This window comes from Micromonospora sp. NPDC048830 (assembly GCF_043198215.1).
Taxonomy (GTDB): Bacteria; Actinomycetota; Actinomycetes; order Mycobacteriales; family Micromonosporaceae; genus Micromonospora.
This window is the reverse complement of the sequence record NZ_JBICUP010000011.1, coordinates 57105-114775: the sequence shown is the minus strand read 5'-3', so window position 1 is coordinate 114775 and position 57671 is coordinate 57105. Positions and strand designations below refer to the sequence as shown.

The 57671-nt window shown below is 72.5% G+C and carries 44 protein-coding genes (2 of these 44 cut by a window edge); 28 read left to right on the top strand and 16 right to left on the bottom strand.

Translation table 11 applies throughout. The features are described 5' to 3' along the window. Window positions 1–694, top strand: partial view of a carbohydrate ABC transporter permease gene (locus ACGFIZ_RS12815; RefSeq protein WP_393418721.1) — the 3' portion only. Its footprint begins 149 nt before the window's first position; only the last 694 of its 843 coding nucleotides appear in the window; its start codon lies beyond the left edge, outside the window; its stop codon occupies window positions 692–694. A 556-nt stretch (window positions 695–1250) separates the two neighbouring features. Here ACGFIZ_RS12815 and ACGFIZ_RS12810 read toward each other — a convergent pair. From ACGFIZ_RS12810 to ACGFIZ_RS12800, 3 genes are read right to left on the bottom strand one after another with little or no spacing between them, the layout of a single operon-like run. Beyond that, the gene (locus tag ACGFIZ_RS12810; protein WP_393418719.1) at window positions 1251–1685 is read right to left on the bottom strand and encodes a DUF2690 domain-containing protein; all 435 of its coding nucleotides are present in this window, start codon (window positions 1683–1685) and stop codon (window positions 1251–1253) included. A 25-nt stretch (window positions 1686–1710) separates the two neighbouring features. After that, a complete protein-coding gene (locus tag ACGFIZ_RS12805; RefSeq protein WP_393418717.1) occupies window positions 1711–5601 on the bottom strand; it encodes a GDSL-type esterase/lipase family protein in 3891 nt (1296 codons plus the stop codon). Next, the gene (locus ACGFIZ_RS12800; protein WP_393418715.1) at window positions 5598–6059 is read right to left on the bottom strand and encodes a hypothetical protein; all 462 of its coding nucleotides are present in this window, start codon (window positions 6057–6059) and stop codon (window positions 5598–5600) included. The genes ACGFIZ_RS12805 and ACGFIZ_RS12800 overlap by 4 nt, the downstream gene beginning before the upstream one ends. A gap of 284 nt (window positions 6060–6343) precedes the next feature. Here ACGFIZ_RS12800 and ACGFIZ_RS12795 point away from each other — a divergent pair, with 284 nt between their 5' ends. The 3 genes from ACGFIZ_RS12795 to ACGFIZ_RS12785 all read left to right on the top strand — a co-directional run bounded on the left by ACGFIZ_RS12795 (window position 6344) and on the right by ACGFIZ_RS12785 (window position 10721). Further along, window positions 6344–7507 carry a class I SAM-dependent methyltransferase gene (locus ACGFIZ_RS12795; protein ID WP_393418713.1) on the top strand — a complete coding sequence of 388 codons (1164 nt, stop codon included), beginning with the start codon at window positions 6344–6346 and terminating at the stop codon, window positions 7505–7507. A 128-nt stretch (window positions 7508–7635) separates the two neighbouring features. Beyond that, window positions 7636–9936, top strand: a complete 2301-nt coding sequence (locus ACGFIZ_RS12790; RefSeq protein WP_393418711.1) for a tetratricopeptide repeat protein — start codon at window positions 7636–7638, stop codon at window positions 9934–9936. Between the two features lie 356 nt (window positions 9937–10292). Then, complete coding sequence (locus ACGFIZ_RS12785) at window positions 10293–10721, top strand: hypothetical protein (protein WP_393418709.1); 429 nt, start codon at window positions 10293–10295, stop codon at window positions 10719–10721. A 56-nt stretch (window positions 10722–10777) separates the two neighbouring features. Here the strand turns inward: ACGFIZ_RS12785 and ACGFIZ_RS12780 are convergent, their stop codons facing one another. Then, complete coding sequence (locus ACGFIZ_RS12780) at window positions 10778–11218, bottom strand: hypothetical protein (RefSeq protein WP_393418707.1); 441 nt, start codon at window positions 11216–11218, stop codon at window positions 10778–10780. A gap of 226 nt (window positions 11219–11444) precedes the next feature. On the opposite strand from ACGFIZ_RS12780, the gene msrB reads away from it, so the two are divergent. Beyond that, window positions 11445–11888 (top strand): peptide-methionine (R)-S-oxide reductase MsrB, encoded by a 444-nt coding sequence (gene msrB / locus ACGFIZ_RS12775; protein WP_393418705.1) that lies wholly within the window; start codon window positions 11445–11447, stop codon window positions 11886–11888. Between the two features lie 83 nt (window positions 11889–11971). Here the strand turns inward: msrB and ACGFIZ_RS12770 are convergent, their stop codons facing one another. Next, window positions 11972–14218, bottom strand: a complete 2247-nt coding sequence (locus tag ACGFIZ_RS12770) for an MMPL family transporter (protein WP_393418703.1) — start codon at window positions 14216–14218, stop codon at window positions 11972–11974. A gap of 475 nt (window positions 14219–14693) precedes the next feature. Between ACGFIZ_RS12770 and ACGFIZ_RS12765 the strand changes: the two genes are divergently transcribed. From ACGFIZ_RS12765 to ACGFIZ_RS12755, 3 genes are read left to right on the top strand one after another with little or no spacing between them, the layout of a single operon-like run. After that, complete coding sequence (locus ACGFIZ_RS12765; RefSeq protein ID WP_393418701.1) at window positions 14694–14900, top strand: hypothetical protein; 207 nt, start codon at window positions 14694–14696, stop codon at window positions 14898–14900. Beyond that, window positions 14897–16528 carry a serine/threonine-protein kinase gene (locus ACGFIZ_RS12760; RefSeq protein ID WP_393418699.1) on the top strand — a complete coding sequence of 544 codons (1632 nt, stop codon included), beginning with the start codon at window positions 14897–14899 and terminating at the stop codon, window positions 16526–16528. The genes ACGFIZ_RS12765 and ACGFIZ_RS12760 overlap by 4 nt, the downstream gene beginning before the upstream one ends. A 54-nt stretch (window positions 16529–16582) precedes the next feature. After that, window positions 16583–17581 carry a hypothetical protein gene (locus ACGFIZ_RS12755; RefSeq protein ID WP_393418697.1) on the top strand — a complete coding sequence of 333 codons (999 nt, stop codon included), beginning with the start codon at window positions 16583–16585 and terminating at the stop codon, window positions 17579–17581. A 123-nt stretch (window positions 17582–17704) separates the two neighbouring features. Here the strand turns inward: ACGFIZ_RS12755 and ACGFIZ_RS12750 are convergent, their stop codons facing one another. Beyond that, window positions 17705–19093: an alkaline phosphatase PhoX gene (locus ACGFIZ_RS12750; RefSeq protein WP_393418695.1), complete on the bottom strand. Its 1389-nt coding sequence runs from the start codon at window positions 19091–19093 to the stop codon at window positions 17705–17707. A gap of 320 nt (window positions 19094–19413) precedes the next feature. Beyond that, the gene (gene tnpB, locus ACGFIZ_RS12745) at window positions 19414–20742 is read right to left on the bottom strand and encodes an IS607 family element RNA-guided endonuclease TnpB (RefSeq protein WP_393418693.1); all 1329 of its coding nucleotides are present in this window, start codon (window positions 20740–20742) and stop codon (window positions 19414–19416) included. A 422-nt stretch (window positions 20743–21164) separates the two neighbouring features. On the opposite strand from tnpB, the gene ACGFIZ_RS12740 reads away from it, so the two are divergent. Genes ACGFIZ_RS12740 through ACGFIZ_RS12725 form a run of 4 tightly spaced genes read left to right on the top strand, consistent with a single transcriptional unit; the run spans window position 21165 to window position 28576 of the window. After that, window positions 21165–22610, top strand: coding sequence for a TIGR02710 family CRISPR-associated CARF protein (locus ACGFIZ_RS12740; protein WP_393418691.1), 1446 nt, complete (start codon window positions 21165–21167; stop codon window positions 22608–22610). A 2-nt stretch (window positions 22611–22612) separates the two neighbouring features. Further along, entirely contained in the window at window positions 22613–25885 is a 3273-nt protein-coding gene (locus ACGFIZ_RS12735) for a DEAD/DEAH box helicase (protein ID WP_393418689.1), read from the top strand. Then, on the top strand, window positions 25882–27057 hold the full coding sequence (locus ACGFIZ_RS12730) for a hypothetical protein (protein ID WP_393418687.1): 1176 nt from the start codon (window positions 25882–25884) through the stop codon (window positions 27055–27057). Before ACGFIZ_RS12735 ends, ACGFIZ_RS12730 begins: the two co-directional genes overlap by 4 nt. After that, entirely contained in the window at window positions 27050–28576 is a 1527-nt protein-coding gene (locus ACGFIZ_RS12725; protein WP_393418685.1) for a phosphatidylserine/phosphatidylglycerophosphate/cardiolipin synthase family protein, read from the top strand. Before ACGFIZ_RS12730 ends, ACGFIZ_RS12725 begins: the two co-directional genes overlap by 8 nt. A 96-nt stretch (window positions 28577–28672) precedes the next feature. On the opposite strand, the gene ACGFIZ_RS12720 is transcribed toward ACGFIZ_RS12725, so the two are convergent. From ACGFIZ_RS12720 to ACGFIZ_RS12705, 4 genes are read right to left on the bottom strand one after another with little or no spacing between them, the layout of a single operon-like run. Further along, window positions 28673–29497: an SDR family NAD(P)-dependent oxidoreductase gene (locus ACGFIZ_RS12720; protein ID WP_393418683.1), complete on the bottom strand. Its 825-nt coding sequence runs from the start codon at window positions 29495–29497 to the stop codon at window positions 28673–28675. Further along, on the bottom strand, window positions 29494–30336 hold the full coding sequence (locus ACGFIZ_RS12715; protein WP_393418681.1) for an amidohydrolase family protein: 843 nt from the start codon (window positions 30334–30336) through the stop codon (window positions 29494–29496). The genes ACGFIZ_RS12720 and ACGFIZ_RS12715 overlap by 4 nt, the downstream gene beginning before the upstream one ends. Further along, window positions 30333–31520 (bottom strand): mandelate racemase/muconate lactonizing enzyme family protein, encoded by a 1188-nt coding sequence (locus ACGFIZ_RS12710; protein ID WP_393418679.1) that lies wholly within the window; start codon window positions 31518–31520, stop codon window positions 30333–30335. The genes ACGFIZ_RS12715 and ACGFIZ_RS12710 overlap by 4 nt, the downstream gene beginning before the upstream one ends. Continuing rightward, on the bottom strand, window positions 31520–32896 hold the full coding sequence (locus tag ACGFIZ_RS12705) for an aspartate aminotransferase family protein (protein ID WP_393418677.1): 1377 nt from the start codon (window positions 32894–32896) through the stop codon (window positions 31520–31522). The genes ACGFIZ_RS12710 and ACGFIZ_RS12705 overlap by 1 nt, the downstream gene beginning before the upstream one ends. 238 nt (window positions 32897–33134) lie before the next feature. Here ACGFIZ_RS12705 and ACGFIZ_RS12700 point away from each other — a divergent pair, with 238 nt between their 5' ends. The 13 genes from ACGFIZ_RS12700 (at window position 33135) to ACGFIZ_RS12640 (ending at window position 48787) form a co-directional block, all read left to right on the top strand. Further along, complete coding sequence (locus ACGFIZ_RS12700) at window positions 33135–33950, top strand: IclR family transcriptional regulator (RefSeq protein ID WP_393418675.1); 816 nt, start codon at window positions 33135–33137, stop codon at window positions 33948–33950. 277 nt (window positions 33951–34227) lie between these two features. Further along, window positions 34228–36318 carry a hypothetical protein gene (locus ACGFIZ_RS12695; RefSeq protein ID WP_393418673.1) on the top strand — a complete coding sequence of 697 codons (2091 nt, stop codon included), beginning with the start codon at window positions 34228–34230 and terminating at the stop codon, window positions 36316–36318. A gap of 32 nt (window positions 36319–36350) precedes the next feature. Then, window positions 36351–38528, top strand: a complete 2178-nt coding sequence (locus ACGFIZ_RS12690; RefSeq protein WP_393418671.1) for a hypothetical protein — start codon at window positions 36351–36353, stop codon at window positions 38526–38528. Between the two features lie 34 nt (window positions 38529–38562). Next, entirely contained in the window at window positions 38563–39825 is a 1263-nt protein-coding gene (locus tag ACGFIZ_RS12685; protein WP_393418669.1) for a Gfo/Idh/MocA family protein, read from the top strand. A gap of 23 nt (window positions 39826–39848) precedes the next feature. After that, window positions 39849–41084, top strand: a complete 1236-nt coding sequence (locus tag ACGFIZ_RS12680; RefSeq protein WP_393418667.1) for an ABC transporter substrate-binding protein — start codon at window positions 39849–39851, stop codon at window positions 41082–41084. 94 nt (window positions 41085–41178) lie between these two features. Beyond that, window positions 41179–42081, top strand: coding sequence for a carbohydrate ABC transporter permease (locus tag ACGFIZ_RS12675; RefSeq protein ID WP_393418665.1), 903 nt, complete (start codon window positions 41179–41181; stop codon window positions 42079–42081). Beyond that, window positions 42078–42968, top strand: a complete 891-nt coding sequence (locus tag ACGFIZ_RS12670; RefSeq protein ID WP_393418663.1) for a carbohydrate ABC transporter permease — start codon at window positions 42078–42080, stop codon at window positions 42966–42968. Before ACGFIZ_RS12675 ends, ACGFIZ_RS12670 begins: the two co-directional genes overlap by 4 nt. A gap of 7 nt (window positions 42969–42975) precedes the next feature. Next, a complete protein-coding gene (locus ACGFIZ_RS12665; protein ID WP_393418661.1) occupies window positions 42976–43998 on the top strand; it encodes an NAD-dependent epimerase/dehydratase family protein in 1023 nt (340 codons plus the stop codon). A 1-nt stretch (window position 43999) separates the two neighbouring features. Further along, entirely contained in the window at window positions 44000–45007 is a 1008-nt protein-coding gene (locus ACGFIZ_RS12660; RefSeq protein WP_393418659.1) for a dihydrodipicolinate synthase family protein, read from the top strand. A gap of 73 nt (window positions 45008–45080) precedes the next feature. Further along, window positions 45081–46067 carry a hydroxyacid dehydrogenase gene (locus ACGFIZ_RS12655; RefSeq protein WP_393418657.1) on the top strand — a complete coding sequence of 329 codons (987 nt, stop codon included), beginning with the start codon at window positions 45081–45083 and terminating at the stop codon, window positions 46065–46067. A gap of 68 nt (window positions 46068–46135) precedes the next feature. Further along, window positions 46136–46975 carry a fumarylacetoacetate hydrolase family protein gene (locus ACGFIZ_RS12650; protein WP_393418655.1) on the top strand — a complete coding sequence of 280 codons (840 nt, stop codon included), beginning with the start codon at window positions 46136–46138 and terminating at the stop codon, window positions 46973–46975. Further along, window positions 46972–47910: a GNAT family N-acetyltransferase gene (locus ACGFIZ_RS12645; protein ID WP_393418653.1), complete on the top strand. Its 939-nt coding sequence runs from the start codon at window positions 46972–46974 to the stop codon at window positions 47908–47910. The genes ACGFIZ_RS12650 and ACGFIZ_RS12645 overlap by 4 nt, the downstream gene beginning before the upstream one ends. Window positions 47911–47932: 22 nt before the next feature. Next, complete coding sequence (locus ACGFIZ_RS12640; RefSeq protein ID WP_393418651.1) at window positions 47933–48787, top strand: SMP-30/gluconolactonase/LRE family protein; 855 nt, start codon at window positions 47933–47935, stop codon at window positions 48785–48787. 63 nt (window positions 48788–48850) lie between these two features. Here the strand turns inward: ACGFIZ_RS12640 and ACGFIZ_RS12635 are convergent, their stop codons facing one another. The 5 genes from ACGFIZ_RS12635 to ACGFIZ_RS12615 form a co-directional block, all read right to left on the bottom strand. Further along, on the bottom strand, window positions 48851–50473 hold the full coding sequence (locus ACGFIZ_RS12635; RefSeq protein ID WP_393418649.1) for an amidohydrolase: 1623 nt from the start codon (window positions 50471–50473) through the stop codon (window positions 48851–48853). 79 nt (window positions 50474–50552) lie between these two features. Beyond that, the gene (locus ACGFIZ_RS12630; RefSeq protein WP_393418647.1) at window positions 50553–52031 is read right to left on the bottom strand and encodes an aldehyde dehydrogenase family protein; all 1479 of its coding nucleotides are present in this window, start codon (window positions 52029–52031) and stop codon (window positions 50553–50555) included. Next, window positions 52028–52426, bottom strand: a complete 399-nt coding sequence (locus ACGFIZ_RS12625; RefSeq protein WP_393418645.1) for a cupin domain-containing protein — start codon at window positions 52424–52426, stop codon at window positions 52028–52030. The genes ACGFIZ_RS12630 and ACGFIZ_RS12625 overlap by 4 nt, the downstream gene beginning before the upstream one ends. A 27-nt stretch (window positions 52427–52453) precedes the next feature. Next, the gene (locus tag ACGFIZ_RS12620) at window positions 52454–54055 is read right to left on the bottom strand and encodes a phytoene desaturase family protein (RefSeq protein ID WP_393418643.1); all 1602 of its coding nucleotides are present in this window, start codon (window positions 54053–54055) and stop codon (window positions 52454–52456) included. Between the two features lie 32 nt (window positions 54056–54087). Then, complete coding sequence (locus ACGFIZ_RS12615; RefSeq protein WP_393418641.1) at window positions 54088–54474, bottom strand: nuclear transport factor 2 family protein; 387 nt, start codon at window positions 54472–54474, stop codon at window positions 54088–54090. 134 nt (window positions 54475–54608) lie between these two features. Between ACGFIZ_RS12615 and ACGFIZ_RS12610 the strand changes: the two genes are divergently transcribed. From ACGFIZ_RS12610 to ACGFIZ_RS12600, 3 genes are all read left to right on the top strand, one after another. Beyond that, window positions 54609–55727 carry a PLP-dependent cysteine synthase family protein gene (locus ACGFIZ_RS12610; RefSeq protein ID WP_393418639.1) on the top strand — a complete coding sequence of 373 codons (1119 nt, stop codon included), beginning with the start codon at window positions 54609–54611 and terminating at the stop codon, window positions 55725–55727. A gap of 116 nt (window positions 55728–55843) precedes the next feature. After that, window positions 55844–56911 (top strand): extracellular solute-binding protein, encoded by a 1068-nt coding sequence (locus tag ACGFIZ_RS12605; protein WP_393418637.1) that lies wholly within the window; start codon window positions 55844–55846, stop codon window positions 56909–56911. Beyond that, window positions 56908–57671, top strand: the start of a protein-coding gene (locus tag ACGFIZ_RS12600; protein ID WP_393418635.1) for an ABC transporter permease subunit. It continues 1021 nt past the right edge of the window; only the first 764 of its 1785 coding nucleotides appear in the window; the start codon lies at window positions 56908–56910; its stop codon lies off the right edge, out of view. The genes ACGFIZ_RS12605 and ACGFIZ_RS12600 overlap by 4 nt, the downstream gene beginning before the upstream one ends.

Genomic DNA, 57671 nt, shown 5'->3' with positions numbered 1-57671 from the left:
GCCGGTCGACCCGCGACTCGACGCCTACCGCCGGGTGTTCGAGTTGCAGCCCTTCGGTCAGCAGTACGTCAACAGCCTCTACATCGCGCTGGTGGTCACCGTGGGCACCCTGGCCGTGTCGGCGCTGGCCGGGTACGCCTTCGCGCGGATCCGGTTCCGCGGCCAGAACCTGCTGTTCCTCGTCGTCCTCGCGGGCCTGCTCATCCCCAGCGAGGTGACGATCGTGCCGCTGTTCCAGATGTTCTTCAAGCTCGGGCTGATCGACACCCACTGGCCGCTGATCCTGGTGCCGATCTTCGGGGCGCCGAGCGTGCTGGCGACGTTCATCATGCGGCAGTTCTTCATCAGCCTCCCCAACGAACTGGAGGAGGCGGCCCGGGTCGACGGGCTGGGCCGCTTCGCCACCTTCTGGCGGGTCGCCCTGCCGCTGTCGCGGCCCGCGCTGGGCGCGGTGGCCATCTTCACCTTCCTGCACAGCTGGAACCTGTACCTGGAGCCGATCGTGTTCCTCTCCTCGCCGGAGAAGTTCACCCTGCCGCAGGCGCTCACCCAGTTCGTCGACGCGTACGGCGGCCCGATGTGGGACGTCCAGCTCGCGGCGGCGTCGATGACCGCGCTGCCGGTGCTGGTGGTGTTCGTCATCGCCCAGAAGCAGTTCGTCGAGGGCCTGGCGCACACCGGCCTCAAGGGATGACGGCATCGGTCGGCGTCGACGTCGGCGGCACCAGGACGGCGGCGGCGCCGGTCGACCCGGACGGGAAGGTGCGGCAACGCCGGGAGGTGCCCACCCCCGCCCGGTCCGGGCCCGGCTGGCCGCCGACCTGCTCGGCGCGGCCGGCGCCGGGCCGGTCGGGGTGGGCACCGCCGGCGCGGTCGACCCGGCGGCGGGCGGCATCCGGTACGCCACCGACAGCCTGCCCGGCTGGGCCGGCACCACGGTCGCCGACGCGCTGGCCGCACCGGAGCCCTCCCGGCCGCCCTGGTTACTCCCACTGGGCCCCGGTGAAGGAGGACACCTGCCCGTAGGTACTGGGCGGTCCCGTCGCACACCGTTCCGGCGGAGCCGACGATGCCGCCCCAACGCCGGCACCTCGGCGAGCGACGGCCACCTCGGCACCCCCAGAGCCCCTGGTGGCGGAAGCGCCAACGGCGGATCGTCGCCCCAGGCGGTGCCGCCGACACCAGCGCGCCGGTGGCGTGGCGGACGTCGCCGCGACACCGGCGCCCCGGCCTGGTGCCGGGTCCGGGGATCAGTGCCGGCCGGTGCAGCCCTGCGTGCCCCAACCGAATGCCAGGTAGATCTGGCAGGCCTGCCCCCAGTAGGTGTACTGGATCATGAGGCTGTACGAGCCCTCCGGCGAGGGCGTGCCGGTGTGGTAGATGACCAGCGGCGTGGTGCTCGTACGGGTCGCGTACCCCTCGATCGAGGCGGCGTACCGGCTGCTGGCCGTGCCCTTCGCCTGCGCCCAGGCGGCGTGGCAGGCCTCCGAGTAGCGCAGGTTGACCTCGTAGCCGACCCAGATCGTGTCGATGGTCCTGGCATCGGCGCCGCAGCCCTGCAGGGCCGGGTCCTGGCCGGTGCAGGTGGAGCTGTAGCACCGGGCCCAGGAGGGGCTGGCGGTGCCGGCGACGCCGCCGGCGATCAGGAGCAGGAGCACGAGGGCGCAGCGGATCACGCGGGTCATGGTCAGGGTCCTTTCACTCGGTGGATCAGGGCAGGGGTGGCAGGAAGGCCAGCGTGGTGGTGAGCGCGGTGGCGTACAGCCCGGCGCCGGCGGTCGTGGGGTGGAAGGACTGGGCGGAGGGCGCGAGGCCGGGTTCGTCGCCAGGGGTCTTGTCCATGACGATCCGGTGGATGCTCTCCGGGTCGCCGCAGAGCGCCTTGCCGGCGAACTCGTCCGTCGGATCGGAGAACCAGATCCGCGGCTGGTCGGGCTGGGCCCGCTGCACCGCCTCGCCGAGGTGGATGTTCAACAGCAGGCCGGCGTAGTTGAGCCAGGCGGCCTCGTACGGGTCGATCACCGGGTACAGGCAGCCACCAAGGTTGTCCAGCAGCTGCGGATAGCCCATCAGCACGATCCTGGCGTTCGGGGCCTTCTCGGCGATCTTCTCGAGCACCCGGACGACGTCGTCCTCGACGGGGCCGGTGATCCGCCGCTCGGTGGCCACCGCGACGGTCTCGCTGTCGCCGTCGAGCTTCGCGTCGGGGCAGGAGTAGAGGCCGGCCTTGTAGAGGCACTCCTTGACGATGTCGCCGAACCTGGCGTCGTTGCCGCCGATCGAGAGGGTGACCAGGGTGGTGTCCTCGTCCAGGAACCCCCGGTCGAGCTGGGAGACCTCCCCGTACTGCCCCTGGCCGCCGGCGGTGCCGGGCAGCAGGTTGACCGTCCTCGCGCCCGAGCAGGCGAGCAGGTGGTGGTCGAGCTGGGCGTCCCAGCTGTCGGCGCGGGCACCCACGGACCGGCTGGTGTCGTCGGGGAGGACGGCCTGACGGGACCAGGCGAGCCGGGACCGGTGGCAGGCGTTGCGGATGGCGGAGTCGCCGCCGTTGTTGTCGCTCTCCGGGTAGTAGTCCACACCGCCGGCCGCGGAGGCGCCCTCGCCGGAGGCGTACGAGTCGCCGAGCGACACCACGACGTTGCGTGGCTTCGCCGGCAGGGGCTGGATCGCGACGGCGTCGAAGGCGACGTCCTCGCTGCCGTCGCCGTCGTTGGTGTGGGTGCTGAGCCGGACCTGCGGCGTCCCGGCGAACGGGAGGGCGCCGAGCGACACCCAGCGGTGCTGCATGGTGCGTTGCAGGACGACCCGGCTTCTGGTCCCGTTGCCGAGCTCGATGTCGTAGCGGGCCTGCTGGGTGTGGGCGCCGTGGTCGGGCAGGTGCACCAGGACCCGGGCCCACCCGTCGACGCGCCGGTTCAGCGTCCAGGTGCCGGTGACCGCCATCCGGTTGCCCTCGTTGTCCGCCATGTCGGGCCGGCGGGTGTGGCCGAACCAGAAGTGCCCGCCGAAACCCCCTCCCACCTGGTGGAAGTCCACCTTCGAGGGGTACGTGCCGTTGGCGTCGCCGGCGAACGCCAGGGAGAACGTGCCCTGACTGGTCCACGGGTGTCCGCATCCCGGGCGGACGCTCGGCACGGAGTCGGGAACGTCGTCGATGATCAGCGCCCCGGCCGGCAGGCCGGTCAGGTCGCACTTCGGCGGGTAGCTGGTGCCGTCCGGCTGCTCGGGATACGTCTCGTCGAAGCGGAGCAGCTCGAACCCGCACTCCCCCGCCGCGCAGTCCTTCCAGCTCGTGGCGGTGTGGAACCAGCAGCGCAGGTCGTAGCGCCCGGCGGTGTCGCGGTGCGCGCAGGGCCCCGCGGGCTCGCCGACGACGTCCGGGGCGCTGGGCTCGAAGACGCTGCCCGGGTGGCAGTCGTTGGTGGCGTCGCAGAACTGGTCCACGGGCGGCTTGACCGTCGCCCGGTTCGCGGTGCTGGTCCACCAGGCGGGCCGGTAGCCGGCGATCAGGGTGTCCGGGGCGACCACCGACTCGATCGGGTGACCGGCCCAGCCGAGGACCTTCTCCTGGTACGGCCACCGCTGCGGCCGGGCCGCGTCGCCGTAGCCGTACTCGAGGAAGGGCAGCCGGTCGGCCGGGTAACGGGGGTTGGCGGGGTTGTTGGCCCAGCCGACGCCCCACGGCTCGCCCGGGGCGCCCTGCGGGTAGAAGCCGGTGTTGTACGCCCAGAGGGCGAAGAACCAGTTCTCGAGGCCGGAGGGATCGCCGTCGTTGACGACCATGCCGGCCTGCCTGGTCTGGTTCCACTTCCCGACGAGGATCTGGAGCCCGGCGGCGATGTTGGTGGTGTAGTCGAGCGCGACGGCCCGCTGCTTCACCGGGTCCAGCAGGACCTCGCCCTCGCGGGCGTGGCCGCTGCGGCGCATCCCGTCGGTGACCTGGGCGACGCCGTATCCGCAGTCGGCGTCGTCCCAGTGGATGTCCCAGTCGTCGGCGTCGTTGTCGTCGTAGATCCGCCGGCCGTAGTAGTTGCCGATGAGGGGGTTGGCGGTGACCCCGGGCAGGGCCACGGGGGACGCCTGCCACAGGTTGCTCTCCTGGGTGAGGATGCCGAGCATCACCTGCGCCGGCACCCGGCCGCCGCCGGCGAGCGCGGGCCGCGGAAACATCCCCTGCGGGGACCAGGCGGGCAGGCCGGAGCGCCTCCAGTCGGCCGGCCGGGTCATCGTCAGGTTCCCGGTCACCGCCTGGTCGGTGGCCCACTCCACCTGCCGGGGGGTGGGCTGGTAGACCTGGGTGCGGGCATCGTTGCGGGGCACCGAGCAGGTCCGGTCGTCGTCGACCGGGTCGGTGGCCGAGGCGCTGGCGACCCCCAGCCGCTGCCCGTCGCCGGCGAGGGCGGGGCTGGTGACGCGGCCGGTCGCGGACGCGCCGGCGGGGGTGACACCGAAGCGTACGGGCCGGGCCGTGGGCACGACGGTGGCGTCGATGCGGATCCGCCGGGGCCCGACCGGGTCGGCGACGGGGGCCCGAGGGTCCGGCTGGTCGGCGCGTACCACGCCGGTGACGGCGAGCTGCCCGGTGGAGGACAGGACCGCGTCCCGTGCGGTGGCCACCGCGCGGATGCTGGCGGGGAGCCGTCCGACGTGGTCGGGCCGGCCGGTGAGGAAGACCCGGCCACCGATCGGGGAGGCCGTGCCGAGCTGACCGAGCCGACCGACGGCGAGGGTGGCCGCGGCCGGGCCGGGGCGCGCCGCCGCGCGGGACAGCCGGATCCGATCGCCGGCCCGGTCGGCGTAGACGACGGCGTCCGGCCCGTCGGCGGCCAGGTGGAACGGCACGTTGGTGGCGCGTACCAGACCGGCGCGCCGCAGGCCCGAACCGGGCCCGGTGGCGGTGAACCGGACCAGGGCCGATCCGTGGGCGGCCACGATGCCGTCGCGGACCGGCACCGCCGAGGTGAGCTCGCCGTCGAGGACGTGCTCGGCGGTGACGCGCGGGCGGGCCGCGTCGACCGTGGCGAGCCGGGTCCGGGCGGGTCCGTCGGCCGGGGCCCGGAACGAGGTGAGCACCGCGGTCTCGCCGGCGCCGCAGCCCGGGCTGAAGTACGCGAGGGTGGACTGGACGGGCAGCTTGGTCACGGCGCCGGTGCGCAGGTCGACCACCGCGGTGAATCCGCCGCGGTCGAACAGGTCGCCGGAGTTGGTGAAGGTGCGGGGCGCGTAGGCCACGACGGCCCGCCGGCCGGAGCCGGTGACGCACATGTTGCCGATCCACTGGTCGGCGTCGAAGCCGGGTTCGGCCAGCGTCGCGACCGTCCGCCAGGCGTACCCGTCGCTCATGCCGGCGGAGAGCACGTGCAGTCCGTTGGCGTCGCCGGTGGTGAGCAGAATCCGGTCGTCGCCGCCGGCCCACCCCTTGGGCAGCAGCCGGTCGCGGTCGGCCGGGGCGATGGCGGGCGGGTCGGGCCGCACCGCCGCCGAGCCGGGCGCGCCGGGCGCCGGCGCGGGCGCGGCGCCGGCGGGTAGGTGGCCCGCGGGTACGGCCACGGCCAGGGCCAGCAGCGAGGCGGCCGGCCCGAGCAGCCTGCGGGTCCTCATCGGGCCACGCACCCCGGGTCGTACCAGCCCTTGTAGACGCCGTCGATGTACAGGTGCGTGCCGCCGCAGACGCTGTGGCCGGGGGTCGCGTCGATCATGTACGTCCAGGTGTTGGGAGCGAGGTGTCCGGCGAAGCCGACGCTCGGGCCGCCCGGGTTCCACGCCGATCCGGAGTAGCCCTGGTTGCCGATGCCCGGGTAGACGGTCAGCCGCATCCAACCGGCCCGGCAGGTACGCGAGTAGCGCAGGGTGATCCGGAAGCTGGCCTTCTGCTCCACCTTGTATTCGCGGCTGAGCAGGTCGTCGACGATGCCGCCGGTGCAGTTGCCCTCGGGGTTCTTGCCGAAGCACCCGGCTCCGTCGCAGTAGGCGGCCTGCGCCGGGGCGGCTGCCGCGACGGACGCGCCGGCGACGGCGACGAGGATGGCGACGACGAGCGCGCTGATTCGTGTTCGCACTGTGGACTCCTTGCGGACGACGGAACGATGAGGGAGAAGCCGAGCCGGACGACCGGCTCGCGTGGTCCTCAGTCTGCGCACCGCGGCGGTTGTCCAGGCCGGTCGGCGATTTATCGCCTGCCGCGGAGGCGGCGCTCGTCCTCCGCCGGCTGGGTCCGCCGGCCGCAAGGCCGCCGTCCGTCGCCTCTCCGGGACACCGTCGGGGTCCCACCGCCGTCGAATGTGGACACATCCTGGCTGGTCGGGCCCTGCGGCGAGCCGGACGCGCGTGCCACCATGTCCGCATGGGACAGGCGTTGACCGACGCAGTCGCGCGGCGATACGAAAGGTACTTCCGGGACCGGGAGCCGGTGCCGTTCGAGGTCGTGACCCGCGACGGCGTCACCCACGCCTTCGGGGTCACCGCGACCGCGCCACCCAGGTTCAGTCTGGTGATCCGTGACGAAGTCGGCCACCGCGCGCTGCGCTCGCTCGACCAGCTCCAGGTCGCCCTGGCCTACCTGCACGGCCACCTCGACGTCGAGGGCGACCTGGCCACCGCACTGACGATGCGACGGTTCTTCTCCGACGTGCACCCCATCGCCTTCCTCGCCCGTTGGGCGCCGGCCCTGCTGCACGGGCGCCGTGACCACGACCGCCGATCGATCTCCCGGCACTACGACGAGGAGTCGGAGTTCTTCCTGACCTTCCTCGACAGCCGGCACCGCTGCTACACGGAGGGCGTGTTCGCGCACGACGACGAGGCGCTCGAGGACGCGGTGACCCGGAAGTTGGACCTCGCCCTGGAGGCCGTCCAGGTCGGCCCAGGCGACCGGGTGCTGGAGGTCGGCGGCGGGTGGGGCGCGTTCGCGGAGCACGCGGCGCGACGGGGGGTGCGCGTCACCACCGTCACGCTGGCTGCCGAGTCCGAGCGGTACCTCACCCGGCTGTTCGCCCGGGAGGATCTGCCGGTCACCGTGGTACGGGAGCATTTCCTGCGCTACACCGCCGCCGAGCCGTACGACGCGATCGTGAACATGGGCGTCACCGAACACCTGCCCGACTACCGGGCCACCCTCCGCGCGTACGCCCGCCTGCTGCGTCCCGGCGGGCGGGTCTACCTCGACGCCCTCGCCATGCGCCGCAAGCAGCACCTGTCCACCTTCTTCAAGAAGCACGTCTATCCCGGGAACTCGGCCCCCCTGCTGCTGCACTCGTACCTGCGGCAGGTGGCCCGCTCGCCGTTCGAACTGCTCGACCTCGAGGACGACCGGCACAACTACTTCCTGACCTGCCGTGCCTGGGCACAGCGGCTGGACGCGCGGCGCGACGAGATCATCGCCCGCTGGGGCGAGTCGCTGTACCGACGCTTCCGGATCTTCCTCTGGGGGTCGGCCGCCGGCTTCGAGACCGGGCTCGTCCAGGCGTACCGCTGGTCGCTGCGCCACGCCCCGGCTCATCCCGCCTGACGATCGTCACCCGCGCACCACAGCCGCCCAAAGGTCGAGGGAGGTCGCCGCTCCCCCGGCGAACAACCGGACGGCACCTCGCTCGCCGCTGCGGAAGGGACCCGTACCAGCACAGCAGGAGGTGTGTCGTGCCACGACCCGAGCGTCCCCTCGACCCGGAACGCGACCCCTTGCACGCGTTCGCGGCCCGGCTGCGGCAACTGCGCGCCGCGGCGGGCAACCCGACGTACGCGGCGATGGCCCGCCGCGCCGGACGCTCCCAGACCGCACTCGCCGGCGCCGCCGGCGGGACGCAGCTGCCGACGTGGGACACCGTCACCGCCTACGTCACCTGCTGCGGCGGCGACCCCGACGACTTCCTGTCCGCCTGGGAGCACCTGCGGGATCTGCGGGACGGCACGGCGCTGCCCGAACCCGCCACCCGCACCGACCCCGTGTCCGGGCTGGCGAACCTGCCCCGGCCACCTGTACCGATCTTCTGCGGACGCGACGCCGAGCTCGCCTTCCTGGCGGCGCACCTGCACCCGGGGCCGGCCGGCGCCGGACCGGCACTGGGCATCGCCCTGCACGGGCTGGGCGGCGTCGGTAAGACGGAGTTGGCGCTGCAGTTCACGCACGCGGCCCGGGAGCGCTTCGCGTTGACCTGGTGGATCACCGCCGACACCGGCGACAACCTGGCCGCGGGCCTGGCGGCCCTCACCCGGGCACTCAACCCCGGGTGGCCCGCCGCTGCCGGACTGGCCGACGCCGCGGCGTGGGCCACCCAGTGGCTCGCCTCGCACGCCGACTGGCTGCTCGTCCTCGACAACGTCAACGACCCGGAGACCATCGAGACCCTGGCGGCCGCGGCCAAGGACGGCCGGCTGCTCGTGACCAGCCGCCGGGACGTCGACTGGATCGCGCTCGGCCTCACGCCGCTGCCGCTCGGCCCCCTGACCCGCCACGCCAGCGTCGACCTGCTCCGGCGCTGGTCCGGGCGTACCGCCGAGCCGGCCGACACCACCGGCCTGGCCTCGGACATGGGCGATCTTCCGCTGGCGCTCCGGCAGGCCGCGGCCTACCTGCTCGAACGCCCGACCGTTTCGCTCGTCGAATACCGGGCCCGGCTCGCCCGCCGGCCACTACGCCTCCTCGAGACGCACCACCGGACCTACGGATACGACCATCCCGTCGCCCGCACCTGGCACGTCACCGTGGAGGCGCTCACCGACGAGGACGCCGCCGCCGGCCGGCTCCTCGACCTGATCGCATACCTCGCACCCGACGAGATCCCCCTGGACCTGCTCCACGCACCCGGCGCCGACCCCTGGGACGTCGAGGACACGGTGGCGCTCGTCGCCTCGTACAGCATGGTGAGCCGGAGACCCGCCGGGATCGCGGTGCACCGGCTCGTCCAGACCATGACCCGCGCCAGCCACTCCGGCCCGGAGCACGCCAGGGCGGCCGCGACCGCGGTCATGGCCGCGGCGCCCGACGGCGACCCGGAGACCTTCGTACCCGGCTGGCGGCAGTGGTCCTGGCTGGCGGCGCACGTCGACGCGCTCGCCGGGCACCTCGCCTCGATCGACATGCTCCGCCAGGACACCGGGCTGCTGTTGACCGCCGCCGCCCTGTTCAACCGCTGCGCCATCTACCACCGCGGCCAGGGCCGCTACCACACCGCGGTGTCGCTGTTCGAGCAGTCCTTCGCGATCCGCACCCGCCACCTCGGCCCGGACCATCCCGACACCCTCACCTCCTGGTACGGCCTCGGCGGCGGCTACTGGTCCATCGGCCGGTACGCCGAGTGCCTCGCCATCGGCGAGGCGACCCTCGCCGCCCGCCGCCGGGTGCTGGGCGCGGAACACCCGGACACGCTGCGGAACGCGAGCAACATCGCGGTCGGCTACCGGGAACTCGGCCGGCACGACGAGGCCATCGCCCTGAGCGAGGAAACCCTGGCCGCCAGGCGCCGCGTCCTCGGCCCGGACCACCCCGACACCCTCCAGTCGTGCAACAACCTGGCCGGCTGCTACCGCGCGGTGGGCCGCCACGCCGAGGCGATCGTCCTGTACGAGCGGACCCTCGCCGCCCGTCGACGCTCCCTCGGCGACCAGCACCCCGACACGCTCCAGTCGTGCAACAACCTGGCGGGCGGCTACCAGGCGATCGGCCGGCACGCCGACGCGATCGTGCTGCACGAGTCGACCCTCGCCATCCGTACCCGGCTCCTCGGACCGGAGCACCCGGACACGCTGCACTCGATGTCCAACCTGGCGGCGGCGTACGAGGCGGTCGGCCGGCTCGCCGAGGCGATCACGCTGCACCGGGCCGCCCTGGCCGGGCGCGAGAAGATCCTCGGCCCCCAGCACCCGGACACGCGGCGCGCGGCGCGACGACTCGCCGCGCTGCGGCACCGTGGCGCGGCCGTGAACCCGCGAACCGCCTGAACGATCCTCGCCACTGCGACGACGGCGGCTACCCGGCGCAACAGGTCCGGCTGCTGCGCCCAGTCCCCGTCACGCCAGCACGGCGGACCACCCTCAGCCCCGGCACAGGGGCACGTCCGGCTCGACGACGGTCCGGTTGACGATGTCCTTCTTGAGGAAGTCCGCTTCCTTCGGGATATCGACGTTCAGCACCTTCTCGATGGCCGGTCGAGTTCACGCATCCCGTCTACGCGTCGACGGTCCGCTCGGCCATCTCGCCCGGGGCCCGCCGCCGGCTGCACCGCGCGCCCGCCCGCGCCACAGCGCTTACCCCGCAGCAGGATGCAGCCGGCCGCGGCCGGCTGCGCCTGTCGGCGGTGCGCTGCCGGTACGACAGCGGAGACTATGCGGCGGCCGGTGCCGGGGCCGAGGCGATAGCCGCCGAGTTCGCCGGTGAACTGCGCGCCGAGTCGCTGTTGCTGCGGGCGATCGTGGCCTGGAGCGCCGACGAGCCCGGCGACGTCGCGGTGGGGGCGGCCGAGCGGGCACTGGCGGCGGCGCCGCCGGACTCACCGTTGGCCGGGCGTGTCCACGCCCATCTGGCCGGGTTCCGCGACGCGCCGGAGCCCGCGCGCCGGCACGCGGAGGCAGAGCGCCGGCGCAGCGAAGAGCAGCACGAGCCCGGCCCCGACGACGAGCGCCCACCGGACGAGCCGACGTCGCCGACGGACCGGCCGGCGGCCGGACCGCCCCGGCGGTTCGGCGGGGCGCGGACCGTCAGCGTGACCGGGCGGACGCGACGCTGAGGGGCCTGGCGTGGCGGTCATCAGCTGATGGCAGGCACCACCTCGACCGGGTCGATTCAGGCGCGCTCGTGGGTGAGGTCGAAGTCCTTCCGCCAGGATCTGCCCCCGTCCTCGGACGCCTCCCAGCGGCCGAGGATCCGGTTCTCCTCGACGTCGGCGATGAACCGCTGGTGGAGGTCCGGGTCCGCACGGGCCAGCGTCCACCGCCCGCCGTCGAAGGTCATCGCGAACTCGCGGCAGACGCCCCGGTCGTCCTGGTAGAGCGCGACGAACCGATCGTTCGCATCACTGCGTCCGAGGACGAGACTCATCTCGGAACGCGGCCGCCCGCCTCCGCCGAACTCAGACCGTACGACCAGTAGCGACTCCCCGAGCCACTCGACCGTGGTCATGCCCGGCACCTCCGTGCCCGGCGGTTCGAGGAACCAGGCGTCCGAGATCGTCGTCGTCCATTCGCCGACGAGCCCGCCGAGCCTCGCCATCTCGCTGTTACGCATCGCTTCCTCCGACCGGTCCGACGCCACCGGAAGCGCCGGCGACCAGGGCCAGCGTATGGCCAGTGCGGTGCACGACGCGTCATCGTCACCGTCGTGGTCACGAAGACGCGAGGTCCGGGCGTAGGGGCGGCCGGATTCGTGGTTACTCCAGCGCAGGCGGGGTACGCGTTTACGACCGCGGGTTGGAGGGGCTTTCTTGCCGACGGCCTATTCGGGAGGAAAAACCGTGTCACGCGAGTACCGGAGAAACCCAGAGGCGATTTCTCGGCTGTCGCCGGAGCAGTACCGGGTCACGCAGGAGGCGGGGACGGAACCGGCCTTCGCCAACGCCTACTGGGACAACGAGGAGCCCGGCATCTACGTCGACATCGTGTCCGGTGAACCCGTCTTCGCTTCCGTCAACAAGTACGACAGCGGCACCGGATGGCCGACGTTCACCATGCCGCTCGAACCGACAAACGTGGTCGAGGTCCGGGACGCGAGCCTCGGCACCGTCCGCACCGAGGTCCGGTCGGCGCACGGGGACAGCCACCTCGGCCATGTCTTCGACGACGGCCCTCCGGAAACTGGCGGGTTGCGTTACTGCATGAACTCGGCCGCCCTTCGCTTCATCCGTCGCGACGACCTTGAACGTGAGGGCTACGGCGAGTACCGCCCGATCTTCGGGTAGCCAGCAGGGCAGGAGTCCCCGCAGCGGGTGCTCGCCCCGGCGGTCACCGGACGGAGCATCCGGTGACCGCCAGGGTCCGAGGTTCAGCCGGCCGGCGTGGTCACCGGCTCCACCTGGCTGGCCGAGGACGGCTCGGTCGAGACCGAATCCGGCCGGCCGCGGTCACCGTGGCCAGGCCACCAGGCCGTGTGTCCGAGCAGCGCCGTGACCGCGGGGACGAGGAACAGGGACATGATGAATGCCGAGAGCACGATCCCCGCCGAGACGGCGAAGCCCATCTCGGTCAGGAACGACACCTGCGCGAACAGCATCGAGGCGAACGTGCCGGCGAGGATCAGACCGGCCGCGGCGACGGACGGCCCGCCGTGCAGGATCCCGAGAGCTGCGGCGGTGCGGGGGTCGTTGCCTGCCCGTGCCTCCTCGCGTAGGCGGGCGATCATGAGGATGTTGTAGTCGGTGCCGATCGCGACCACGAACAGGTAGAGGATGATCGGCAGGTTGAAGGACAGTCCTTGCTTGTCGCCGATGCCCTGGAAGGCGAGGACCGTCGCGCCGAGCGTCGCCACGAAGCCGAGGCCGACGGCGAGCATCAGGTACACCGGTGCGACGAGGCTGCGCAGGAGCAGACCCAGGATCACGGCGATGAGCGCGCCGGCGACGGGGAAGATGACCCACAGGTCGCGGTTGTTGGCGTGCCGAATGTCGGCGAAGAGGGAGCTGACTCCGCCGACCAGCGCGGTCGTTCCGGGCGGGGTTTCCGCGTGGGCGACTCGCCGCAGGTCGTCGCCGGCGACGTCGAGCGCCGTATTGGAGTATGAGCTGGTGGTCAGCAGCAGGTTGATTCGGGCGGTGGTACCGTCCGGGCTGATGGTGGCGGGGGCGCCGGTGGGGCCAGGCATCAGACTCCCGACCCCGGACACCTGAGCCAGGGACTGCGCGAACCTGTCGAGGGCCGCCGGGTCCAGGGGTTGGCCGCCATCAGAGCGTACGTAGACGGTGGTGGGGTTGAGCGCGCCGGCGGGGAACCCGAGCTTTATGTCCTCCAAGCCACGTGCCGATTCCGTGCCCTTGGGCAGTTGCCCGATCTGGTCGTAGTCGATCTTCAGACCGAACACTCCCAGGGCGAGCACGGCCAAGACTCCGCCCGAGGCGAGGGCGACCAGGGCGGGTCGGCGCCCGGTGAAGGTGCCGAGCCGTTGGAAAATGCTCCCCCGCGGAGCGCGCTGCCAGGACTTCGACGGCCAGAAGACCTTGGGACCGATGAGCGAGACGATCGCCGGCACCAGCGTGACCGCGGCGATCGCCATCACGATCACCCCGATGGCGAGGCCGGGGCCGAGGCTCCGGAAGCCGCCGAAGAGCGCGAGCAGGAGGGCGCCGAACGCGATCACGATCGCCGCGGCGGCCGAGGCGATGACCTCGCCCACCCGGCTGACCGCTGCCGTGAGCGCGTCCTTCGGGGAGTCACCGGCGCGCAGCCGCTCACGGTAGCGGAACAGCAGGAACACGATGTAGTCGGTGCCGACGCCGTAGAGCACCACCGTGAGGATCGTCGCCAGTGATGGGTCCACCTGCATGCCGAACGCTCTGACGACCAGCGCTACCGCCGCGCCCGACACCGCCGACACCACGCCGACGACCACGACCGGCAGGAGGGCTGCGACCGGACTGCGGTAGATGACGAGCAGCAGACCGACGACCAGGACCAGCGTCACAATGCTGACAACCAGCAGCGCGTTGTCGAACGCCTCCTGGTTGTCCAGAAGGAACGCGCCGTCCCCGGTTACCGCGTAGGACAGCTCCGAGCCCTTCAGCATGGACGACGTCTTGTCGCGAACCGACACGATGGTGTCGTTGAGCTTCGGGTCGGCCGGCGAGCCGCTGAGCACGATGCTGACCAGCTGCACCTGCTTGTTCGGGGAAACGGCCTGCGGCCCGGTCGCCGCGGAGGTCACCCGTTCGATGCCGGCGGTGTTGAGTGCCTGCGCGAGTTCACCGACCCGCGCGGCGTCGCCCTCGGTGAGGGGTTGGGTGTCGACCCGCTTGATCACGATGGTGGCGCTGGCCCCGTTGCCCTGGCTGAACGCGCGCTCCGCCAACTCCTGCGCCTGCACCGACTCGTAGCTGGAGGGCAGGAAGCTCGCCTGGTCGTTGCTGACCTGGTCGGCCAGGCGAGGCGCGAGGAACGAGCCGACGAGCAGCACGAGCCATACGGCGATGACTTTCCACGGATTCAGGACGATTAATCGTCCGAATCTTGAGAACATAACGGAAACCTCCTGGCAGCGTTCGTTCGACCTGTTGCGGCATCTGGTTGTCGTGATGCTCATGGCAAGCCGAGCCAGATTACCGCTTCGCGATCACACCTGGTGGTATCACGGCATCGAGGCAATGCGTGCCATTGCGGGGACTTCCTCCGCTCCGGCCGATGTCGCCGGCCGATGGCTGAACCGCATTCACATTCCGTGTGGCGGGCGGCCGGACGGGGGCCCGCCCGCGGGTACTCGCCACCGGGTTGACCAGCACGAACGGCTTGCCGGCGCCATTGCTCACCCCGGACCGGAAAGCGGATTCCTCCGTCGACTCACCGCGCCCTGTCCTCGCCGATGACGACCTCGCCGGGGCGGGCGGATCGGCGGAAGAGCAGCTCCGCAGCCCGGTAGTCCTGAGTGGTGCCCATTCGACGTGTCCTTTCTCGGTGTCGGTATGGGCACGGTGGCCGATCGAGGTACGCGCACGCCAGGGGCGGCGTCGGCACGTCACCGAGCCCTCGGTGGCTTGCCGGGGTCTGCTACCTGTGGCGGCGTGTCCGTCATCGACCACTCGCCGATCGCGCTGCCGCGTGCGCACAAGACCGACCCCGAACCCGGCCAGCACCCCCTACCCCGGGTCGCCGACCGGACGGCGGAAGCACCCGTTGCGCCGATGGACGGCAGCTCCGACGCGACCAGAATGATCAGAGAGACGGGGACCGACACCCGTTCCTGGATCGCCGTGGAGTACCTCGCATGAGCGGCTGGCAGCTGTCCGGCTACACGCCCGTCCGTCAGCTCGGTGCCGGGGCTTCGGGCAGCGTCATGCTCGCCACCCACGACGCCACCGGCACCCCGGTCGCCGTCAAGTACCTGGTGCGTGACATCGGCGACGACCCGTCCTTCCGGGCCGCCTTCCGGCAGGAGGCTCGGTTGCTCGGGGAGATCGACGATCCGCACGTCTCCCGGCTGTACGAGTACGTCGAGTGCGCCGAGGGCGCGGCGATCGTCATGGAGCTGGTCAACGGGGTGTCGCTGCGGCAGATGCTGCGCGAGCACGGCCCCACCACCCCCGAGTCGGCGCTCTGCGTCCTCAAGGGCTCCCTCGCGGGGCTCGCCGCCGCGCACGCCCACGGCGTCGTGCACCGCGACTACAAGCCGGAGAACGTGCTGGTCACCGGCGAAGGGCTGAGCAAGCTCGGCGACTTCGGCATCGCCATGCCGATCGGCCAGGGCTCCGGCACCATCGTCTCCGGGACGCCCCGCTACATGGCCCCCGAGCAGTGGACCGGCGCCCCGTCCAGCCCCGCCTGCGACATCTACGCGGCCACCGCCACCTTCTTCGAGTGCCTGACCGGTCGGCCGCCCTACGACGGGCGGAACATCTTCGCCCTGCGCGAGCAGCACGCCAGCGCGCCGATCCCGACCGACCCGGCCCCGGTGCCCGTACACGACCTGCTCCGGCACGGGATGGCGAAGCAGCCCGCCGACCGGCCACAACCCGCCCAGGTCTTCCTCGATGTCCTCGACCGGGTGGCCGGCGCGGCGTACGGCCCGGAGTGGGAGGAGCGCGGGCTGCGCGAACTGGCCCGGCGGGCGGCGTTGCTCGCCGCGCTGTGGCCGTTCCCGGACGGCGCGGGCGGCGCCACCAGCGTCGCCAGCACCGCGCTCGGGGCGGGCGCCACACGTGTCCGGCGGGGCCTGTCGCAGCGGGGTCGGAAGCGAACCGCGCTGGTGGGCGGCGCCCTCGTCGCGGCCCTGCTGGCCGGTGGCGCCGGCTACAGCTACGCCGCCTACGACGACCCGACGGTCGCCGGCGGTCCGGCCGGCGCCGACCCGGCCGCGCCCGGCACTCCGGCCGCCACCCCCACACCCACCGTGGACCCCACCGCGACGGCGTCGGCCACGCCCACGCCGCCGGCGACCCCGACCGCCACGCCCAGCCGGTCCCGCCCGCCCACCCCGACCCGCTCACCGGTACGCACCAGCGCGCCGCCGACCCCGACTCCGACCACCAGCGCCGCCCCGCCCGACGTCACCGCCCCCACCGTCGGCGGCGTCAGCGCCAACCCCGGTCAGCTGGAGCCGAACGGCTGCCCGTACGGCTACCGGACGAGCACCGTCGCGGCCACCGTCACCGACGACCGCAGCGGCCCGGCCGCGCTCAAGGTCGCCTTCCGGTACACCCTGGGGGACGACACCGCCACCGTCCCGATGAGCGCGACCCGGCGGGGCCGCTTTCAGGGGACCCTCGGCCCGCTACCGATGCCGAAGCTGACCACCCGCATCCCCGTCCAGGTCACCGCCGTCGACGCCGCCGGCAACACCGCCACCTCCGCGACGGTGTACGTGACCCTCCAGAACTACTGCACCCCCATCATCGGCTGAGGAGTACGACGTGCCCGCTGCCCACACCGTCACCACGACCTGGCGAGGGCTCAGGTGACCCGGCCGGAGGAGCCCACCGAGGCGCTGCCCACCCGGGCGATGTCGCCGGTCGCCGACCCGGGGGCGAGCCTCGACCCGGACCGCACCGTGACGCTCGGCGACGCCGGACCCGCCGCGACCGCCCACCTCGGCGTGCCCGACGGGACCGTTCGCCTCGGCACGTCGGACGCGACCATGCGGCTCGGCGGGCCGGACCAGACCGTGCACCTGGGCGCGCCGGACGCGACGACGCGCCTCGCCAGGACCGACCGGCCCGTCGACCGCGACGCGACCGGCCGGACCACGTACCCAGGGGTGGCCGAGCCGACCACGCGCTCCGGCGCGACCGATCGGACCGTCAGCTTCGGCGCGCCGGACGCCGCCACGACGCACTTCGGCGCGCCCGGCACCGTCACCGGGCCGGGCACCTCCGTGTACGGCGGGACGACCGGCGCGTACCTCCAGGGGTCGGCGCAGGCGCGGGCCGCGGGCGGCCCGGCCCAGCCGGCGCCCGGCGGCGAGGTGCGTTTCGGGCCCGGCGTGCCGGCGACCCCACCGGGCGCCCCTGCCTGGCCTGTCACCGCCCCGGCGAGCCGCCCGCGCCCGCTGTGGCGCCGGGTGGTCTCGGTGCTCTCCACGCTGCTGACCCTCGCGCTGGTCGCCGTGGTCGGGCTCTACCTGTGGGAGCGGCTCAGCCCGCTCGAGGTGGAGGGCGTCACGGTAACTGTGCCGCAGCCGGCCGGTAACCGCTGCGACGTCACCGTCGACGTGGTGGCGACCGTGCGGACCAACGGCAGGGGCGGGGTCATCCGCTACCAGTGGTTTCGCTCGGACGCGTCGCCGGGCGCCCTGCTCACCGAGCGGGTCGGTCGGGGGCAGCGGACCGCCACCCTCACCCTGAAGTGGACGTTCAGCGGGATCGGCACCACCACCGAGACCGCCACCGTCAACATCGTCGAACCGTCGCCCGTGCAGGCCGGTGCTCGACTCGCCTACCGCTGCCGGCGGGGCTGACCGGGTTCTCCCGCCGGGTGCTCGGCGCCGACCCGGAGCGGGCCGGACTGGACCGCGGTCCGCCCCGGGCAACGGCCTTCTCGCCCGACGGTTGTCGCGACCAGCATTGAAATGGGCCGCGGGTCAGCCCTGGCGGCGGTTCCAGGGGCCGGTGACGGCGTACGTGATGCCCGGGTTGTAGACGTTGAAGAACATGGTCCGGCCGTCGGCGGAGAACGTCGCGCCGGCGAACTCGCCGTACTCCGGGTCCCCGGCGGTGCCGACGTTGACCCGGTTACGGGCGAAGACGAACACCTCGCCGGCGGCGGTCGTACCGAGGATGTGCTGCTCCCCGACCCCGTCCTCGCACATCATCAGGCCCCCGTACGGGGACATGCAGATGTTGTCCGGTGCGTCGAACTCCGGGTTCTCCGGCGCCGGCGTGGGACGGGTGAAGATGGTCTCCAGGCGCAACGTGTTGGCTCGGGGGTCGTACCGCCAGACCTGGCCGTCGTGGTCGCGGGCCGCGCCCAGCTCACGCCGGGCGAACGACGAGACGAAGTAGGCGCAGCCGTCCTTCTCCCCCCACCCGGCGCCCTCGATCTTGTACCCACCGGTGATCGGCTTGGCGTAGTCCTGGGCACGGACCGACTCCGTCGTCGCCAGCGGGTCCGGCACGTCGAGCCACTCGATGCCGGCGAAGGAGGCGCCCGCCTCGGTCACCACCGACAGGTCCGGCAGGCCCGGGACGTGCAGCGCCTGCAGCACGCCGCCCGCCCGCAGGCTCCCGCGACCGCCGAGCGGCCGGTTCGGCAGGAAGCGATAGAAGCTGCCCAGCGGCGCCACGAACGCGTCCTCGGTCTCGTATACGATGCCGGTGCGCGGGTCGACCGCGACCGCCTCGTGCTGGAACCGGCCGATCGCGGTCAGCGGCGTCGGATCGGCGTTGCGAGCATCGTCGTACGGGTCGACCTCGAAGATGAACCCGTGGTCCGTCGTGTACCCGCGGGCGCCCGCCCTGTCCTCGGTCTCCTCACAGGTCAGCCAGGTGTGCCACGGCGTCCGGCCGCCGGAACAGTTGATGGCCGTGCCGCCCAGGCTGACGTGCTCGGAGACGGCACGGTTCGACGCGTCGACGGCGAGCGTGCTGGTCCCACCGCCGGCGGCCGGGTCGTACGTACGCTCCGGCGGAGCCACGACCGTGATCTTCGCGGTCGGGGAGCACTCGTGGTTGCGAACCAGACGGGTGCCGCGTGCCCCGTCGGCGAAGGAACCCATGCCGTCGAACCGGCTCGGCACGACGCCGCCGTCCGGCCGGACGGTGCCTTCGCGCGACAGCACCGTGTAGCGGAAACCCACCGGCAGGTCGAGCATGCCGGCCGGGTCGGGCACGAGCGGACCGTACCCGACATCCGGGCCGGACACCCCCAGCGCGGGTGCCGCGGTGAACAGGGCGTCGACGGAACCGGCCACGGCCACGGCGAGACCGGCTCCGACCGAGCGGGACAGGAACTGGCGGCGAGACAAAGACACGAACGAGCCTCCTAGACGTCACGGACCAATACGGTCCGGCCGAGATCGATTCGAATCGCTCGATCAACTACGTCACATTCCGTCCCACCAGTCAAGATGCCGATCGATCTGATCCGGCCAACTGTCACAGCCAACCCGGCTCAACCGGTCGGAACCTCGTGAACCAGGTGCCCAGGGGCCGGCGCCGGTACAGGAAGACGGCGCCGGCGCCTTCAGGGGCAACGGTGAGGCCGGTGTCGGCCGCCACCCCGGCGACGCGCGGCCGGGCCCCACCGCGGGCCGGGCGGGCCGTGTCCGACGTCCACAGTGGCCGTTACCTATCAGTGTGCTCTGGTGAGCGTGTGATTGGTAGTCCTGCCTTGCGGTGGGACGGTCCCGGTCTGACCCGCTGGGGCGGTGCCGGGTTGACGTTTCACGGCCACCTGCCCCGCGAGCGGGGTCTTACGGTCGGCTCCACGTCCGTTTGGCGACTCCCGGCCACTCCGGGCGTCGACAGCCTCACCCGCGAGCGCGGCGAGGTTGCGTGCGGCGTTCAGATCCCGGTCCAGAACCAGGCCGCAGATGGCGCAGGTGTAGGTACGCTCGGCCAGGGCCAGCTTGGCTCTCACCGCGCCGCAACCCGAGCAGGTCTTCGAGGACGGAAACCAGCGGTCGGCCACGATCAGCCGACCCCCGTTCCATCCGGCCTTGTAGGCGAGTTGTCGGCGCAGTTCGGCGAACCCGGCGTCGGCGATGTGCCGGGCCAGACGCCGGTTGGTCAGCATCCCGGACACATTCAGGTCCTCGACCACGATCGTGCCGTGCTCACGGGCCAGCCGGGTGGTGAGCTTGTGCAGCCCGTCGCGGCGCAGGCTCGCCACCCGGGCGTGCGCGCGGCCGAGTCGGGCCCGCGCCCGTTGCCACCGCCTCGACGGCCGTGCTCCGGCGCGCCGGTCCGGGCCTGCCGTGCGGGACAGGCCACGACCCAGCCTGCGCAGGACCCGCCGCGCACGGTCCAGGTGGCGCGGGTTCGGCACCCACTCACCGGTGGACAACACCGCCAGATGCGTGATCCCGACGTCAACGCCAACCACTGACCCGGGCTGGGCGGGTCGCCGGTCGGTCCGGTCGATCTGCACGGTGAACGCCACGTGCCACCGTCCGCCGTCACGCCGGACGGTCGCGGACATGATCCGGGCGGCGCCGGCCTCCACGCGGCGGGCGAGTTTACGAGCCGACTCGTGCAGCCTCAGACGACCGAGCCGCGGCAACACCACGTGTCTACGGTCCGGTGCGATGCGGATGGCGCCGGTGGTGAACCGAACCGACGGTGTCGTCCGGCGACGCGACTTGAACCGCGGGAAACCGACCCGCCGTCCAGCCCGTCTACCGTTTCGGGAATCAGCCCAGTTGTTCAACCCGCGGGCGAGGGCGTCCAGACCGGTGTTGAACGCTTCCTTCGAGCATTCCGTCCACCACGGCGCCACGTCGGCCTTCGCCGCGTTCCACGCTTTGCGTAGCGCCGGAAGCGACCACGACACCGTCGGGGTCAGCTGGTCATCGGGCACACCGTAGGTGCGCTCGGCGGCCCGCTGATCCATGACCGCCTTCACCCGGGCAAGCGCCCAGTTGTAGGCGACACGAGCCGCTCCCGCATGCGCGAGAACCATCCGCTCCTGCCCGGCAGTTAAGGTCCAACGCGAACCGGTACGCCTGAACCGTCCTCACGATACGCCACCCGCAGCGGCGGCCTCGACCGTCCGGCGGGCACCAGCAGATCCTGCCCCGTCACCCACCCAATGACGCGGACGACCCGACGGCTCAGATCGGCGCGCTGACCCCCCACCAGACACCGACACAGACGACAAACTACCCAACCCTGACGGCCGAAGCCAGCGACCATGTTGGACCACCCGACCCGACAAGCCGGCCGCATACCGACGCCGAACGGCGACACACGAAACGCCCTCCGACGCCGCCCATTCCCTCACGCCAACGGACAACCACAGCTGCCCAAGACAGCTAAAGCTGCCTCGCTTGCCACCTGGTGGCATCCCCCATGGCGTCGGTGGATCTCCGATAGCATCCCACGGTGGATTCGGAGGAGCCGGAGTCGTTCGCCGCGCGGGCCGAGGAGATGCGGCGCATCGAGCGGGGCGAGCGCCAGTACGGCGAGGGCACCCCGGCCGTGCAGGCCACCGTCTACTACTTCGACCATCTGCTGAGGGACGCGGCGGCGCGGGCCCGGGCGGCCAGCCACCTGCCGACGCGGCGGGTCGACGTGCTGATCAGTCTGTGCGGTTTCGCCGCGATTCCGACAGTGCTGACCTACGAGCTGCTGCGTCCTCGCCGCCTGGTGGTGATCACCTCGCGCGACGCGTCGGACAGCGTCGACCTCATCGGGCAGCGGGTCGTGGGGCCGGACAGGCTACGGTTCCAGGACTTCCGGCACGTGCTCGTCGACGCCAGCGATCCGCTGGACATGTACCAGCACATCGCCCGGGAGCTGGCCGACTGGGACGGCCGGCATGCGGTCATCGACATCACCGGTGGTCGCAAGGTGATGAGCGCCGCCGCCGCCCTCGCGGCCTGGCAGCTCAACCTCGGGCTGACCTACGTCGAGAACCGGTTCGACCCGGTGACCCGGCAGCTGCGGCACGGTGAGGTCCGGCTGATCGCGTTGGACAACCCGACGACGCTCTTCGGCGAGCAGGAACTCGCCCGGGCCGTGGAGATCTTCCGCGCCGGCGCGTTCGAGGCGGCCCGGCGCCGGTACGACGAGATCGCGGAGCGGATCGCGGTGCCGGGGCGGGCGCGGCTGATGCGGGCGTTGGCGGAGCTGTACCGCACGTGGTGCGACCTGGACCTGGTGGCCCTGCCCGCGGCGGTGACCGCGATGGAGGCGAGCCTGCGCCAGGGGCGGCGCGAGCTGACGGACGCGACCGCGGCGCGGATCGACCGGCAGTTGACGTTCGCCCGCCGGTTGGCCGACGGCGACCGCACCGCGTTCGTGGTGTGCTTCTACGTCCTCGGGCTGCACTACCAGCAGCTCGGCCGGCACGACTTCGCCGCGCTGCTGTTCTACCGCACCGTCGAGGCGTGCCTGACGACCCGACTCCGGCACCGCTACCCGGGCTTCGACCCCGACGACTGCGACTGGTCCCTGCTCGGCGACCCGGACGCCGTCCGGGCCGGGTACGCGGCCACGTGCCGGTCGCTGGCACCACCCTCACCGGCGGGGCTGCCGAACAAGCTGACCCTGTTCGCCGCCGCCGTGCTGCTCGCCTCGCTGTCCGACCCGATGGTCGACCAGGCCGGGCTGGTCGACCCGCAGCGCCTGCACCAGCTACGGCAGCGCACCTGGGCCCGGAACAAGTCCGTCCTGGCGCACGGCACGGAGTCGATCGCCGAGGTGCACACCGAATCGCTCCGTGAGGAGGCGTCCGGACTGCTCGGCGCGTACTGGACGCTGCACGGTGACGGCAGCGACCTCGACGAGCTCTGCGCGGAGCTCCGGTTCCTGCGCGACGACAGGTGACCGTGGCCGGACTGCGCGTCCCGCTCGCCTGGGCCGACGAGTACTGCCGGGCGGCCGACCCCGGGCTGTTCGCGCCGTGCGCGGCGGAGCTGGCCGAGGTGATCCTGTCGCACGGGCAGCGGGCGAGGTGGCTGGCCGAGTACAGCACCGACGAGATCGAACAGGACCTGGCCGGCGGAATGCTCGTCGAGCGGCTCGCCGGCGACCAGGGCTGGTACTACCGGCTCACGGGCGCCCGGCTGGACGTCTTCGCGCAGCCCCGGACGGGACGGGACACCGGCGTACCGCAGGCGTACGTCACCTCGGTGAAGCCGGCCCGCGGACTCGGCCGGACGGAGTCCCTGCGCCCCGGGCTGGTGCGGCTGACCCCGGTGTGGGACGAGGGTTACTGCGACCTCGCCGAGCTGCACCGCGTCTTCGCCGACGGTCTCCGGATCGCGCAGCGACGCCGGTCACTGCGCGACCAGGCGCGGCTCGGCCTGGTCTCGACGGGCTACGCGCCGCGGCCGCGCCGCGACCTGCACACCCGGGTACGGCGCCGGTACCAGCCGCTGCTGCAGATGCTCGAGCTGCTGGAGCAGCGCAGCCTCCTGGAGGGGGAGATCCGGGCCAGCGGGGTGGTGCTCGGCGAGGCCCAACTGGAGGAGCAGCCGGTGCTGTGGCTGCGGCTCGACGAGCGGGCCGCGTTCGTGGAGGGCCGGGCCGTCAAGGTGCACGGCGCGGGCCTACGCGAGACGAACGTCCGGATCCGGGCGGTGGAGTTCGACGGCGCCGATCCCCTGCTGGCGGTGGGAGAACCCCGCGCGGAGGTGCCGCCCGGGTCGCGGCTTCGGCTCGCCCAGCAGGGGCGGTTCGCCATGGGCAGGCACAGCGCCGCCCTGCGCCAGTTCCTCGACGAACGCGTCGAGGGAAACTGGCAGCACCTCGCGATGCTGATGTGCGCCCCGCAGCGCCTGCCGGTCGTCGCGCTGCCGCCGCTGCCGACGTACTTCGACGACCGGCTGAACGAGGAGCAGCGAGTGGCGGTCGCCGGCGCCGTCAACTCGCCACACGTCTTCCACGTGCAGGGGCCGCCCGGCACCGGGAAGACGACCGTCATCACCGAGGTGGTACGCCAACTCGTCGCCCGCGGCGAACGGGTGCTGCTGCTCGCGCCGATGCACGTGGCGGTCGACGAGGTGCTGGGGCGGGTGGCCGAGCAACCCGGCGTGCTCGCCCTGCGCGTCTCCTGGGACCAGTCGCGGGTCGCGCCCCACCTGCGCCGGTACCTGCCGGAGCAGGTCACCCGCACGTACCTGCGGCAGGCCCGCAGGCCGGCGGGCTCGCAGGCCGACCGGTGGCGTGCGGAGATCGCCCGGCTGCGCCAGCGGTACGACGCGATCGAGGACCTGCGCGCGGCGGTCGCCCGGCACGGGGAAGCCACCGAGCAGGCGCGGCGCGCCGACGCCGCCCGGGCCGAGTGGCGTCGGCGGCTCCGGGCCGAGCTGACCCGGGCACGGTCCGAGTGCGGACAGGCCGAGGAGGCGCTGCGACGTCTCGACACCGCTCTGCCGCCGCTCACCGCGCACGTCGAGGGCCTGCGCGCCCAACTCCGGGCGGTGCCGCTCGGGCGGCGGATCTGGGCGTGGATCCAAGACCTGGCCGGCGTGACCAGTGAGGTGGCGCGGCTGTCCGCCGCGTACCAGCGGGGCGAGGCCGAGCGGCGGCGGCTGGCCGACCAGCATCAGGCGTGGACGGCGCGACACGCGACGCTGCGGGGCCGGATCGCCTCGTTGGAGGCCGAGCACGTTCCGGGGGAACGGCACCACCAGGCGGTGCTCGACGGTTGGCTGGTCGCTGCGGAGACGGCTCGCGGGGACGTCGACGCGGCCCGGGCGCGGCTGCGCGACCGCACCGGTGCCGAGGTCGCCGACAGCGGCGAGGCGGAACTGGCCGCCTGGCGGGACCGGACCCGCGCCGAGATCGTACGGCGGGAGCACCGGATCGCCCTGGAACAACGCTGGTTCGAGCTGTCCGGGCTGGCGGGCGGCTCCGCGGAGGCACTGGCCGAGCAGGTCGACAGGGATCTACGACGGTCGGCCAACCTGATCTGCTGCACCACCACCGGGGTCACCCGGAACCTCGGCGACGCCGACTTCGACACCCTGATCGTGGACGAGGCGAGCCGGGTCGTCGACAGCGAGTTCCTGATCGGCGCGGTACGGGCCCGACGGTGGGTGCTGGTCGGTGACGAGCACCAGCTTCCGCCGTACGTCGAGCCGAGCGACGAGCATCACCTGCACGCGCTCTCCGCGCTGCACATGGTCGAGCGGGGGGCCTCCGCCGGCCTGCCCGCCGCGGTCGGGCATCTCGCGCAGCGGTGGGCCGAGGACGAGGAGCTGCACCAGTTCCGCGCCGACACCGTACTGGAGACGGCGAACCGGCTGCGCGACGGCGGCGCCTGGCAGCGGCACTACCGCGGGACGTACGAGACCGCGTGGCGGCGGCTGCGTGAGCTGGGCGGCGACGCCGACCAGCGGCTGCTGTCGGCCATGCTCGACCACCTGGTGCGCAGCCTGTTCGAGGAGTCCGTCCGTGCCGTCCCGCCGGCCCTGCGGCAGCGGCTGGTGGTCCAGCGTCGAATGATCGAGCCGATCGCGGCGCTGGTGGCCGGGCCGGTGTACGGCGGTGACTACCGGACGCCCGAAGAGCCGGAGGTCACGCCGTTGCGGTACGGCGGAACCAACACCCCCGTGGTGCTGGTGGACACCTCGATCTACGGCAGCAGGGCAGCCGCGCGCCAGGTCGGCAGCGGCTTCGTCAACGACCTGGAGGCGGAACTCGTCGACCGGATGTGCCGGTCGTGGGAGGCCCGCCTGCTGCGCTCGGGTGGTGAGCGGACGACCGTCAGTGTGCTCACGTTCTACCGGCGGCAGGCGACCGAGATACGCGCCCGGCTCGGCGCGCCCGGCTTCCCCGACTTCCGCTGCCTGCGCTTCAAGGTCGTCGACGCCGTCGACAGGATCCAGGGACAGGAGAGCGACCTGGTGTTCCTCTCCTTCGGCCGGGCGTACCTCGGTCGGGGCAGGCCCTCCGCCCGGTACGGGCGCTGGCTTCAGGACGTCCGCCGGCTCAACGTCGCCTGCACCCGGGCCCGGCGCGCGCTGGTGCTCGTCGGGCACGCGCCCACCCTGCGGCAGCTCAACGGCGTACCGGCTGCGGAGGAGTTCTACCGGCACCTGTTCACCCTGCTCGCCGAGCGGAGTGACATGGCGATCGCCAAGGGCGCCAGGTGATCGGCTACAGCGTCGTGCCGCGGCCGGTACCGCCGGCCGACGGCGTGCTCGCCGTACTGCCGGAGGTGCTGGTCCCCCTGTTGTGGTGGCGGGGGGTGGCGGTGCGGCGCGCCGAGCCGGTCTCCATGACTCCGCTGGAGCGGTTCACGCTGGAACTGGCCCTGACCACCGGCCGGGCCGACCCGGAGGAGCTGTTCGAGATCACGGGACTGCCGGGCAGCCTCCTGCCGATCGCGGCGCGCCGGCTGGTCGCCGCCCGCGCGCTGGCCGTGTCCGGTGACGCGTACGTGCCGGTGTTCCCGGCGGCCGACGACGCCGCGCGCACCCGGACCGTGTACGAGGCGCGGCACGTGAGCCTCGACGTCGTGTTGTTGCCGCTGACCGAGGATCTGCTGGCGCTCGACCCCGCCGTCTCCGGACTGCGGGCGGTCGAGCAGCTCCGTCCCCGGTCGGCCGGCAATGCCCCGGTGCCGGCCTCGATGGCCGGCCGGAAGCTGGCGGACTACCTGCGCGCCCGGCTCGCCGAGGGGACGGTGGCAGGTGCGGGCCGGGACGTCACGGCCGTGGCCCAGCTGGACGTCGAGTCGCCGCCGGTGGGCCGGGACGGCTGGTGCCCCGTGTACCGGTGCCGGGCTGAGCTGCGCCAGGACGGCGACCGGTACGTGCCGGTGCTGTGGTTTCCCGGCAAGGGCGACAAGGAGCCGACGGCGCTGGAGTTGCCGGGCGCCGACGGTCTGGTCGGGCGGTGGCGGGCGTTGCTCGACGCGCTCGCCGACCGGGGTGAGCGCGCCCGCGCCTGGGACGAGCTGTTGGGCTGGCGGCAGCACGTGGCACCGCGGGCGGAGCGTACGGGACCGGCCCGCTGGACCTGCCGGCTCACCCTGCCCGCCGCGCGTCGCCTCGCGGACCGGGGCCGGAACCTGGCGCTGCCGCTCGGCCTGGCGGTCCAGGGCGAGGACGCCGTCGTCGAGGTGGTACTCGACCTGGCCGGCGCCGACCCGGAGGCCGGCGAACTCGTCGCGACGGACCACCTGCTCACCGCCGCCGCACAGCCGGGCGCCGACGCGTCGGCGGTTCCGCGCACCGCCTCGATGTGGGAGCGCGCCTGGCAGTTGGGGTTCCACAACCTGGTCTACGCGCTGCGGGAGGCGGAGGACTTCGGCTATGCCTGAGCACCTGGACCTGGGCTCGCTGGTCGCCCCGGAGGGGTACTTCCTGGTACGCGAGGACGCCGAGCCGACGCCGTTCGTGGCCGCGCCGGACGCCGGTGGGCCGTACGAGCACCGGTTCACCTATCGCGGCTCCGACACCTCGATCAAACGCGCGGCCGTCGAGCTGATCGCGAGCGCCCGGCGGAAGGTCTTCCTGGCCAGCTTTCGGATCGGCGACCGCGACCTGCTGGACGCACTCCTCGCCGCCGTGGACCGGCTGCGCGGTGGGGTGTACGTCATCACGTCCTGGACCGAGGATTCGATGCGCCGCGACCTCGCCAGCGTCGAGGACGTCGAGGACATCGACGTGCAGGCCCAGAAGAAGCAGTTCGACCAGCTGACCCGCCGCGGCATCGCGCTGCGCGGGCACGAGGACTGCCACGCCAAGTTCCTCGTCGTCGACGACCATCGGGCACTGGTGTCCAGCGCCAATCTGGAGACCAGCGCGCTGGCGGACACGCCCCGGAAGCGGGCCACCGGGGAGAACGGCGTACTGCTGACCGACCCGGCCGAGGTGAAGCGCCTGGCCAGCCTGTTCACCCGCCTGTGGTACTCCGGCTGCACCTGGACCGCCCTGCCGGGGGCCGAGTACGCGCTGCACCGGCGGGTGCCGGTGCCGAGCCCCGTGCCGCCGCCGCGGCTGCCGGACGGCCCCGGCGTGATCTGGACCTGCCGCGACGGCGCAGGCGCCGAACGCGGCGTGCTCGCGGCGCTGCACGACGTCATCGCGCGCGCCCGGACCGAGTTGCTCCTCGCCACCTTCAGTCTGGTCGGCATCCGGGACCGGCCGGAGCTGCTGGTGGAGCCGCTGCGCCGGGCGATTCGTGAGCACCGGGTCGACGTGCGGCTGCTCGTCCGGGGTCGGAACAACATCGCATCCCATCGCGCCGACACCGCGGCGCTGGCCGAGCTGGGCGTGCGGATCTACGGCGACTCCGACACCCACGCCAAGGGGGTGATCGCGGACGGACGGTACGGGGCTCTGTTCTCCGCCAACTTCGACGCCGAGCACGGGTTGTTCGACGGTGTCGAGGTCGGTGTCCGGCTCGACGGCCACGCGGCGCTGACCGAGGCGCACCGATACTTCCGGCATGCCATGACGCACGCCGACCTGCGGTTCGCGTCGGGACCCACGCAGCGCGACCTCGACCGCGGCCTGGGCGCCCGCTGGCGGCGACGGTGGCCGTACCCCGCCCGTGTCCCGGTCACGGCAGCCGACGCGGACTGGCGGTCGCTGGTCGACGCGGCCACCGCGGGGCCCGTCCTCTGGGAGAAGGACGCCGAGGGGCTGCGGCTCTACGTCGCCGACGTGGTCGCCGTCCTGGAGCCGGCTGCCCGTACGCGCCGCCGGTTGACCGTCCACCGGGCCGGGACCGATGCCGGCGTCCGCCTGCGTGGCTGGTTCACGGAGCGGGCCGGGACCGGCGCCGCCGCGCAGAAGCGTGGCTTCTGCCCGGCGCTCCTGGTCCGGGAACCGTAGTGCCGAAATCTGCTCGATCCGCAGACACATCCGCGACAGGACCGATGGCTGAATGCCTCCGTACCCGCTACAGCTGCTGATACCCCAGGCCGGCGGTCAGAGGGTGCTGCGGTACGGGGGCATGAACCGGAGCCGGGGCAGCTGGTCGGCGAGCACTCCCCCGTCGACGACCAGGTGGGTGCCGTTGATGTAGCGGCCGGCGTCAGAGGCCAGGAGCAGGAGCGCGCCGACGCAGTCGTCCGGCGTGCCGTAGCCCCCGCGCAACGGGATCCGCTCCTTCCAGGCGGCCTCGAACGCCTGCCGGTCCAGGGTGAACTCGCCGTCGATCGGGGTGGCGATCATGCCGGGGGCGATCGTGTTGGCGGTGATCCCGTGCGGCCCCAGCTCGGCGGCGAGCGACCGGGTGAGTAGCTCGACGGCTCCCTTCGAGGCGTTGTAGTGGGCCAGCCCCGCTTCGGCCGTCAGCCCGTTCTTGGAGGAGATGTTGACGATGCGGCCGGACACCCCGTCGGCGATCATGTGCTCGGCGACGCGCTGCGCGAGGAAGAAGACGGCGTCCACGTTCACCCGCATCACCTCCCGCCAGGCGGCAACCGTGATCTCGTTGAAGTGCTCCAGCCGGGCCACGCCCGCGTTGTTCACCAGGATGTGCACCGGGCCGCGGTCACGGCGCACCTCGTCGACCCACGGGCCGATCGCGGTCGTGTCGGCCAGGTCGAACTCGTACGGGTGGCAGGTGCGGCCGTGCTGCGTCACCGCGGCCACGACCGGGGCGAGGTCGGCGCCGGGCCGGTCCACCAGCACCAGGTCGGCGCCGGCAGAGGCGAGGCCGACCGCGAACGCGGCGCCGAGCCCCCGCGCGGCGCCGGTGACCACGGCCAGCCGGCCGGACAGGTCGAAGGAGGGCGGGACGACGGTCATGCCAACCCCAGCAGGTCGAGCGACGGACGGTGGATCAGCTGCTCGATCTGCTCGGTGTCGAGCGGGTCGAGGCCGGGGATGCCGGGCACCCGGCCCACCGACCGCAGCCCCTCGATCGAGGCGTCGACGGTGGTGAACGGATAGTCGCTGCCGAACAGCAACTTGCCCCACACCCCGTAGTCCTGCACCAGCCGAAGGCTGTGCCAGAGCTGGAAGGGGCGGTAGTGCAGCGCGGAGACGTCGGCGTAGACGTGCTGGTGCTTACGGATGACCGCGATGCACTCCCCCTCGTACGGGTGGCCGAGGTGGGCCAGCACCATGCGCAGCTCGGGATGGCGGATGGCCACCTCGTCGAGGTGCACCGGAAGGGCGTAGCGCAGCGGCGCGGCGGAGACGAAGGTGGTGCCGGTGTGCACCAGCAGCGGCAGGCCGTGCCGCTCGGCGTAGGCGTACAGGTCGTCGTAGGCGGGGTCGGCGGGGTCGAACCCGGCGTACATCGGCATCAGCTTGATGCCGCGCAGGCCGAGATCGCGGTGCCCGTGCTCCAGTTCGTCGCGCCAGCCGGGCTGGGTGGGATCCAGGGCGAGGTAGCCGACCAGCCGGTCGGGGTGGGCCGCGACGTACGCGGCCACGGCGGCGTCGTCGACCCAGAGGCCGGAGCGGCGGGCCTTGCCGCCGACGACGACGGTGCGGGTGTCCGGCGGCGCGGTGGCCGCGTACTGCGACCACCGCACCGTCAGGTCGACCTCGCCGCCGTGCGCCCGGGACGCCTCGGCGGCGAACGGGTCGCCGACGTGCTCCGGGCAGTCGAACAGGTGCGAGTGCACGTCGACGATCATCGGCGGTCCCGTTTCTCCCACCCGTCGGCGAACATGTTCCAGAAGCCGTGGCTCGGCGGATGTTCGGCGAACACCTCGTCGACCAGTTCGACGCCGAGGCCGGGGGCGGTGGGCAGGTCGATGTGCCCGTCGACCACCGGCAGGGCGCCGCGTACGGCGTCGAAGACGTAGTCCTCCAGCAGGCCGTCGAACGTCTCCAGGATCTTGAAGTTGGGCATCCCGAGGACGGCGTGCACCGAGGCGGTGGTGCACAGCGGCGAGTTGGAGTTGTGCGGGGCGACGACCATGGCGTGCTGGTCGGCGATGGCGGCCAGCTTGCGCACCTCGGTGAACCCGCCGGCCATGGACAGGTCGGGCTGGATGATGTCGACGGCGTCGGTGGCGAACAGCCGGGCGTACTCGTAGCGGTTGTGGAAGTGCTCGCCGCCGGAGATCGGCATGGTGGCGCGGGCACGCAGCTCGGCGTACCGCTCGATGTGCGTCCACGGCAGCGGCTCCTCGAACCAGCCGAGGTCGAACGGCTCCAGCTCGCGTACCAGCCGGGCGGCGGTGTGCATGGCGAAGCGGGCGTGCCCCTCGACGAACAGCTCGATCTCGGGCCCGACGGCGGCGCGGACGGCGGCGACGATGTCGATCGAGCGGCGCAGCTCGGTGCGGGACAGCTCACCGAGGCCCGCGCCGAACGGGTCGAACTTCAGTGCCGTGTACCCCTTGGCGACGGTGGCGACAGCCCGCTCGGCGAACGCCGCGGGCTCGCGGTCGCCGGTGTACCAGCCGTTGGCGTACACCCGGACGCGGTCGCGGCAGGCCCCGCCGGTGAGACGGTACGCGGGCACGCCGAGGGCTTTGCCCATGAGGTCGTAGAGGGCCTGGTCGACGCCGGAGACGACGATCCCGCCGATGTCGCCGCCGCGCAGGAAGTCGCCCTGGTACATGCGCAGCCAGATCTCCTCGACGTCGAACGGGTCGGCGCCGATCAGGTGCCGCCCGGCCATCGCCTCGACGAGCTGGCAGGTCTCCCGCGTCCGGTACGGGTGGGTGATCTCGCCTACGCCGGTCAGTCCGGCGTCGGTGTGCACCCGCACGTAGGAGAAGTCGCGCCAGGCGGTGCCGAGGGTGAGGGTCTCCACCCGGCTGATCCGCCCGGCGGGGCCGACGGGACGCGTCTTGTCGACGGTCAGCATCAGGACCGCCCTCCCCCGCCGGCGGTCGCGCCGCCCATGGTGGCGGTGCCGGCCAACTCGGTGACGCCGCCGCTGGCGAGGGTGTCGCGGACGGCTGTCCGGGTGGCCTCGACGAGGTGGTCGATGTCGGCGTCGGTGTGGGCGTACGAGATGTGGTTGCGCTTGAGGTTCAGCGGCAGCTCGAAGATGCCGTGCTCGGGCATCCGCCGACGGTAGCCGATGAACGTGCCGGCATCGTTGCGCAGCAGGTCGTCGTAGCTGCGCGGCGCCGGTCCGGGCATGAAGTAGGTGACGAAGACGGAGCCGTGGCCGGTGACCACGGCGGGGACGCCGAGGTCGGCGAGGACCTCGGTGATGCCGGCGCGGGCCCGCTCGCCGAGCCGGTAGACGTGCTCGTGCACCGGCTCGGTGCGCAGCTTGCCGAGGGTGGCGAGGGCGGCGGCGACCACGGCGGGGTGCCCGTTGTAGGTGCCGGCGAAGAAGGCGGGGGCGCCGGGGCGGGTGCTGAACAGGTCCATCAGGTCGGCCCGGCCGCCGAGGGCGCCGATCGGGTAGCCGTTGGCGATGGCCTTGCCGAGGGTGGTCAGGTCGGGGGTGATCCCGCTGATCTTCTGCCAGCCGCCGAGGTCGTGCCGGAAGCCGGTGATCACCTCGTCGAAGACCAGGACGCTGCCGGCGCGGGTGCACTCGTCGCGCAGGGCCTGGAGGAACTCCTGGTCGGGCAGGAGACAGCCGACGTTGTGCGGCACCGGCTCGACGATGACGGCGGCGATGTCGTCGCCGTGCGCGGCGAAGGCGGCCCGGACGGCGGCCACGTCGTTGAAGCGCAGCACGAGGGTGGCGTCGAGGACCTCGGGCAGGATGCCGGTGGAGATCGGGTCGGGCGTGCCCACCCGGTCGGGGGCGGAGATGACGTTGAGGCTGACCGAGTCGTGCCAGCCGTGGTAGCAGCCCTGGAACTTGATCACCAGACGCCGTCCGGTGGCGGCGCGGGCGACCCGCAGGGCGTGGAAGGTCGCCTCGCTGCCGGTGCTGGTCAGCAGCGCCTTTTCGATGCTCGGGACCAGGTCGGCGAGGGTTTCGGCGAGTCGGACCTCGCCGTCGGTGACGGCCACGCCGCACAGGTCCAGCCGCGTGCCGGCCTCGGTGACGGCGGCGTTGACGTCGGCGTCGTTGTGGCCGAGCAGGGGCGGCCCGAAGGCCGCGTGGTAGTCGGTGTACCGGCGTCCGTCGGCGTCCCAGAAGTGCGCGCCGGAGGCGCGGGCGATCACCAGGTCGGTGAGGCCCGGGATGCTGCGCTGCCCGCTGTTGACGCCGCCGGGGATGACCCGGCGCGCCCGCTCGGCGAGCGGGGCACCGGACGATCGTGAAATCACACCTTCTCCTCATCGGTGCGGCGCGGCGACCCAGCCCGGTCGCGACGCCGCGGTATGTCCGCCGCAGGAGGAACCAATCGAGTTTCGGAACAGTGTTCGGCATTACCAAACGATGTTCGGCATACTAGGCCCGCTTGTTCGCGAAGGTCAACAGGATGCCGCACCACTTTCCGAACAGGTTTGTTACGCTGTTCGGCCTTGGCGAACACACTCGGCTTTCCTGACCGAAAGAAGGACCATGACCACCACCGAAGACGGGGACGGCTCCCGCTACCTGGTGCGCAGCGTCAGCCGCGCGGCCGAGGTGCTGGAGGCACTGTCCACCGCCACCCCCGGCGAGGGACTGAGCGTCACCGACATCGCCCGCGCCTGCGGGCTGTCCAAGAGCGCCGCGTTCGCCACCCTGCACACCCTGTGTCACCACGGACTGGCCGCCGACGACGGCGAGGGGATGAACCGCCGCTACCGCCTCGGGATGGCCCTGGCCCGCCTCGGCGTCCGCGCCCAGGAGCAGCTGTCACTGCGTGACATCGCCCGCCCGGTGCTGGCCGGGCTGACCCGCGGGACCGGGCTCAGCTCCCGGCTGGCCGTCCCCGAGGGGGCCCACGCGGTCGTCATCGACCAGGTCAGCAACGGCGAGCGCATTCAGATCGAGCTGCGGATGGGCACCCGCGAGCTGCCGCACTGCACCGGGCTGGGCAAGGCCCTGCTGGCCGAGATGACCCCGCCGCAGGTCGCCGAGCTGATCGGCCGCGTCGGGCTGCCCCGGCGCACCGACCACACCATCACCGACCTGGACTCGCTCCTGGCCCACCTCGACGACGTCCGCAAGGCCGGGTACGCCCTCGACGACGAGGAGGACGCCGAGGGGGTGTTCTGCATCGGCAGCGCCCTGCGCGACCACACCGGGCAGTGCTGCGGCGCGATCAGCGTGACCGGGCTGAAGCTGGGTCTGCCCAGCTGGCGGTACCAGGAGCTGGGGCGTCAGGTACGGCAGGCCGCGGAGGCCATCTCCGTCCGGCTCGGTCACGTCCCGGCGGAGGCGACCTCTTGACAGCCGGTTCACCTGCTGTTTAACGTTCCCGCCAACGCTGCGGCCCAGGTCGCGGCGGGTCGCGGCCCTTGCCGCGGCCACCTCGGGCGAACAGCTGACTCCCGACGCGCCGCAGCCCCGGCGCCGGGCGTTCCGGTCAGCAGCTCCGCCGCCTGCGCGCCTCGCGCGTTTGCCCGACCTTCCCCCGTCCTGCGGCGTCCCCCGTGGCGCCCGCAGACCCCCAGCCTGCCGTCCGGCGTCGCGCCGGCCGGCTGGACCGCGAAGGTTGAGGCTCGCCATGGGTCTACTCGGCACGTCCACTCTCACCTCCCAGGACCAGGTCCTGCGCGTCGACACCGTCGCCGACCTGGCCGCCCTCGCCCCCGCCGCGCTGGCGGTCCGCACCCTGGTGCGGGTCGCCGGCTACCGCACCGCCGGCGACGGCGGCGGCAGTCTGCTGCGCTGGGACCCCACCAGCACCGTCCCCGCCAACGGCGGCACCGTGCACGACCCGTACCGGACCAGCCGCGGCCGATGGCTGGCCGTGCACGACGGGGTCGGCGACTTCCGGCGATTCGGGATCTTCGGCAGGGGCATCCCCGCCGACGCCGCGCTGGACGCGATGGTCGCCGACCCGGCGATCCGTCGGATCGAGGCGCACACCGACCTGCGCTTCGTCAAGCGGCACACGTTCGGCCGCAGCGACATCGAGCTGGACTTCGGCGGGCACACCGTGCACACCGACGGTATCGAGCGCAACACCCACGACAACCCGTTCGGCGCCGTGCTCTACTTCCGCGGCGCGGTGACCGACACGGTGATCACCCACACCCTCACCGAGACCGTCCCCGAACTGACCGACGTGTTCCAGGTGCCCGACTCCGGACGCTTCGCCGTCGGGCAGTGGTGGACAGCCACCAGCAACTCCCTCACCGGCGCCGACGAGCGCGAGCTGCAGAAGATGGTCCAGGTCACCCAGATCGTCGACGGCACCCACGTCCGGGTGGGCTACCTCAACGGCTGGCCCCTGGAGCCCGGCCGCACGATCACCTGGCGGCGGGTCGAACCGGTCCAGCGTGCCCACGTGCGCAACATGGTCTTCCTGGGCCACGTCGCCTTCACCGGCGAGTACCCCGGCTCCGGCCCGGACGACCGCGAGTACAGCGGCTCCCACCCGGTCGCCTACGAGTACGCGGTGCGCTGCGACGTCTCCGGCATCGACGCCACCGGCACCTGGTGGCCGGTGATCATGCGCCGCTGGTGCACCCACTTCACCACCGCCAACTGCACCCTGAAGAACCCGCCCACCGTCATGTACGGCGGCGCGGGCTACCTCACCCAGCAGATCTACTGCCTGTACGGGCACGTCGTGGACTGCCGCAGTTCCAACGCCCGGCACCTCAACGACCTGACCGCCTCGGCGTACTGCACGGTGGAGAACTGCCACGGCGACGGCGACGACGCCGGGGGCAACCCGTTCACCACCCACGGCCAGTACGAACACGACCTCGTCTTCACCGGCAACTCCGGCCTGATGGACATCGCCAACAGCGGTGGCCAGTGGGGCATCAGCGCCAAGCGGATCACCGTCCGCCGGCACGTCTGCTCCTGGTTCGTCGCCGGCACCAAGATCACGGATCTGACGCTGGAGGACGTCCGGGTCATCGCCCGCTCGACGTTCGACCCGGCCGGCACGCTCCAGATCAACGCCGACGGCGCGCAGCTGCGCGGCTGCTCGGCGAGGACGCTGAGCATCGCCCAGCGCTCGGCGCGCTCCCGCCGGCCCACCGTCGTCGCCGACTGCGAGTTCGACCAGCCCGCCGGCACCGTCGTCGTGCAGACCCCGGTCAGCAACCCGGTGCACTTCGTGCGCACCACCTTCCGGGGGCTGGACGGGGCGATCCTGCGCGGCTCCGGTCCGGTGCGCCTCACCGACTGCACCCTCACCGGGTCGCCGGGGGCCGCCCCGCTGCTGGTCGGCGCGGGCGAGGTGGTGATCGACGGCGGCACCCTCACCGACACCGGCATCGAACTGTCGGCCGTGCGCGACCAGCGCCTCGTCGTCGACGGCGGCGCGGTGCTCACCGGCACCAACGCCCGCCGGGCGCTGCTGACCCGGAACGCCGGCCCCGGGGCGGTCCGCGTCGAGCTGGGCGACTGCACCAGCACCGCCGCCGACGCGGAAACCGCCCACGTACGCCTGGACACCGGCGTCAACCGGTACCGGGCCGTCGGCGCGCGGTTCACCGGCGGCCGGCTGGTGCTCGCCGACGCCGCCTTCGGCGCCGCCTCCACGCTGCTGCACAGCCGCTGCGTCGAGGAAGGGGTCGCCCGCGAGCTGCCCGCCGAGTCCGCCCGCGTCGCCACCGGCGACAACCTCACTGTCTGATCACCCCGGCCCCTGGAAGAGGAGACACCCCCATGGACCGCTCCGAACCGACCTCCCGCCGCACTCTGCTGCGCGCCTCCGGGCTCGGCGGACTCGCCCTCGCCGGCGCCGCCCTCGCCCTCTCCCCCGCCACCCCCGCGTCCGCCGCCCCCGAGCCGGACAGCGCGGCGACCCCGCTGGCCCCCGGCCGCGACGCGGTCCTGCACGTCGGCACCGTCGCCGCCCTGCTCGACCTGGCGCCCGACACCCTGCGCGACGGGCAGGTGGTGCACGTCGACGGTCACTTCGCCGCCGGCGACGGCGGCGCCCGGCTGGTCCGCTGGGACGCGGCCAGCACCGCCGCCGGCAACGGCGGCACCGTCCTCACGCCGAACGGCGACAGGCCGGGCCGCTGGCACCTGCTGCACGACGGCGTCGTCGAGTTCCGGCACTTCGGCATCTTCGACGCGAAGACCCCCGCCGACGCCGCCCTCGACGCCATGGTCGACGACCCCACCGTGCACCGCATCGAGGCCCACACCGACCTGCACTTCGTCAGGCGGCACCGGTTCACCCGCAGCGACCTGGTGCTCGACTTCGGCGGGCACACCATGTCCACCACGGGCATCGAGGACGCCGGCCGCGACGACCCGTTCGCCGCCGTGCTGTTCTTCCGCGGGAAGGTCACCGACGAGGTACGCACCCACGCCCTGACCGAGGCCGTCCGGGAGGGCTGGGACTCCTTCCAGGTAGCCGACTCCTCCGCCTTCGCCGTCGGCCAGTGGTACGCCGTCGAGGTCAACCGGCTCGCCGGCGCCTGGGAGCGGGAGCTGCAGAAGCTCGTCCAGGTCACCCAGATCATCGACGGCACCCACATCCGGGTCAACTACAAGAACGGCTGGGAGCTGGCCCCCGGCCGCAGCCTCACCTGGACCCGGGTCGAGCCGGTCAGCCGGGTGCACGTGCGCAACCTCGTCTTCACCGGCAACGGCGCCGACCAGTACACCGGCTCCCACCCGGTCGCCTACGAGTACGCGGTGCACTGCGACGTCGCCGACGTCGACGCCACCGGCACCTTCTGGCCGGTGATCATGCGGCGCTGGTGCACGTACTTCCACACCGCCCGCTGCACCCTGAAGAACCCGACCTCGGTCACCTGGGGCGGCGCCGGCTACCTCACCCAGCAGATCTACTGCCTGTACGGGCACGTCGAGGACTGCCGCACCTCCAACGCCCGGCACCTCAACGACTGGACCGCCTCGGCGTACGGGTACGTCACGAACTGCCACGGCGACGGCGACGACCAGGGCCCGTTCGTCACCCACGGCCAGTACGAGCACGACCTGGTCTACACCGGCAACTCCGGGCTGATGACGTTCGCCAACTCCGGGGCGGCCTGGGGCTCGGCGGCGAAGCGGATCACCGTCCGCAAGCACGTCTGCTCCTGGTTCGTGGCCCGGGTGAAGGTGACCGACCTGACCCTGGAGGACGTCCAGGTCATCCGCAAGGCCGGGCTGGCCGGCTCCGGGATGATGTGGGTCAACGCCGACGGCGTGCAGCTGCGTGGCTGCTCCGCCGACGACACGCTGATCATCTCCCAGCAGTCCACCCGGTCGCAGCGGCCCAACGTCATCGAGGACTGCGCGTTCATCCTGGCCACCGCCGGCACCGACGTCGTGCAGGCCAGCGTCACGACCCCGGTGCACCTGGTCCGCACCACGATCCGGGGCGTCAACGGGCACACCTTCAGCGGCACCGGGCGGCTACACCTCACCGACGTGACGTTCGTCGGCGCCCCGGACGCCGCGCCGGTCACCGTGCGCTCCGCCGACCTCCGCGTGTCCGGCGGGACCTTCACCGACACCGGCATCCGCCTCGCCGGCGCCACCGACCAGCGGATCAGCGTCGGCGGCGGTGCGGTGGTCAGCGGCACGAACGCGGCGAAGGCACTGCTGTCCCGCGCCGCGGCCACCGGCGTCGTGCGGTGGGAGCTGGGCGGCTATCTCAGCACCACCGGCGACGCGGGCACCGCGCACGTCGCCGTCGACGCCGGCACCAACCGGTACTCGGCCGTGGGGGCGCAGTTCACCGGCGGAAGGCTGCGGCTGGCCGACGCCGGCTTCGGCGAGGGTTCCCACCTGCACCACACCGGGTGCGTGGAGGAGGGCGTGACCCGGGAGCTGCCCGCCGCCTCGTCGCGGGTCCGCGACGCCGGGAACCTGACGGTCTGACCGCCCGAGGCCAGCGAGAGAAAGCGAGGAGCAGGTGGAACAGCAGGACCGGCCGGTGCGGGTCGCGCTGGTGGGCGCGGGCAACCGGGGCCAGACGTACGCCCGGTGGGTGGCCGCCAACCCGGGGCGGGCGCGGCTGGTCGCGGTCGCCGACCCGCGGCCCCACCAACGAGGGTTGATCACCGCCGCCCATCCGGGCGCGGCGGAGTTCGTCGACTGGCGGGACCTGCTCGCGGCGGACCCGCCGGCGGACGCGGTCGTCGTGGCCACCCAGGACCGGATGCACGTGGAGCCGGCCGTCGCGTTCGCCAAGACCGGCCGGCACCTGCTGGTGGAGAAGCCACTCGCGCCGACCGCGGACCAGTGCCGCGAGATCGTCGAGGCGGTCCGCGCCACTGGCGTGCTGTTCGCCGTCTGCCACGTCCTGCGCTACACCCCGTACACCGACGTGGTGAAGCGGGTGGTGGACAGCGGGGTACTGGGCGAGATCGTCAGCGTCCAGCACCTCGAACCGGTCGGCTGGTGGCACTACGCCCACTCCTACGTACGCGGCCCGTGGCGACGGGAGGACCTGGCCACCCCCATGCTGCTGGCCAAGTCCAGCCACGACCTGGACTGGCTCGGCTACGTCACCGGCCGGCGCATCGAGCGGGTCGCCAGCTTCGGCGGGCTACGCCACTTCCGGCCCGACCAGGCTCCGGCCGGCGCTGCCGCGCGGTGCCTGGACTGCGCCGTCGAGCCGGGCTGCCCGTACTCGGCGCCGAAGCTGTACCTGCCGGTGCTGCGCGAGCGCGGGCCGATCTGGCCGGTCAGCGTGGTCACCGACGGCACCGACGAGGCCGCGCTGCTGGCGGCGCTGCGCACCGGACCGTACGGGCGGTGCGTGTACTCCGGCGACAACGACGTCGTCGACCACCAGGTCGTCGCGATGGAGTTGACCGGCGGGGTCAGCGCCACCTTCACCATGGCCGCCTTCACCGAACAGACCCACCGGCAGACCCAGCTGTTCGGCACCCACGGCTTCCTCTCCGGCGACGGCGAGCGGGTCCGGGTGCACGACTTCCGCACCGACCGGATCGAGGTCCTCGACGCCGGCACGGTCGGCGGGTCCACCGCCGCCGACGACCACGGCGGCGGCGACACCGCGCTGATGGACGCCTTCGTCCGCGCCGTCGCCACCGGCGACGGCCAGCACATCCGGTCCGGGCTGGACGAGACCCTCGCCAGCCACCTCGCGGTCTTCGCCGCCGAGACGGCCCGGCACACCGGCACGGTCGTGACCGTGCCCGCGCACTGAACCACTCAGAGAGGAACGGACAGATGCGAGTTCGCAGGTACGCACCGGCCGCGGTCGCCGCGCTGGTGGCCGGGCTGCTCACCGCCTGCGGCGGCGGCTCCGACGCCGGCGACGACAAGCAGAGCGTCACCATGTGGATCTACCCGGTGATCCCCGACGAGGCCACCCACCGGGGTTTCTGGGACAAGCAGGTCGCCGCGTTCAAGGCCGACCACCCCGACGTCGACGTCAAGGTCGAGATCTTCCCGTGGGCCAAGCGGGAGGAGTCGCTGACCACCGCGATCGCCGGCGGCAAGGGACCCGACGTCGTGTACCTGATCCCCGACCAGCTCGGCAAGTTCAACAAGATGATCGAGCCGGTGGACGACTACCTGCCCGCCGACGCGAAGGCCGACTACCGGGAGAACGTCCGAGCCGCCGTCACCCTCGACGGCAGGATGCTCGGCGCGCCGATCCTGACCAGCAGCAACCCGCTGATGTGCAACGCGAAGGTGTTCACCGCCGCCGGGATCACCGAGTACCCGAAGACGTGGGCCGACCTGCTGGCCCTCGCACCGCGGTTCAAGGCCAAGGGCTTCGACGTCACCAACTACTACGCCGACCCGAGCGCCACGCTGAACCAGTCCTTCTACCCGCTGCTGTGGCAGGCCGGTGGGGACGTGTTCGGCGCGGACGGCAGGTCCGTGGCGTTCGACGGCCCCGAGGGCGTCAAGGCGCTGACCTTCCTCAAGCAGCTCGTCGACGGCGGTTACGTCGAGAAGGACCTGATCACCAGCATCCCCGCGTTCGAGCAGACCAACGTCGCCAGGAACAAGGTCGCCTGCACCTGGCAGCACGTCCCGGCCGACGTCGAGAAGTTCTGGGGCAAGGAGAACATCAAGATCTTCCCGCCGCTGAGCGACGCCAGGAGCGTCGGCTACGGCACCGTGGGCAGCCTCTCCATCCTCAAGGGGAGCAAGGCCAAGAAGGCCGCCGGCGAGTGGGTCTCCTTCGTCACCGCCCCGGCGGTCGCCTCCGCGTACGACACCGCGGGCGGCTACTTCTCGGCCAAGACGTCCGCCGGGTCCCTGTACCCCCAGGACCCGGTGAACACCGAGATGGAGAAGACCCTCGGCAGCACCACCGTCGGCGCGCTCAACGAGAAGAGCCGCGAGGTGATGGGCGTGCTCGCCCCCGAGATCCAGGCCGCGCTGATCGGCAAGAAGACCCCCGAGCAGGCGCTCGCCGACGCGGCCAGGGCCGCCCAGGCGCTGCTCTGACCCCTGCCGGCCCGCCGCCGCGCCGCGGCGGCGGGCCGGGCACCACCGCACCGGCCGCGTCGGCCGATGCCGAACCTGCGAAGAGGATGGCGAGATGGCCGTACCTGCTCAGCTGCCGGCCCGGGGGGCCCGGCGGGTGATCGCCCGGCGCGAGGCACGATGGGGTCTGCTCTTCGTCCTCCCCGCGTTCCTGCTGTTCCTGGCGTTCCGCTTCGGCCCGGCGATCGCGGGGCTGCTGCTCGGGTTCATGGACTACACGATCGGCGGCGACGCCGAGTGGACCGGGCTGGAGAACGCCCGGCGGCTGGCCGACGACCCGGTCTTCTGGCAGTCGCTGCGGATCACCGCCGGCTACACCCTGCTGTACGTACCGCTGACCGTGGCCGCCTCGGTCGGGCTGGCGCTGCTGGTCCGGCGCGCCTTCCGCGGCGTCGGCTTCTTCCGGTCGGTGTTCTTCCTGCCGGTGGTCACCAGCCTGGTGCTGGTCGCCACGATCTTCTCCTGGGTGTTCTCCTCCGGCGGCCCCTGGGCGCGGGTCCTCGGCTGGGTGGGCCTGCCCGGCGACTCCTGGCTGGCCTCCAGCACCTTGGTCCTGCCGGCACTCGCCCTGGTCGGCGTGTGGTCGCACTTCGGGTACGGCATGCTGATCGTGCTGGCCCGCCTCCAGGACCTGCCGCGCGAGCAGGAGGAGGCCGCGCTCACCGACGGCGCCGGCCCGTGGCCGCGGTTCCGCTGGATCGTGCTGCCCCAGCTCAAGCCGGTGCTGTTCTTCCTGCTGGTGATCGAGACGACCGCCTCGTTCCAGGTCTTCGACCTGGTGTACGCGATGACCGGCGGCGGCCCGGCCCGCGCCAGCTACACCCTCGTCATGGCCCTGTACGACCAGGGCTTCAAGTACTTCGACCTCGGCTACGCCAGCGCGATCGGGGTGGCCCTGTTCGCGATGACCCTGGTCGTCGCACTGATCCAGCGGCTGGCCCTCGGGAGGGACAAGTGACCGCCACGACCACCGCCCCCGCAGCCACCACGGCACCCCGGGCCCGCCGGCGGCGCTCGTACCGGGCGTTGCAGCCCGGGCCGGGCGGCACCGTGCTGCGGTACGTGCTGCTCGCCGTGGCCAGCGTGGTCACGCTGTTCCCGTTCTACGCGATGGTGGTGCTGAGCCTGAAGCCCGCCGCCGCCGTCGAGTTCCCCGGCAGCCTGCTGCCCTGGCCGATCGAGTTCGACGCGTACGCCACCGTGCTCGACTCGCGGAGCATCCTGCGGTGGCTGCTGAACACCACGATCTACTCGGTGGTCAGCGTCGTCGCGGTGCTGCTGCTCGCCGCGCTGGCCGGGTACGCGTTCGCGAAGAAGCGCTTCCCCGGCCGGGAGGCGATGTTCTGGTCGTTCCTGGCGATGGTCATGGTGCCGTACCACGTCACCCTCATCCCGACCTTCATCCTCATCGCGAGGGTCGGCGGGGTCGACACGTACTGGGGGCTGATCCTGCCGACGCTCGCCAACGCGCAGGCGGTGTTCCTGATGCGGCAGTTCATCCAGGGCCTGCCCGACGAACTGTTCGAGGCGGCGAAGATCGACGGCGCGTCGGAGTGGCGGATGTTCGTGCGGATCGTGCTGCCGCTGTGCAAGCCGATCCTGGCCACCCTCGGCGTGTTCGTCTTCCTGTGGCACTGGAACGACCTGCTCTGGCCGTTGATCATCGGCCAGAGCGGGGACATGCGCACCCTCACCGTCGGCATCGCCTCCCTCCAGCAGGAGCAGGTGCCGCTCAACGTCATGCTCGCCGGCTCGGTCGTCGCGTTCGTGCCGATCTTCGCCGCCTACCTCGTGGGCCAGCGGTACTTCACCGAGGGCGTCACGATGTCCGGAATCAAGGGGTAAGAGAAACATGTTCACAAGTGAGTCCGAGTTGGAGGACCGCCTGGCCCGGCCGTCGGCGGCGCTCGTCGCCGACCTGGCCGGCGGCTCCGGCGACCTGGTGGTGCTCGGCGCCGGGGGCAAGATGGGCCCGTCGCTGTGCCGGCTGGCCCGCCGGGGGCTCGACGCCGCCGGCCGCGGCGGCGACCGGGTCTACGCCGTGTCGCGCTGGTCGGACCGGTCGGCGGCCGACGCGCTGGCCGCCGACGGGGTGGAGCCGGTGACGTGCGACCTGCTCGGCGACGGCGATCTGGCCGGGCTGCCCGACGCCGCCGACGTGGTGTTCATGGTGGGCGCGAAGTTCGGCACCGCCAGCGCCCCCTACCTGGCCTGGATGGTCAACGCGGTGCTACCCGCCGCGGTGGCCCGCCGCTACCCGGCCGCCCGGATCGCCGCGTTCTCCACCGGCAACGTGTACCCGATGGCGCCCGTGACCTCCGGCGGCTGCGTGGAGACCGACCCGCCCGGCCCGATCGGCGACTACGCGATGAGCTGCCTCGGCCGGGAGCAGGTCTTCGCGCACGCCGCCGCCACCCGGGGCACCCCGGTCACGGTGATCCGCCTCAACTACGCGGTCGACCTGCGCTACGGGGTGCTCGCCGACATCGGTAAGGCGGTGCTGGCCGGCGAGCCGGTCGACCTCACCACCGGCCACGTCAACGTGGTCTGGCAGGGCTACGCCAACGAGGTGGCGCTGCGGTCGCTGGAGCGCGCCTCCGCCGACGTGTTCACCCTGAACCTGACCGGCCCGGAGACCGCCCCGGTGCGCCGGATCGCCGCCCGGATGGGCGAGCGCCTGGGCAGGCCGGTGACGTACGCCGGCAGCGAGGCGCCGACCGCGCTGCTCAACGACGCGACCCGCTGCCACGCGCTGTTCGGCTACCCGGACGTGCCACTGGGCACCCTGATCGACTGGCAGGCCGACTGGCTGGCCGCCGGCCTGCCCACCACCGGCAAGCCCACCAAGTTCGCCGTCCGCGACGGAAGGTTCTGACATGTCCCTGGACCTGCTGCGCGACGGGACCGTCATCCCCGCGCACCCGCTCGCGCTCACCGCCGACCGCCGCCTCGACGAGCGGCGGCAGCGGGCGTTGACCCGCTACTACCTGGCCGCCGGGGCCGGCGGCCTCGCGGTCGGCGTGCACACCACCCAGTTCGCCATCCGCGAGGCGGGGCTGCTGCGGCCGGTGCTCGCCCTGGCCGCCGAGACCGTCGACGCCGAGGCCAACCGACCGGTGGTCAAGATCGCCGGGGCCTGCGGCGACACCGCCCAGGCCGTCGCCGAGGCCGAACTGGCCGCCTCGCTGGGGTACCACGCCGTGCTGCTGTCCCCCGTCGTGCCCGGCGCCGACGAGGCGTACCTGCTGGACCGGGCGCGGGCGGTCGGCGAGGTGCTGCCGCTGATCGGCTTCTACCTCCAGCCGGCCGTCGGGGGCCCACGCCTGTCGACGGCGTTCTGGCGGGCGTTCGCCGACCTGCCGTCGGTGGCCGCGGTGAAGCTCGCCCCCTTCGACCGGTACCGCACCCTGGAGGCGGTGCACGGCATCGCCGCCGCCGACCGGGCCGCCGAGGTGGCGCTGTACACCGGCAACGACGACCACATCCTCGGCGACCTGCTCGGCGAGTTCGCCGGCCGCCGGTTCGTCGGCGGCCTGCTCGGCCAGTGGGCGGTGTGGACCCGCGCTGCGGTGACGATGTTCGACCGCGTACGAGCCGCCCGGTCGGGCGATCCGGCGGCGCTGGCGGAGCTGACCGCCCGCGCGGCGGCGGTCACGGACGCGAACGCGGCGGTGTTCGACGCCGCGAACGGGTTCCACGGCTGCATCGCCGGGGTGCACGAGGTGCTGCGCCGGCAGGGGCTGCTCGACGGGGTGTGGTGCCTCGACCCGGCCGAAGGGCTGTCGCCCGGCCAGGCCGAGGAGCTGACCCGGGTGACCACCGCCTATCCGTGGCTGACGGACGACGACTTCGTCGCGGAGCATCGCGATGACTGGCTCCGGTGAGCCGCCACCCGGGGCCGGTGGAAACGGGCCGCCGGTGACCACACCCTCCGGCGGACGCCGTCCGGTCACCGTGGTGTCCGTATCCGCCACCCTGCGCGCCCAGTTCTTCCCGGACCGCATCGGCGACCGGCTGACCACGATCACCGACGCCGCGCTCGTCGACGACCACGCGGCACTCACCCTTACCGGCCTGGAGCCGCTGCTGGCCCGGGCCGAGGTGCTGGTGACCTCGTGGGGTGCCCCTCGGCTCGACGCGGCCCTGCTGGATCGCGCCCCGGCGCTCCGGCTGGTCGCGCACACCGGCGCCTCCGTCAAACCGTTCGTGACCCCCGAGCTGTTCGCCCGTGGCATCACGGTCACCCAGGCGGGGCAGGGCATGGCCCGGTCGGTGGCCGAGGTCGCCCTCGCGTTCACCCTGGCCCTGCTGCACCAGACGCCCCGCTTCGACCACGCGCTCCACAGCGGCACGAGCTGGAGCCAGGCGGAACAGGCGCCACCCCGGCACGAGATCCTCGGCTGCCCGGTCGGGGTCGTCGGCGCGTCCCGCACCGGGCGGGCGTACCTGGAACTGGTCCGCGCCCTGGGCGCTGAGGTCAGCGTGTACGACCCCACTCTCACCGCGACGGACGCCGCCGCGCTCGGTGCCCGGCTGGTCGGCCTCGACGAGCTGCTCGCCGGCAGCCGCGTCGTCGCGCTGCACGCGCCGACCCTGCCGGAAACCCGGCACCTGCTCGGCGCCCGCGAGCTGGCGCTGCTGCCCGACGGCGCCGGACTGGTCAACACCGCCCGGTCCTGGCTGGTCGACGAGGCGGCGCTCGTCGCGGAGCTGTCCCGCGGCCGGATCGACGCCGCGCTGGACGTCTACGACGACGAGCCGCTACCCACCGGCCACCCGCTACGGGCGCTGCCCAACGTGCTGCTCACCCCGCACCAGGCCGCCGGCACCGTGCAGGGTCGCCGGCGGCAGGGCGAGATCGTCGTCGACGAGATCGCCCGGTACGTGGCCGGCCGGCCCCTCGCCCACGCGGTGACGCCGGAGATGCTCGCCAGGACGGGCTGACACCGCCAGACCCGGCACGCGATCGACATGGGCCCGCCTGCGGGCCCCACCCCATCGGAGAGGACATCATGAAGTTCATGCGGATCGGCCCGGCCGGTGCCGAACGGCCGGTGCTGTTCGACGGCATCAGCTACTTCGACCTGAGCGGCGTCACCGCCGACATCGACGCGGCGTTCCTCGCCGCGGACCCGGTCGAGCGGGTCCGGGCGGCCGGGCCGCTGCCCGAACTCGACGTGACCGGGGAGCGGATCGGCGCCCCCATTGCCCGGCCCGGTGCGGTGCTCTGCATCGGGCAGAACTACCGCGCGCACGCCGCCGAGTCGGGAGTCGCCCCGCCCGAGCGGCCGATCCTGTTCCACAAGTCGCCGAACACTGTGGTCGGCCCGTACGACGACGTACTGATCCCGCGCGGATCGACGAAGACCGACTGGGAGGTCGAGCTGGCCGTGGTGATCGGGAAGCGGGCCCGCTACCTCGACTCCCCGGCCGAGGCCCTCGCCCACGTGGCGGGGTACGCGGTCACCAACGACGTGTCCGAACGGGACTACCAGTTCGCCGACCCCGGCGGCCAGTGGTCCAAGGGCAAGTCGTGCGAGACCTTCAACCCGCTCGGCCCATGGCTGGTCACGCCGGACGAGGCCGGCGACCCGCAGGCGCTTCGGCTGCGTTCGTGGGTCAACGGCGAGCCGCGGCAGGACTCCCGGAGCGCCGACATGATCTTCGACGTGGCGTACCTGATCTGGCACCTGTCCCAGTTCACCGTGCTGGAGCCGGGTGACGTCCTCAACACCGGCACCCCGCAGGGGGTGGCGCTGTCCGGCCGGTTCCCCTACCTGGCGGCCGGCGACGTGATGGAGGTGGAGATCGACGTGCTCGGCCGGCAGCGCAACCTGCTCGCGCCGGCGTGACGGCCCCGGTCGAGTTCCGCCCGGCCATGCCGGCGGACGTGCCGTCGCTCCACGCCACGTGGGACGAGGCGTTCACCGACGCACACGTGACCGAGCTCTACGCCCACGACCCCGGCCGCCTCCCGCGCACCTTCGTGGCGGTGGAGGCCGGGACGGTCGTCGCCGCCGTCTACTACCTGCCCCGCCGGGTCCGCAACGCCGCCGGCGGCGTCGACCTGGTCGGCGGCGTCGCCAACGTGGCCACCCGGGTCCGGGCGCGGGGCCGCGGTCACATCCGCCGCCTGCTCGACCTGGCCGTCACGGCCATGGCCGCGGACGGCTGCGCCTGGTCGTTGCTGTTCACCGGCACATCCGACGTCTACCTGTCCAGCGGCTACCGCCCGTTCACCCTGCACTACCGCAGCGGTCGACCGGCGGCAGCCGCCGCCCCTCCGCCGGGCTGGACCGTCCGGGAGGAGTCCGATGTGGACTGGGCGGAGCTCGCCCCGGTGCACGCGGCGTTCAACGCCCACCGGCCGCTCAGCACGGTGCGGGACGCCGCCGACTGGGGGTTGCGGGTGCCGGTGTGGTACGCGCCGCCCACCCGGACGCTGGTCGCCCGGCACGACGGCCGGACAGCGGGCTACCTGGTCGCGCAGTGGTCTCCGGGGCACGTCCGGGTGATCGAGGTTGCAGCCTGGCCGGACCGGCCGGATGCCCTTCGCGCCCTGTTCGGCGCTGTCGCCCGAACCGCCGTCGACCGCGCCGTACGGCACTGCACGGCCCGGCTGCCCGCCGACCCGGTGATCGAGGCGGCGTTGCCGAGCCTCCTGATCGACCCGGTGACGGAGGCCGACGCCACCGGCATGGTCCGGCCGATCCACGCGGCGCCCGACCACCTGGCCGCGATCACCGGGGCACCCGGCGCCTTCCACTGGCCGGCCGACTACCTGTGAGCAGCACACCGGAAGGAGTCCGATGAGTCTCGTGGAGCAGGTCACTCCGCCGGTCGCCGGACACGGGGAGGGGCCGGTGTGGTGCCCTGCCGACCAGCGGGTGCGTTGGGTCGACATGCTGGTCGGCGACGTCCTGGCTCTGGACCCGGCCACCGGGGAGATCAGCCGCCGGCACGTCGCCCCGTTGGTCGCGGCCGTGCGGCCGCGCTCCGGTGGTGGACTGGTCGCGGCCGTCGAGCGGGGCTTCGCGCTGCTGACAGGGGACTCGGTGGATCTGCTGCCCGAGATCTGGTCGGATCCGTCGGTCCGGATGAACGACGGCGGGTGCGACCCGCTCGGGCGCTTCTACTGCGGCTCCATGGCCTACGACGCCGCGCCGGGTCGGGCCGCGCTGCACCGGCTCGACCCCGGCGGCTCGGTCGAGACGGTGCTCACCGGGCTCACTGTCTCCAACGGCTTGGCCTGGACCCGGGACGGCGGGACCGCCTGGTACGTCGACTCGGCCACCAACCGGATAGACACCTTCGCCTTCGACGTGACCACGGGCGAGTTGCATGACCGACGGCCAGCCGTAGCGGTGCCTCTTGACACGGGCACGCCAGACGGACTGTGCCTCGACGTCGAGGGCGGTGTCTGGGTCGCGCTGTGGGACGGGGGCGTCGTCCACCGGTACGCGCCGGACGGCCGTCTCACCGCCGTCGTGGAGCTGCCGGTCCGGCGCCCGACCGCATGCGCGTTCGGCGGCCCGGACCACACCGACCTCTACATCACGACCTCCCGCGAGGGCCTGCCGGCCGAGGACCGCTCCCCCGCGGGGGCTCTGTTCCGGATTCGACCAGAGGTGCCCGGGTTCCCCGATCACACCTTCGTGGGCTGACCGCGCCGACGGGTCGATGCCGATCGTCACGGCCAGTGCGCCACCGATCCCGCTCGTCCGCGCTCAGCCCCTCTCGAAGACCAGCGTTCCGCCGATCCAGGTCTGCACGACGGTCAGGGCGGCCAGCTCCGTCGGCGCGGTCTCCAACGGGTCCGCGTCCAGGACGACGAAGTCGGCGAACTTGCCCACCTCGAGCGAGCCGACCCGGTCCTCCCAGCCGATCGAGAACGCCGCCCACTCGGTGTACATCCGCAGCGCCTCCTCGACCGTGACCGCCTCCTGGGCAGCCAGCACGTCGCCGTCGTTGGTACGCCGGGTGACCGCGGCCTGCATCGCCGGGAACGGGTCGTGCTGGTCCTCGGTGATGCCGATCGCGTCGGAGTTGCCCGGGATCGGCAGGCCGTGGTCGATCAGCGTGCGGAACGGCATCACGGTCCCGATCCGGTCGCTGCCCAGGTGCGCGACGTATCCGGCCGCGGTGGTCAGGATGAAGGCCGGCTGCGGAACGGGGACGACTCCGGAGGCTGCCAGCCGCTTGATCCGTTCGTCGGTCATGAACATGTTGCCCGCGTGCTCGATGCGGTGCCGGGCGGCCCCGTGCCGCTCGACCGGCAGTGCCAACGCGCCGTCGAGAGCCTGGTCGAGGGCGCGGTCGCCGATCGCGTGCATGGCGATCTGCAGGCCCGCCTCGTCCGCGGTGGCGACCAGGGCGGCGACCTCCTCGTCGGTGAACGCGAGTTCGCCGCGGTAGCCGGGCTGGCCGGGGTAGTCCTGGTGGAGGGCGGCCGCGCCGGCGGTGAGCCCGCCGTCGAGGAAGACCTTGAAGCCGACCATCGCGAGATGGTCCGGATCGAGGGCGTCGATGCGCTCCCTGGTACGGCCGGCGCGCACGTCCTCGGCCGACACCACGGCCTCCAGCTTCGGGTACAGCGCGGCGCGCAGCACCAGCTCACGGTCCGCGGCGACGGAGGCGATCGCCTCCAGCCCCTCGCGGTGCAGCGGGATGTCGCCGAGGGTGGTGACGCCGACTGCGAGGTACCGGTCCTGCACCCGCTTGATCGCCGCCGCGAGCTCCTCGACCGGCGGCTGCGGGCCGCCGAGCGGCTCGAACATGTCGTAGGTGCGGCCGGTGGCGACGCCGGTGGCCGGGTCGCGCTCGATCCGGCCGCCGGGCGCGTCCGGGGTGTCGTCGTCGACCCCCAGCAGCTCCAGGGCCAGGGAGTTGAAGACGTTGAGGTGGTAGCTCGCCCGGTACATCACCGGGTGGGTGGTGCTGACCCGGTCCAGGTCGTACCGGTCGGGATAGCGCCCCTCGGCGAGCTTGAGATTCTGGTAGTGCTCCCCCTGACCGAGGATCCACTCGCCGGCGGCCGTGGAACCGGCGCGCTCCGCGAGCACCGAGACCATCTCCTCGATGCTCGACACGCGGGACGAGCGGCAGTCGACGGCGAGCTCCCAGGAAAAGGCGAGCAGCTCCAGGTGGGAGTGGCAGTCGACCAGTCCGGGGAGCACCGCCGCACCGGCCAGGTCGACGACCCGCGCCCCTCCGGCGCCCGCGAGGATCTCCTCCGTCGTCCCGATCGCCGTGATCCGGCCGCCCTCGGCGCGAAACGCCTCCGCGACGGTTCCGGCGCGGTCCATCGTGTGGACCCGGCCACCGACGAAGCACACTGTCTCTGTTGGCACTGCTCTACCTCTTTCTGGGCATGGTTGCGAAACCGCCGTCGGGAGAGGGGGCCGACGGTGGCGGGTCAGGGAGTGTGCGTCAGCGGACGGCGGGCATCTGCACGGTCTTGGTTTCCAGGTACTCCTCGACGCCGAGGCGTCCCCGCTCCCGTCCGAGGCCACTGCCGCGCATGCCACCGAACGGCAGGGCCGGCTCGCTGACCAGCGGAGCGTTGACGCCGACGGAGCCCGCCCTGAGCTTCCGGGCGACCGCGGTCGCGGCGGCCTGGTCACCGCCGAACACGTACGCCGCAAGGCCGTACTCGGTCGCATTGGCCAACCGGACGGCCTCGTCGACGTCGGCGCAGCGGATGACGCTGAGCACCGGGCCGAAGAACTCCTCACCGAGTACCGCGGGCTGGCTCTTTCCCTCGGCGGTCAGCAGCGTCGGCGCCAAAAACGCACTCGCCTCGTTCTCGGCGGTCCGGGTGCCGCCCGCGACGACGGTCGCGCCGCCCGTCACGGCCTCGGCCAACTGCGCCTCGATCCGTCCGACGGCGGCGTGGTCGATGAGCGGGCCCATCGTGGTCGCCGGGTCGCGCGGGTCGCCGAGGACGATCTGGTCGACCGCCGCGGCGAGTTCGGCGACCAGGTCGCCGGCCTTCGACTCGACGACGTACACCCGGTTGGCGGCCATGCACGCCTGCCCGGAGTTGAGGAACCGCGCCCGAACCAGGTCACGCGCGGTCCGGACGACGTCCGCGTCGGGTAGCACCACCGCGGCCGCGTTGCCGCCCAACTCGAGAAGGACCCGCTTGATCGACGCCGCGGCCTTGCGCATGACGAGTTCGCCCACCCTGCGCGAGCCGGTGAAACTGATGCACGCGACCTCGGGGGCGTCCAGCAGGACGTCGCTGACCCGCTGCGGATCGCCGGCGACGACGACGTTCAGGACACCGGACGGGAGACCCGCCTCCTCGAAGCAGCGCGCGATGGCCAGCGCGGTGAGCGGCGTCTGCGGGGCCGGCTTCAGTACGACCGTGCAGCCGGCCGCGAGGGCGGCGCCGACCTTGCAGGCCACCATGAACGCCGGGAAGTTCCACGGCGTGATCGCCAGGACCACCCCGATCGGCTCGTGCAGCACGAGGGCGTCGCGGCCGGGCGCGACGTCGGCCCAGGCCTCGCCGGGAAGCCGCAGCGTCTCGTGGCTGAACCACTCGAAGAAGCGAACCGTGTTGCGGGCCTCGCCGACCGCCTCGGCCAGCGGCTTGCCGGTCTCCGCGCTGATGAGCTCGCCGATGGCCTCGACCCGCTCCCCCAGCAGGTCGGTCGCGCGGCGGAGAACCTCGAAGCGCTGCCAGCCGGTCGCCGAGGACCACCCGTCGAGGGCGGTCGCCGCCGCAGCGACCGCCGCGGCGGCCTGGTCGGCGTCGGCGTCGGCGACCGTGCAGATCGTGGCCCCGGTGGCCGGTTCGTGGACCGCGAACGCGTCCGGGGAGGTCACCCAGGTGCCGCCGATCCACGAGCCCGGCCTGCCGCCCACGAGTCGTGCGACCAGGTCGGCCGGCCGGCTGCTCATCGCGCGCCCTCGGCGCCGCAGACGGCGTACTCGTCCTCGCCGACCTCTCCGGTCCACTCGACGTCACCGAAGTGCATCACCAACTGCACCAGCTGGGCGGACGCGGTGGCGCCGTGCCAGTGTTCGACGCCGGGCTCGGTCCAGACGACGTCGCCCGGGCGCATCACCACCACCTCGCCGCCGCGCTCCTGGATCCAGCCCTCGCCGGAGACGGTGTAGAGCATCTGGCCGCCCGGGTGCCGGTGCCAGTGCGTGCGCGACCCGGGCGCGAAGAACATGTTGAGGGCGCGGGTCCCGCCGTCGGCCAGGACGATGTCCGACCAGACCTGTCCGGTCGTGGTCGCCGACCGCATGGCCGACACCCGGTCCCCCGGAATGCCTCGTCCGATGATCATCATGCTCCTCTGGTTCGTGGGGGCGGGTCAGTCGGTGGTGCGGCGGACGTCGGCCAGCACGCGGTTGCTCGCGTTGTAGCCGGTGACGCCGCTCATGAAGTTGCCCGGCCAGTTGCCGACGCCGGTCAGGTAGAGCCCCTCGACCGGGGTCCGGTAGTCGGCGCAGCCAGGGATCGGGCGCGAGTCGAAGATGTGTCCGGGCACGATGTCGCCGTGGGCGCCGTTGCCCTCGACGAGGGCGAACTCGCGCTCGAGGTCCAACGGCGAGTAGACGTGTACGCCGGCGAGGATCTCGGACAGGTTCGGGATGTGCTGCTCCAACGTGCTGACCACGGCCTTGCCCAGGTCGTCGCGCTGCTCGTCCCAGGTGCCCTCGGCCAGGTGATAGGGGACCCCGCGGACGCTGATGCTGACGAAGTGGCATCCCGGTGGGGTCAGCGAGGGGTCGTGCGCCGAGTCGATCATCGCGGTGACGGTCGGTCGTTTGCTCCAGCGCCCGAGCACCGCCTCGTTGTAGGCGTTCTGGAGCACGTCGATGCTGGCCGCGATCCGGAAGTTGGTGCCGAGGAAGAGGCGGTTCTCCTCCTCGTCCCGGGCGGCGGCGAACCGCGGGGTGCCGTCGAGCGCGAGGTGGACCTTGGCGGAGGTGCCCTTCATGCTGACCGCCTTGGCGAGGTCGTAGAGGTCCTCCCCGATGTCCTCGGGCCCGACCAGCCTGGTCAGGGTCAGCTTCGGGTTCGCGTTGGAGACGACCCGGGGAGCGCGGAACTCGCGCCCGTCGGTGAGGACGACACCGACGACCCGCTGGTCCTCGCAGAGGATGCGCTCGACCTCCGCGCCGGTGAGGATCGTGGCGCCGTGGGCGCGGGCGGACTCCGCCATCGCGCCGGTCACGGCGCCGATGCCGCCCAGCGGCGCGGCGTTGCGCATCATCAGCTCGTTGTCGTCGTTGGTGCCGACGCCGCGCAGCGACTCCTCCCACAGCGGCCGCTGAAGCAGCAGGTAGCCGCTGCCCGGTGTCCGCGGGCCGACGAAGTTGGTCGCGACCGCGGTGCCGGCGAAGAACGCCTGCAGCTGCGGCGACGAGAGCCGCTCCTCGAGGATGTCCGCGACCGGACCGAACATGATCGACTCGAAGTCGCGGCGCTGGCGCGGCGTGGTGAAACGCGCGGCCACCTCGGCGAACGACGGCGGCGGGTCGTAGAAGGAAACCTTCATCTGTCGGGCCACCGAGGCGTACAGCCCGATGACCGAGGCGTAGCCGTCGAGGTCGGCGTCCCCGTGCGCGAACTGCTCCATGACCGCCCGGCGCTTGGCCCGGTCCGGCCAGGCCGGCAGGGCCCGGCCGTCCTCGAAGAGGGTCAGGGATCCGAGCGGCGGGTGGGCGAAGCGGAGCCCGTACTTCTCCAGCTCGAGCTCCTGGGCGATACGCGGATCGAGGCTGTGGCTCGCGTTGGCCACGCTGCTCCCGCGGTAGCCCGGGAAGATCTCCTCGGTGACGCAGGTGCCACCGACGACGTCGCGGCGCTCCAGGGCGAGCACCTTCAACCCTGCCCGAGCCAGGTACCCGGTGGCCACCAGGCCGCTGTGCCCGGTCCCGACGACGATCACGTCGTACGCCTGCTCCATCCGCTTCCTCTCGTTCCGTCGCCGTTGCAGGGTCAGCCCAGCGGGCTGATACGTCGAGCCGAGATGCGCCATCCCGCGTCGGTGCGGGTTACGGTGTCGCGGTAGATCGCGGCGGTGACCTGGCCTCCCGCCCGCAGGGCGAGCGCCTTGCTGTGGCATTCGGCGGTGTCGTCGTCGACGGCGTCCACCACCACGTTCGTGATGTGGTGGCTGACCGCGGGCGTCGTGATCGCCGTGAAGGCCGCGATCACCTCGTCGAGCCCGCTGGCCGTGAGACGGCCCGGGTTGTCGAAGGAGATCCCGGGCGAGAAGACCTCTCCGAGCCGGTCGTACTCGTGGGTGTCGAGGATGTAGGCGACCCGGTTGAGGACGTCCTCGATCGCTCGGGTGTCGGCCGGGTCCACGGGTTGGTTGGTCACTGGACTCCCTCGAATCTTCCATGCAGTGGAAGTCTGACTTCCGTGCCATAGGATGCCCCCGAATCCGAGCACGGTCAAGCGCTGCCGCGACCTCCGCGAGAGCGGTCGGAGGAAGATCCCGAAGGAGACCTGGAATGACGACGTGCGAGCAGACCCGGGCCGACCGGACCTGGGTCGACGAGGCGATCCGCCGCGTCGAGGCCGACGCCAACCGCAGTTCCGACACGCACCTGTTGGCCTTCGACCTGCCCGGTCGGCACGGCATCGACCTCTACCTGAAGGACGAGTCCTCGCACCCGACCGGAAGCCTCAAGCACCGGCTCGCCCGCTCGCTCTTCCTGTACGCGCTGTGCAACGGCTGGATCGGTCCGACCACCACGGTGGTCGAGGCCTCCAGCGGCTCGACCGCGGTCTCCGAGGCATACTTCGCCCGCCTGCTGGGCCTGCCCTTCATCGCCGTCGTCCCGACCACGACCAGCCCGGCCAAGGTCGACCTCATCGAGTGGCACGGCGGGCGCTGCCAGGTGGTGGATCATCCGGGACAGGTGTACGACGAGGCGCGGCGTCTCGCCGCCGAACTCGGCGGCCACTACCTCGACCAGTTCACCTACGCCGAGCGGGCCACCGACTGGCGCGGCAACAACAACATCGCCGAGTCGATCTTCGAGCAGCTGTCCGGCGAGGCGCACCCGGTCCCGGCCTGGATCGTCGCCAGCGCCGGAACCGGCGGCACGGCGGCGACCATCGGCCGCTACCTCCGTTACCGGCGGCACCCCACCCGGCTGCTGGTGCCCGATCCCGAGAACTCGGTCTTCCTCGACGCCTGGCGCCTCGGCGACCGCGGACTGCGGTCGGCCGAAGGCTCCCGGATCGAGGGGATCGGCCGCCCCCGGGTCGAGCCGTCCTTCGTACCCGAGGTGATCGACGAGATGGTCCGCGTGCCGGACGCGGCGTCGGTCGCGACGATGCTGTGGACCTCGCGCCGCCTGGGCCGCCGGGTCGGACCCTCGACCGGGACGAGCATGTGGGCGACCCTCCGCCTGATCGCCCGACTGGAGCGTGGCGGCGAGCGGGGCAGCGTCGTGAGCCTGATCTGCGACGGCGGCGAACGCTACGCCTCGACGTACTACGACGCGTCCTGGCGTGCGTGCCAGGGCATCGACGTGGCGCCATACCTCGCGGTACTGGACGAATACGAACGTTCGGGGTCACTCGCCGGTGTGATCGCAGGAACGCCTGGCTGCGGCTCTTGACAGGCCGCCATCCAGGCCACCAGCATCTGCAATGGAAGTCACACTTCCATTGTATGGAAGAGCAACCGAGGTGGTTCATTCGCTCGACCGGCCGCCCAGACCAAGAAGGAACCCTAATGCGAACAACTCTCGACGTGAGCAGGGGCCGGCGTCGCGTCGGCGCCGTGCTGGCCGCGGTCGTCGTGGCCCTGGGCAGCCTCACAGCCTGCTCGGGCGGTGGCGACGAGAAGGGGTCGATCACGTACGCCGGATTCGGCGGCACCTACGAGGAGGCCGTCAAGGCGGCGCTGTTCGACCCGTACTCGAAGGACGCCGACGTCAAGGTCCTCTACGACAGCAGCGGCTCCGACGTCGCCAAGCTGGTGCAGATGTCCAAGTCCGGGTCGATGACCCTCGACCTGATCGACGCCGAGGACTCCTCGCTCGCCCAGTTCATGGCCGCCGGCATCCTCCAACCGATCGACACCAAGGGCCTCGACGGGTTCGCCGACCCGAGCGCGGTCACCGAGTACTCGGTGCCGTGGTACACGTTCTCCCGCAACCTGTTCTGGAACAAGAACGAGGTAGCCGGCGGCCTCGACTCCTGGGCCGACCTGTTCGACACGAAGGGCATCCCGGGCAAGCGCGGCATGGTGGCGCTGCCCTGGGGCATCCTCGAGGGCGCCCTGATCGCCGACGGCGTCCCGGTCGACCAGCTCTATCCGCTCGACCTGGACCGCGCCTTCGCCAAACTCGACACCATCCGCAACGACACCGTCTTCTTCCCCTCCAACGGTGACCTGCAGAACGCGATCTCGCAGGGCGAGATCGCGATGGGCTACGGGAACCTCGCGCGGATCAAGAGCATCGCCAAGAGCGGCGCGGTGCCGCTGGACTACACCTGGGAGGGCGCCGTCCTCTCCGTTCAGCAGCTCGTCATCCCCAAGGGCGCGCCGGACGGGCCGGACGCCCTCAACGCGATCAAGTACTCGTTGAAGCCCGAGGTCCAGAAGGCGATCATGGACAAGCTCGGTTACACGCCGTCGCAGAAGTCGGTGCTCGACGGCCTCGACGCCAAGACCCGCGCCGACCTTCCCGGCACCGAGGAGACCGCCAGCGACGAGACCTTCCGCATCGACGTGGACTGGTGGGCCAAGAACGGCGCGGACGCGCTCAAGCGCTGGCAGGACTGGCAGCACGCGTGACCACCACTCCGACAGCCCCGGACGCGGGCCTCTCGCGGCCGGCCCCCCGTACCCCGGGGGGCCGGCGGCGCCGCCCGCGCGGCTGGGACCTCAGCGGGATTCCCGCGGTCCTGGTCGTGACCCTGGTCTTCGTGCTTCCCGTCGCGATCCTCTGCCTGCGCAGCGTGACGGAGCCGACCTTCGGCGTGGAGAACTTCACCCGGCTCCTCGGGCACTCCGGCTACGTCGACAGCATCGTGCGGACGATCCTGATCTCCGCCGCCTCGACACTCGTGGCGCTGGTCCTCGGCTACCCGATCGCATACCAGATGGTGCACGGCGGCACCTGGCTGCGCACCTTCCTGACGGTGGCGATCATGGCCCCGTACCTGACCTCGATCCTGCTGCGGTCGTTCTCCTGGCTGGTGATCCTCGGGCGTCAGGGCCCGGTCAACAAGCTGATCGAACAGTTCGGGCTGGAGCCGATCGCGATGGTCTTCACGCCGATCGCGGTCGTCGTCAGCCTCTCCCACTACCTGCTGCCGCTGATGATCCTGCCGCTGGCCGCCACGATGCGCGCGGTCGGCGACTCCCGGGTGCGCGCCGCGACCAGCCTGGGCGCCGGGCCGGCCCAGGCGTTCGTCCGGATCTACCTGCCGTTGACCAAGCCCGGCATCCAGGCGGGATCGGTCCTGTGCTTCGTCTACGGCATCGGCGCATTCGTGATTCCCGCGTTGCTCGGCGGTTCCAAGGGCAGCATGCTCGGCTCGCTGATCCACAG

What these genes read in the sequence shown, in the direction of transcription:
- ACGFIZ_RS12810 (WP_393418719.1), bottom strand. Translation starts at nt 1,685, where the DNA reads ATGACCCGCGTGATCCGCTGCGCCCTCGTGCTCCTGCTCCTGATCGCC.
- ACGFIZ_RS12805 (WP_393418717.1), bottom strand. Translation starts at nt 5,601, where the DNA reads ATGAGGACCCGCAGGCTGCTCGGGCCGGCCGCCTCGCTGCTGGCCCTG.
- ACGFIZ_RS12795 (WP_393418713.1), top strand. Translation starts at nt 6,344, where the DNA reads ATGGGACAGGCGTTGACCGACGCAGTCGCGCGGCGATACGAAAGGTAC.
- ACGFIZ_RS12780 (WP_393418707.1), bottom strand. Translation starts at nt 11,218, where the DNA reads ATGCGTAACAGCGAGATGGCGAGGCTCGGCGGGCTCGTCGGCGAATGG.
- ACGFIZ_RS12770 (WP_393418703.1), bottom strand. Translation starts at nt 14,218, where the DNA reads ATGAGCATCACGACAACCAGATGCCGCAACAGGTCGAACGAACGCTGC.
- ACGFIZ_RS12760 (WP_393418699.1), top strand. Translation starts at nt 14,897, where the DNA reads ATGAGCGGCTGGCAGCTGTCCGGCTACACGCCCGTCCGTCAGCTCGGT.
- tnpB (WP_393418693.1), bottom strand. Translation starts at nt 20,742, where the DNA reads ATGGTTCTCGCGCATGCGGGAGCGGCTCGTGTCGCCTACAACTGGGCG.
- ACGFIZ_RS12725 (WP_393418685.1), top strand. Translation starts at nt 27,050, where the DNA reads ATGCCTGAGCACCTGGACCTGGGCTCGCTGGTCGCCCCGGAGGGGTAC.
- ACGFIZ_RS12720 (WP_393418683.1), bottom strand. Translation starts at nt 29,497, where the DNA reads ATGACCGTCGTCCCGCCCTCCTTCGACCTGTCCGGCCGGCTGGCCGTG.
- ACGFIZ_RS12715 (WP_393418681.1), bottom strand. Translation starts at nt 30,336, where the DNA reads ATGATCGTCGACGTGCACTCGCACCTGTTCGACTGCCCGGAGCACGTC.
- ACGFIZ_RS12710 (WP_393418679.1), bottom strand. Translation starts at nt 31,520, where the DNA reads ATGCTGACCGTCGACAAGACGCGTCCCGTCGGCCCCGCCGGGCGGATC.
- ACGFIZ_RS12700 (WP_393418675.1), top strand. Translation starts at nt 33,135, where the DNA reads ATGACCACCACCGAAGACGGGGACGGCTCCCGCTACCTGGTGCGCAGC.
- ACGFIZ_RS12695 (WP_393418673.1), top strand. Translation starts at nt 34,228, where the DNA reads ATGGGTCTACTCGGCACGTCCACTCTCACCTCCCAGGACCAGGTCCTG.
- ACGFIZ_RS12690 (WP_393418671.1), top strand. Translation starts at nt 36,351, where the DNA reads ATGGACCGCTCCGAACCGACCTCCCGCCGCACTCTGCTGCGCGCCTCC.
- ACGFIZ_RS12680 (WP_393418667.1), top strand. Translation starts at nt 39,849, where the DNA reads ATGCGAGTTCGCAGGTACGCACCGGCCGCGGTCGCCGCGCTGGTGGCC.
- ACGFIZ_RS12675 (WP_393418665.1), top strand. Translation starts at nt 41,179, where the DNA reads ATGGCCGTACCTGCTCAGCTGCCGGCCCGGGGGGCCCGGCGGGTGATC.
- ACGFIZ_RS12665 (WP_393418661.1), top strand. Translation starts at nt 42,976, where the DNA reads ATGTTCACAAGTGAGTCCGAGTTGGAGGACCGCCTGGCCCGGCCGTCG.
- ACGFIZ_RS12660 (WP_393418659.1), top strand. Translation starts at nt 44,000, where the DNA reads ATGTCCCTGGACCTGCTGCGCGACGGGACCGTCATCCCCGCGCACCCG.
- ACGFIZ_RS12650 (WP_393418655.1), top strand. Translation starts at nt 46,136, where the DNA reads ATGAAGTTCATGCGGATCGGCCCGGCCGGTGCCGAACGGCCGGTGCTG.
- ACGFIZ_RS12640 (WP_393418651.1), top strand. Translation starts at nt 47,933, where the DNA reads ATGAGTCTCGTGGAGCAGGTCACTCCGCCGGTCGCCGGACACGGGGAG.
- ACGFIZ_RS12630 (WP_393418647.1), bottom strand. Translation starts at nt 52,031, where the DNA reads ATGAGCAGCCGGCCGGCCGACCTGGTCGCACGACTCGTGGGCGGCAGG.
- ACGFIZ_RS12625 (WP_393418645.1), bottom strand. Translation starts at nt 52,426, where the DNA reads ATGATCATCGGACGAGGCATTCCGGGGGACCGGGTGTCGGCCATGCGG.
- ACGFIZ_RS12620 (WP_393418643.1), bottom strand. Translation starts at nt 54,055, where the DNA reads ATGGAGCAGGCGTACGACGTGATCGTCGTCGGGACCGGGCACAGCGGC.
- ACGFIZ_RS12610 (WP_393418639.1), top strand. Translation starts at nt 54,609, where the DNA reads ATGACGACGTGCGAGCAGACCCGGGCCGACCGGACCTGGGTCGACGAG.
- ACGFIZ_RS12605 (WP_393418637.1), top strand. Translation starts at nt 55,844, where the DNA reads ATGCGAACAACTCTCGACGTGAGCAGGGGCCGGCGTCGCGTCGGCGCC.